The organism is Dyella sp. OK004 (genome assembly GCF_900114495.1).
GTDB lineage: Bacteria > Pseudomonadota > Gammaproteobacteria > Xanthomonadales > Rhodanobacteraceae > Dyella_D.
The window spans coordinates 1-54,513 of the sequence record NZ_FOZI01000006.1; the positions used below are offsets into that span (position 1 = coordinate 1).

General features: G+C 63.2%; 62 protein-coding genes (1 of these 62 only partly in view). 39 read left to right on the forward strand and 23 right to left on the reverse strand.

All coding sequences use genetic code 11. The annotated features are described in order from the left end of the window. From tuf to BM338_RS20140, 30 genes are all read left to right on the forward strand, one after another. Entirely contained in the window at positions 1-1,191 is a 1,191-nt protein-coding gene (tuf, locus tag BM338_RS19995; RefSeq protein WP_090448751.1) for an elongation factor Tu, read from the forward strand. Between the two features lie 487 nt (positions 1,192-1,678). Beyond that, on the forward strand, positions 1,679-1,990 hold the full coding sequence (gene rpsJ, locus BM338_RS20000; RefSeq protein ID WP_014402136.1) for a 30S ribosomal protein S10: 312 nt from the start codon (positions 1,679-1,681) through the stop codon (positions 1,988-1,990). Between the two features lie 20 nt (positions 1,991-2,010). Then, complete coding sequence (gene rplC / locus BM338_RS20005) at positions 2,011-2,652, forward strand: 50S ribosomal protein L3 (RefSeq protein WP_090454227.1); 642 nt, start codon at positions 2,011-2,013, stop codon at positions 2,650-2,652. Positions 2,653-2,662: 10 nt separating this feature from the next. Beyond that, entirely contained in the window at positions 2,663-3,265 is a 603-nt protein-coding gene (rplD, locus tag BM338_RS20010) for a 50S ribosomal protein L4 (protein ID WP_090454229.1), read from the forward strand. Beyond that, a complete protein-coding gene (gene rplW / locus BM338_RS20015; RefSeq protein WP_090454231.1) occupies positions 3,262-3,555 on the forward strand; it encodes a 50S ribosomal protein L23 in 294 nt (97 codons plus the stop codon). Before rplD ends, rplW begins: the two co-directional genes overlap by 4 nt. Positions 3,556-3,573: 18 nt before the next feature. Continuing rightward, entirely contained in the window at positions 3,574-4,395 is an 822-nt protein-coding gene (gene rplB, locus BM338_RS20020; RefSeq protein WP_090454233.1) for a 50S ribosomal protein L2, read from the forward strand. 12 nt (positions 4,396-4,407) lie between these two features. Next, positions 4,408-4,680, forward strand: coding sequence for a 30S ribosomal protein S19 (gene rpsS, locus BM338_RS20025; protein ID WP_026635835.1), 273 nt, complete (start codon positions 4,408-4,410; stop codon positions 4,678-4,680). Next, the gene (gene rplV / locus BM338_RS20030) at positions 4,680-5,015 is read left to right on the forward strand and encodes a 50S ribosomal protein L22 (protein WP_090454235.1); all 336 of its coding nucleotides are present in this window, start codon (positions 4,680-4,682) and stop codon (positions 5,013-5,015) included. The genes rpsS and rplV overlap by 1 nt, the downstream gene beginning before the upstream one ends. A 15-nt stretch (positions 5,016-5,030) precedes the next feature. Continuing rightward, complete coding sequence (gene rpsC / locus BM338_RS20035) at positions 5,031-5,786, forward strand: 30S ribosomal protein S3 (protein WP_090454237.1); 756 nt, start codon at positions 5,031-5,033, stop codon at positions 5,784-5,786. A gap of 11 nt (positions 5,787-5,797) precedes the next feature. Continuing rightward, complete coding sequence (gene rplP / locus BM338_RS20040; protein WP_090454240.1) at positions 5,798-6,211, forward strand: 50S ribosomal protein L16; 414 nt, start codon at positions 5,798-5,800, stop codon at positions 6,209-6,211. Then, the gene (gene rpmC / locus BM338_RS20045) at positions 6,211-6,396 is read left to right on the forward strand and encodes a 50S ribosomal protein L29 (protein ID WP_090454242.1); all 186 of its coding nucleotides are present in this window, start codon (positions 6,211-6,213) and stop codon (positions 6,394-6,396) included. The genes rplP and rpmC overlap by 1 nt, the downstream gene beginning before the upstream one ends. An 11-nt stretch (positions 6,397-6,407) precedes the next feature. Beyond that, positions 6,408-6,668 (forward strand): 30S ribosomal protein S17, encoded by a 261-nt coding sequence (gene rpsQ / locus BM338_RS20050; RefSeq protein ID WP_090454244.1) that lies wholly within the window; start codon positions 6,408-6,410, stop codon positions 6,666-6,668. Between the two features lie 14 nt (positions 6,669-6,682). Further along, positions 6,683-7,051, forward strand: coding sequence for a 50S ribosomal protein L14 (gene rplN, locus BM338_RS20055; RefSeq protein ID WP_007513359.1), 369 nt, complete (start codon positions 6,683-6,685; stop codon positions 7,049-7,051). Between the two features lie 14 nt (positions 7,052-7,065). After that, positions 7,066-7,377 carry a 50S ribosomal protein L24 gene (gene rplX, locus BM338_RS20060; protein WP_090454246.1) on the forward strand — a complete coding sequence of 104 codons (312 nt, stop codon included), beginning with the start codon at positions 7,066-7,068 and terminating at the stop codon, positions 7,375-7,377. 12 nt (positions 7,378-7,389) lie between these two features. Beyond that, on the forward strand, positions 7,390-7,929 hold the full coding sequence (rplE, locus tag BM338_RS20065) for a 50S ribosomal protein L5 (RefSeq protein WP_090454248.1): 540 nt from the start codon (positions 7,390-7,392) through the stop codon (positions 7,927-7,929). A gap of 15 nt (positions 7,930-7,944) precedes the next feature. Beyond that, a complete protein-coding gene (gene rpsN, locus BM338_RS20070) occupies positions 7,945-8,250 on the forward strand; it encodes a 30S ribosomal protein S14 (protein ID WP_090454250.1) in 306 nt (101 codons plus the stop codon). Between the two features lie 223 nt (positions 8,251-8,473). Next, complete coding sequence (rpsH, locus tag BM338_RS20075) at positions 8,474-8,869, forward strand: 30S ribosomal protein S8 (protein ID WP_090454252.1); 396 nt, start codon at positions 8,474-8,476, stop codon at positions 8,867-8,869. 10 nt (positions 8,870-8,879) lie between these two features. Further along, complete coding sequence (gene rplF / locus BM338_RS20080) at positions 8,880-9,407, forward strand: 50S ribosomal protein L6 (protein ID WP_090454254.1); 528 nt, start codon at positions 8,880-8,882, stop codon at positions 9,405-9,407. Between the two features lie 30 nt (positions 9,408-9,437). Further along, complete coding sequence (gene rplR, locus BM338_RS20085; RefSeq protein ID WP_090454256.1) at positions 9,438-9,791, forward strand: 50S ribosomal protein L18; 354 nt, start codon at positions 9,438-9,440, stop codon at positions 9,789-9,791. 116 nt (positions 9,792-9,907) lie between these two features. Next, complete coding sequence (rpsE, locus tag BM338_RS20090) at positions 9,908-10,417, forward strand: 30S ribosomal protein S5 (RefSeq protein ID WP_090454258.1); 510 nt, start codon at positions 9,908-9,910, stop codon at positions 10,415-10,417. Beyond that, positions 10,410-10,598 carry a 50S ribosomal protein L30 gene (gene rpmD, locus BM338_RS20095; protein ID WP_090454260.1) on the forward strand — a complete coding sequence of 63 codons (189 nt, stop codon included), beginning with the start codon at positions 10,410-10,412 and terminating at the stop codon, positions 10,596-10,598. Before rpsE ends, rpmD begins: the two co-directional genes overlap by 8 nt. Before the next feature lie 5 nt (positions 10,599-10,603). Next, positions 10,604-11,035: a 50S ribosomal protein L15 gene (rplO, locus tag BM338_RS20100; RefSeq protein WP_090454262.1), complete on the forward strand. Its 432-nt coding sequence runs from the start codon at positions 10,604-10,606 to the stop codon at positions 11,033-11,035. A 4-nt stretch (positions 11,036-11,039) separates the two neighbouring features. Then, positions 11,040-12,365 (forward strand): preprotein translocase subunit SecY, encoded by a 1,326-nt coding sequence (gene secY, locus BM338_RS20105; protein WP_090454264.1) that lies wholly within the window; start codon positions 11,040-11,042, stop codon positions 12,363-12,365. Positions 12,366-12,501: 136 nt separating this feature from the next. Further along, the gene (rpsM, locus tag BM338_RS20110; RefSeq protein ID WP_090454266.1) at positions 12,502-12,858 is read left to right on the forward strand and encodes a 30S ribosomal protein S13; all 357 of its coding nucleotides are present in this window, start codon (positions 12,502-12,504) and stop codon (positions 12,856-12,858) included. Between the two features lie 12 nt (positions 12,859-12,870). Then, entirely contained in the window at positions 12,871-13,257 is a 387-nt protein-coding gene (gene rpsK / locus BM338_RS20115) for a 30S ribosomal protein S11 (protein ID WP_007513384.1), read from the forward strand. An 11-nt stretch (positions 13,258-13,268) separates the two neighbouring features. After that, the gene (gene rpsD / locus BM338_RS20120) at positions 13,269-13,895 is read left to right on the forward strand and encodes a 30S ribosomal protein S4 (protein WP_090454268.1); all 627 of its coding nucleotides are present in this window, start codon (positions 13,269-13,271) and stop codon (positions 13,893-13,895) included. A 16-nt stretch (positions 13,896-13,911) separates the two neighbouring features. Continuing rightward, the gene (rpoA, locus tag BM338_RS20125) at positions 13,912-14,910 is read left to right on the forward strand and encodes a DNA-directed RNA polymerase subunit alpha (protein WP_090454270.1); all 999 of its coding nucleotides are present in this window, start codon (positions 13,912-13,914) and stop codon (positions 14,908-14,910) included. A 205-nt stretch (positions 14,911-15,115) separates the two neighbouring features. Then, a complete protein-coding gene (rplQ, locus tag BM338_RS20130; RefSeq protein ID WP_090454272.1) occupies positions 15,116-15,499 on the forward strand; it encodes a 50S ribosomal protein L17 in 384 nt (127 codons plus the stop codon). Positions 15,500-15,701: 202 nt separating this feature from the next. Beyond that, on the forward strand, positions 15,702-16,202 hold the full coding sequence (locus BM338_RS20135; RefSeq protein ID WP_090454274.1) for a disulfide bond formation protein B: 501 nt from the start codon (positions 15,702-15,704) through the stop codon (positions 16,200-16,202). Between the two features lie 48 nt (positions 16,203-16,250). After that, the gene (locus BM338_RS20140; RefSeq protein WP_090454276.1) at positions 16,251-17,621 is read left to right on the forward strand and encodes a class II 3-deoxy-7-phosphoheptulonate synthase; all 1,371 of its coding nucleotides are present in this window, start codon (positions 16,251-16,253) and stop codon (positions 17,619-17,621) included. 53 nt (positions 17,622-17,674) lie between these two features. Here the strand turns inward: BM338_RS20140 and BM338_RS20145 are convergent, their stop codons facing one another. Beyond that, positions 17,675-19,279, reverse strand: a complete 1,605-nt coding sequence (locus BM338_RS20145; RefSeq protein WP_090454278.1) for an amidase — start codon at positions 19,277-19,279, stop codon at positions 17,675-17,677. A 94-nt stretch (positions 19,280-19,373) separates the two neighbouring features. Between BM338_RS20145 and BM338_RS20150 the strand changes: the two genes are divergently transcribed. Together BM338_RS20150 and BM338_RS20155 are read left to right on the forward strand one after the other, a co-directional pair. After that, positions 19,374-20,129 carry a c-type cytochrome gene (locus BM338_RS20150; RefSeq protein ID WP_090454519.1) on the forward strand — a complete coding sequence of 252 codons (756 nt, stop codon included), beginning with the start codon at positions 19,374-19,376 and terminating at the stop codon, positions 20,127-20,129. Further along, positions 20,126-21,418: a cytochrome c gene (locus tag BM338_RS20155; RefSeq protein WP_090454280.1), complete on the forward strand. Its 1,293-nt coding sequence runs from the start codon at positions 20,126-20,128 to the stop codon at positions 21,416-21,418. The genes BM338_RS20150 and BM338_RS20155 overlap by 4 nt, the downstream gene beginning before the upstream one ends. Positions 21,419-21,454: 36 nt before the next feature. Here the strand turns inward: BM338_RS20155 and BM338_RS20160 are convergent, their stop codons facing one another. Genes BM338_RS20160 through BM338_RS20175 form a run of 4 tightly spaced genes read right to left on the reverse strand, consistent with a single transcriptional unit; the run spans position 21,455 to position 24,182 of the window. Then, a complete protein-coding gene (locus tag BM338_RS20160; RefSeq protein WP_218156405.1) occupies positions 21,455-22,579 on the reverse strand; it encodes a winged helix DNA-binding domain-containing protein in 1,125 nt (374 codons plus the stop codon). A 14-nt stretch (positions 22,580-22,593) separates the two neighbouring features. After that, complete coding sequence (locus tag BM338_RS20165; protein WP_090454282.1) at positions 22,594-22,938, reverse strand: GFA family protein; 345 nt, start codon at positions 22,936-22,938, stop codon at positions 22,594-22,596. 37 nt (positions 22,939-22,975) lie between these two features. Beyond that, positions 22,976-23,503 carry a mismatch-specific DNA-glycosylase gene (locus BM338_RS20170; RefSeq protein ID WP_090454284.1) on the reverse strand — a complete coding sequence of 176 codons (528 nt, stop codon included), beginning with the start codon at positions 23,501-23,503 and terminating at the stop codon, positions 22,976-22,978. Then, positions 23,493-24,182: a Dph6-related ATP pyrophosphatase gene (locus BM338_RS20175; RefSeq protein ID WP_090454287.1), complete on the reverse strand. Its 690-nt coding sequence runs from the start codon at positions 24,180-24,182 to the stop codon at positions 23,493-23,495. Before BM338_RS20175 ends, BM338_RS20170 begins: the two co-directional genes overlap by 11 nt. Before the next feature lie 89 nt (positions 24,183-24,271). Here BM338_RS20175 and BM338_RS20180 point away from each other — a divergent pair, with 89 nt between their 5' ends. Continuing rightward, positions 24,272-25,345: a mechanosensitive ion channel family protein gene (locus BM338_RS20180; protein ID WP_090454289.1), complete on the forward strand. Its 1,074-nt coding sequence runs from the start codon at positions 24,272-24,274 to the stop codon at positions 25,343-25,345. A 42-nt stretch (positions 25,346-25,387) separates the two neighbouring features. On the opposite strand, the gene BM338_RS20185 is transcribed toward BM338_RS20180, so the two are convergent. Both BM338_RS20185 and BM338_RS20190 read right to left on the reverse strand, forming a co-directional pair. Next, complete coding sequence (locus tag BM338_RS20185) at positions 25,388-26,797, reverse strand: sensor histidine kinase (RefSeq protein ID WP_090454291.1); 1,410 nt, start codon at positions 26,795-26,797, stop codon at positions 25,388-25,390. After that, the gene (locus BM338_RS20190) at positions 26,794-27,459 is read right to left on the reverse strand and encodes a response regulator transcription factor (protein WP_090454293.1); all 666 of its coding nucleotides are present in this window, start codon (positions 27,457-27,459) and stop codon (positions 26,794-26,796) included. Before BM338_RS20190 ends, BM338_RS20185 begins: the two co-directional genes overlap by 4 nt. Before the next feature lie 415 nt (positions 27,460-27,874). Here BM338_RS20190 and rng point away from each other — a divergent pair, with 415 nt between their 5' ends. Further along, a complete protein-coding gene (rng, locus tag BM338_RS20195; RefSeq protein WP_090454295.1) occupies positions 27,875-29,362 on the forward strand; it encodes a ribonuclease G in 1,488 nt (495 codons plus the stop codon). Between the two features lie 24 nt (positions 29,363-29,386). Continuing rightward, the gene (locus BM338_RS20200) at positions 29,387-33,238 is read left to right on the forward strand and encodes a YhdP family protein (RefSeq protein WP_255367397.1); all 3,852 of its coding nucleotides are present in this window, start codon (positions 29,387-29,389) and stop codon (positions 33,236-33,238) included. A 6-nt stretch (positions 33,239-33,244) separates the two neighbouring features. On the opposite strand, the gene BM338_RS20205 is transcribed toward BM338_RS20200, so the two are convergent. Beyond that, complete coding sequence (locus BM338_RS20205) at positions 33,245-34,441, reverse strand: sterol desaturase family protein (protein WP_090454297.1); 1,197 nt, start codon at positions 34,439-34,441, stop codon at positions 33,245-33,247. Between the two features lie 141 nt (positions 34,442-34,582). Here BM338_RS20205 and tldD point away from each other — a divergent pair, with 141 nt between their 5' ends. Beyond that, positions 34,583-36,022, forward strand: coding sequence for a metalloprotease TldD (gene tldD / locus BM338_RS20210; protein ID WP_090454299.1), 1,440 nt, complete (start codon positions 34,583-34,585; stop codon positions 36,020-36,022). Between the two features lie 90 nt (positions 36,023-36,112). Here the strand turns inward: tldD and yjgA are convergent, their stop codons facing one another. Together yjgA and BM338_RS20220 are read right to left on the reverse strand one after the other, a co-directional pair. Continuing rightward, the gene (gene yjgA, locus BM338_RS20215; protein ID WP_177229425.1) at positions 36,113-36,643 is read right to left on the reverse strand and encodes a ribosome biogenesis factor YjgA; all 531 of its coding nucleotides are present in this window, start codon (positions 36,641-36,643) and stop codon (positions 36,113-36,115) included. Between the two features lie 31 nt (positions 36,644-36,674). Next, entirely contained in the window at positions 36,675-36,923 is a 249-nt protein-coding gene (locus tag BM338_RS20220; protein ID WP_090454525.1) for a DUF1653 domain-containing protein, read from the reverse strand. 108 nt (positions 36,924-37,031) lie between these two features. On the opposite strand from BM338_RS20220, the gene pmbA reads away from it, so the two are divergent. Then, positions 37,032-38,399, forward strand: coding sequence for a metalloprotease PmbA (gene pmbA / locus BM338_RS20225; RefSeq protein WP_090454305.1), 1,368 nt, complete (start codon positions 37,032-37,034; stop codon positions 38,397-38,399). Positions 38,400-38,523: 124 nt separating this feature from the next. Then, positions 38,524-38,961 carry a DUF4870 domain-containing protein gene (locus tag BM338_RS20230; RefSeq protein WP_090454307.1) on the forward strand — a complete coding sequence of 146 codons (438 nt, stop codon included), beginning with the start codon at positions 38,524-38,526 and terminating at the stop codon, positions 38,959-38,961. Positions 38,962-39,026: 65 nt separating this feature from the next. Here BM338_RS20230 and BM338_RS20235 read toward each other — a convergent pair whose 3' ends face one another. The 10 genes from BM338_RS20235 to BM338_RS20280 all read right to left on the reverse strand — a co-directional run bounded on the left by BM338_RS20235 (position 39,027) and on the right by BM338_RS20280 (position 50,986). Further along, on the reverse strand, positions 39,027-39,914 hold the full coding sequence (locus BM338_RS20235; protein WP_090454309.1) for a polyprenyl synthetase family protein: 888 nt from the start codon (positions 39,912-39,914) through the stop codon (positions 39,027-39,029). After that, positions 39,898-40,155: an exodeoxyribonuclease VII small subunit gene (locus BM338_RS20240; protein WP_090454311.1), complete on the reverse strand. Its 258-nt coding sequence runs from the start codon at positions 40,153-40,155 to the stop codon at positions 39,898-39,900. Before BM338_RS20240 ends, BM338_RS20235 begins: the two co-directional genes overlap by 17 nt. A gap of 60 nt (positions 40,156-40,215) precedes the next feature. Beyond that, on the reverse strand, positions 40,216-40,680 hold the full coding sequence (locus tag BM338_RS20245; protein WP_090454313.1) for a hypothetical protein: 465 nt from the start codon (positions 40,678-40,680) through the stop codon (positions 40,216-40,218). An 83-nt stretch (positions 40,681-40,763) separates the two neighbouring features. Continuing rightward, positions 40,764-42,068, reverse strand: coding sequence for a tRNA lysidine(34) synthetase TilS (gene tilS, locus BM338_RS20250; protein ID WP_255367398.1), 1,305 nt, complete (start codon positions 42,066-42,068; stop codon positions 40,764-40,766). After that, positions 42,061-42,813, reverse strand: a complete 753-nt coding sequence (locus tag BM338_RS20255) for an NYN domain-containing protein (RefSeq protein ID WP_090454315.1) — start codon at positions 42,811-42,813, stop codon at positions 42,061-42,063. Before BM338_RS20255 ends, tilS begins: the two co-directional genes overlap by 8 nt. A gap of 127 nt (positions 42,814-42,940) precedes the next feature. After that, positions 42,941-44,026 carry an NHL repeat-containing protein gene (locus BM338_RS20260; protein ID WP_090454318.1) on the reverse strand — a complete coding sequence of 362 codons (1,086 nt, stop codon included), beginning with the start codon at positions 44,024-44,026 and terminating at the stop codon, positions 42,941-42,943. A 242-nt stretch (positions 44,027-44,268) separates the two neighbouring features. After that, entirely contained in the window at positions 44,269-44,685 is a 417-nt protein-coding gene (locus BM338_RS20265) for a VOC family protein (RefSeq protein WP_218156406.1), read from the reverse strand. A 5-nt stretch (positions 44,686-44,690) separates the two neighbouring features. After that, positions 44,691-45,647, reverse strand: a complete 957-nt coding sequence (accA, locus tag BM338_RS20270) for an acetyl-CoA carboxylase carboxyl transferase subunit alpha (protein ID WP_090454320.1) — start codon at positions 45,645-45,647, stop codon at positions 44,691-44,693. Between the two features lie 192 nt (positions 45,648-45,839). Next, the gene (gene dnaE / locus BM338_RS20275) at positions 45,840-49,379 is read right to left on the reverse strand and encodes a DNA polymerase III subunit alpha (RefSeq protein ID WP_090454323.1); all 3,540 of its coding nucleotides are present in this window, start codon (positions 49,377-49,379) and stop codon (positions 45,840-45,842) included. Between the two features lie 116 nt (positions 49,380-49,495). Continuing rightward, positions 49,496-50,986, reverse strand: a complete 1,491-nt coding sequence (locus BM338_RS20280; RefSeq protein WP_090454325.1) for a GGDEF domain-containing protein — start codon at positions 50,984-50,986, stop codon at positions 49,496-49,498. A 170-nt stretch (positions 50,987-51,156) separates the two neighbouring features. Between BM338_RS20280 and BM338_RS20285 the strand changes: the two genes are divergently transcribed. Next, complete coding sequence (locus BM338_RS20285) at positions 51,157-52,596, forward strand: amino acid permease (RefSeq protein ID WP_090454327.1); 1,440 nt, start codon at positions 51,157-51,159, stop codon at positions 52,594-52,596. Between the two features lie 18 nt (positions 52,597-52,614). Here BM338_RS20285 and BM338_RS20290 read toward each other — a convergent pair whose 3' ends face one another. The 3 genes from BM338_RS20290 to lpxB form a co-directional block, all read right to left on the reverse strand. Beyond that, the gene (locus BM338_RS20290; protein ID WP_090454329.1) at positions 52,615-52,830 is read right to left on the reverse strand and encodes a hypothetical protein; all 216 of its coding nucleotides are present in this window, start codon (positions 52,828-52,830) and stop codon (positions 52,615-52,617) included. 464 nt (positions 52,831-53,294) lie between these two features. Then, entirely contained in the window at positions 53,295-53,882 is a 588-nt protein-coding gene (gene rnhB / locus BM338_RS20295; protein ID WP_090454331.1) for a ribonuclease HII, read from the reverse strand. Further along, positions 53,875-54,513, reverse strand: partial view of a lipid-A-disaccharide synthase gene (gene lpxB / locus BM338_RS20300; RefSeq protein WP_090454334.1) — the 3' portion only. The gene runs 573 nt beyond the window's last position; only the last 639 of its 1,212 coding nucleotides appear in the window; its start codon lies beyond the right edge, outside the window; it ends in the stop codon at positions 53,875-53,877. Before lpxB ends, rnhB begins: the two co-directional genes overlap by 8 nt.

The following is a 54,513-nucleotide window of genomic DNA, read 5'->3' on the forward strand; positions in this document are numbered from 1 at the left end:
ATGGCAAAGGGTAAATTCGAGCGCACGAAGCCGCACGTCAACGTCGGCACGATCGGTCACGTGGACCACGGCAAGACGACGCTGACGGCCGCGCTGACGAAGGTGGGTGCAGAGCGTTTTGGTGGCGAGTTCAAGGCATATGACGCGATTGATGCGGCGCCGGAAGAGAAGGCCCGTGGCATCACGATCTCGACCGCGCACGTCGAATACGAATCGCCGAACCGCCACTACGCCCACGTGGACTGCCCGGGCCACGCCGACTACGTGAAGAACATGATCACGGGTGCGGCGCAGATGGACGGTGCGATCCTGGTGTGCTCGGCCGCTGACGGCCCGATGCCGCAGACCCGCGAACACATCCTGCTGTCGCGCCAGGTGGGCGTGCCGTACATCGTCGTGTTCCTGAACAAGGCCGACATGGTGGACGACGCCGAGCTGCTCGAGCTGGTTGAGATGGAAGTGCGCGAGCTGCTGTCGAAGTACGAGTTCCCGGGCGACGACACCCCGATCATCCACGGCTCGGCCCGTCTGGCGCTGGAAGGCGACCAGTCGGAGATTGGCGTGCCGGCGATCATCAAGCTGGTGGAAGCGCTGGACAGCTACATTCCGCAGCCGGAGCGTGCGATCGACAAGCCGTTCCTGATGCCGGTGGAAGACGTGTTCTCGATCTCGGGCCGCGGTACCGTGGTGACTGGTCGTATCGAGCGCGGCATCATCAAGGTCGGTGACGAAATCGAAGTGGTCGGTATCCGTCCGACCCAGAAGACCACCGTGACCGGCGTGGAAATGTTCCGCAAGCTGCTGGATCAGGGCCAGGCGGGCGACAACGCCGGTCTGCTGCTGCGCGGTCTGAAGCGTGACGACGTGGAGCGTGGCCAGGTGCTGGCCAAGCCGGGTTCGATCACCCCGCACACCGAGTTTGAAGGCGAGATCTACGTGCTGTCGAAGGACGAGGGTGGTCGTCACACGCCGTTCTTCAAGGGCTACCGTCCGCAGTTCTACTTCCGTACCACGGACGTGACGGGTGCCATCGAACTGCCTGAGGGCGTGGAGATGGTGATGCCGGGCGACAACATTAAGATCAAGGCAGTCCTGATCCACCCGATCGCGATGGACGAAGGTCTGCGCTTCGCGATCCGCGAGGGCGGTCGTACCGTCGGCGCCGGTGTGGTCTCCAAGGTCATCAAGTAAATAGCGGCCCTTCGGGGTGCGAAAGCTGGATAAAGACAAGGGCGGGAGCGCGAGCTTCCGCCCTTTGTTTTTGCCAGATCAGGATAGCGATGTCGGTCTGAGAATTTTTTCTCAAAAGACTTCCCTTTTTCTCGTCGCTAGGCTATAGTCGAAAAGTTAACCCTGTTGCTTGGCCGAGTTGCTAGGCAACCTACCGCGAAATGAGGCGCAGGACGTGCTTCGAGTTCGCTCACATGGATGGTGGCGGGATTGCATGAAAGGCGGGGCGTAAGCTCTGTTGATCTTTGCATTTACGCGTTTTATACTTTTTCGTCTGGGCAGGCCGATACCGTCGGTCTGCCCGGTCTTTTAGGGTCAGGCTCTAGTGGCGAGTTATTGCCCGGTGCTCCCTGGTCCAAGTGGTGCCAAGTAGTAGAAATGGGTTGTGCGAGGCGGTGAGAAGCCACCTCGATTCACAGTTTTGTTCTTTAGATAACAGGACACGGTTATGGCGAACCAAAAGATTCGCATTCGGCTCAAGGCGTTCGATCATCGTCTGATCGACCGTTCGGCCAGCGAAATCGTCGAGACGGCCAAGCGCACCGGCGCTACGGTTCTCGGTCCGATTCCGCTCCCGACCAAGATCGAGCGCTACACCATTCTGGTGTCGCCGCACGTCGACAAAGATGCCCGCGACCAGTACGAAACCCGTACTCACAAGCGTGTGCTCGATATCGTTGACCCCAACGACAAGACCGTGGACGCGCTCATGAAGCTTGATCTCGCCGCTGGCGTTGACGTTCAGATCAAGCTCGGTTGAGCGATAGACAGGATACGAAGATGAGTATCGGACTGGTTGGCCGCAAATGCGGCATGAGCCGACTCTTCACTGAAGATGGACGCTCGATTCCGGTGACGCTGATTGAAGCCACCCCGAATCGCGTTACCCAGTTGAAGACGGAAGATAATGATGGTTACAGCGCTGTGCAGGTCGCGGCGGGCGTCAAGCGCGCCAGCCTGCTGACCCAGCCGCTGAAGGGGCACTACGCCAAGGCGAAGGTTGAGCCGGGTCGTGGTCTGTGGGAGTTCCGCGTGTCTGCCGAAGACCTCGGCAAGTACAGCGTGGGCGCCGAGATCAAGGCTGACGACGTGTTCCAGGTGGGTCAGATTGTTGACGTCGCCGGCGTGTCGAAGGGTAAGGGCTTCCAGGGCACGATCAAGCGCCACAACTTCACGATGGGTGACGCTACCCACGGTAACTCGCTGTCGCATCGCTCACCGGGTTCTATCGGTCAGCGTCAGACTCCGGGTCGTGTGTTCCCCGGCAAGAAGATGTCCGGCCACATGGGTGCGGTGAACCGCACGCAGCAGGGTCTGGAAGTGGTCAAGGTTGACGCCGAGCGTCATCTGATCGCGGTGAAGGGCGCGGTACCGGGTGCAACCGGTGGCGACGTAGTCATCCGTCCGACGACCAAGGGTTGAGGAGAACGCCATGGAACTTAATGTCATTGGCGCCAAGCCGCTCAACGTGTCGGACGAAGTGTTCGGTGGTGAGCTCAAGCAGGCCCTAATTCACCAGGTTGTTGTTGCCTATCAGGCAGGCGGTCGTGCCGGTACCCAGTCGCAGCTTTCGCGCGGCGAGATGTCCGGTACCACCAAGAAATTCAAGAAGCAGAAGGGCGGCGGCGCTCGTCACGGCGATTACCGCGCACCGATTTTCGTCGGTGGTGGCCGTACGTTTGCTGCCAAGCCGCGCAGCTATGAGCAGAAGGTCAACCGCAAGTCGTATCGCGTTGCCATTCGCTCGATCCTTTCGGAGCTGATCCGTCAGGACCGCCTGAAGGTTGTCGAGAGCTTCGGCATCGACTCCCCGAAGACCAAGGCGATGGTCGCCAAGCTGGCTGAGCTGCAGGTGTCGGGTCGCGTGCTGCTGGTATCGGAAGATGCCAACGAGGCAACCTTCCTGGCCGCACGCAATATCCCGTACATCCACGTCGTGGACGTGCTGGCACTGAATCCGGTCAGCCTGGTCGGTTCGGACCACATCGTCATGACCGTCGATGCGGTGAAGAAGATCGAGGAGTGGCTGGCATGAGCAACGAACGCATTCTGAATACGCTGCGTGCGCCGCACATCTCGGAAAAGGCCGCGCGCCTGGCCGAGAAGAACCAGTACGTATTCGTGGTTGCCCCCGAGGCAACCAAGGCCGATGTCCGCGCAGCGGTGGAGAAGATGTTCGACGTCAAGGTCGAGCAGGTGAACCTCGTCAATGCCAAGGGCAAGGTCAAGTCCTTCCGTTTCCGCGCTGGCAGCCGCCAGGGCAAGCGCAAGGCCTATGTGCGACTTGCCGATGGTCAAACCATCGACGTGTCGGTCAAGGCCTGAGCCAGGAGTTGAATTGAGATGGCACTGATCACTCACAAGCCGACCTCCCCCGGGCGCCGCGACGCAGTAAGCGTGCATACGCCGGGTCTGCACAAGGGCGCGCCGTACGCGGCGTTGACCGAGGCAAAGACCAAGACGGGCGGTCGTAACCACTACGGTCGCATTACCGTTCGTCATCAGGGCGGCGGTCACAAACAGCGTTACCGCATCATTGACTTTAAGCGTGACAAGGAAGGCATCGCCGCCCGCGTCGAGCGCATTGAGTACGATCCGAACCGCACTGCGCATATCGCGCTGTTGTGCTACGCCGATGGCGAGCGTCGTTACATCATCGCGCCGAAGGGCGTGCAGGCTGGCGACCGCTTGGTCTCGGGTACTGATGCACCGATCAAGGCTGGCAACAGCCTGCCGTTGCGGAGCATTCCGGTCGGCTCCACCGTGCATTGCATCGAGATGAAGCCCGGCAAGGGCGCGCAGATCGCTCGCAGCGCTGGTGCCTCGGTTCAGTTGGTGGCTCGCGAATCCGGCTACGCCACGTTGCGTTTGCGCTCCGGCGAAATGCGTCGTGTGCCGATCGATTGCCGCGCCACCATCGGTGAAGTGGGCAATAGCGAACACAGTCTGAAGAAGCTCGGCAAGGCGGGCGCCAAGCGTTGGCAGGGTATTCGTCCGACCGTTCGCGGTGTGGCGATGAACCCGGTCGACCATCCGCACGGCGGTGGTGAAGGCAAGACCTCCGGCGGCCGTCATCCGGTCAGCCCATGGGGCACGCCGGCCAAGGGCTACAAGACCCGTAACAACAAGCGCACGCAGCAGTTCATCGTGCGTCGTCGCAAGTAACAGGAAGCCGTCATGCCGCGTTCTCTGAAGAAAGGTCCCTTCGTCGACCTTCACCTCGTAAAGAAGGTGGAAGCTGCGGTTTCCACTAACAACAAGCGTCCGATCAAGACCTGGTCGCGCCGCTCCATGATCCTGCCGGAAATGGTGGGATTGACCATCGCCATCCATAACGGTCGCCAGCACGTGCCGGTGCTCGTCAACGAGAACATGGTCGGGCATAAGCTCGGCGAGTTCGCGGTGACCCGCACTTTCAAGGGCCATGGCGGCGATAAGAAGGGCAAGTGATGAGCACCGAAGCCAAAGCGATCCTGCGTAGCGCCCGCATCTCGGCGCAGAAGGCACGCCTGGTGGCTGACCTGGTCCGCGGCATGCCCGTGGGCCGAGCCAGCGACGTGCTCCAGTTCACCAACAAGAAGGCCGCACACCTTGTCCGCAAGGTGCTGCTGTCGGCCGTCGCCAACGCCGAGAACAATCTTGGCGCTGACGTCGACGAGCTGAAGGTCTCGAGCATTTTCGTGGACGAAGGTCCGGCGATGAAGCGTATGTATGCCCGCGCCAAAGGCCGCGGTTCGCGCATCCTGAAGCGCACCAGCCACATCACTGTGGTCGTTGGCAACTGACTGGGGATATAGACGATGGGTCATAAAGTTCATCCCACCGGTATCCGCCTCGGCATTGCCAAGGACTGGAACTCGAAGTGGTACGCCAATAAGGGCGAGTACGCCCAGTACCTCGCGGCCGATCTGAAGGTCCGTGAGATGCTGCGCAAGAAGCTGGCCGCTGCCGGCATCTCGAAGATCCTGATCGAGCGTCCGGCCAAGACCGCGCGCGTGACGATTCACACCGCCCGTCCGGGCGTGGTGATCGGCAAGAAGGGCGAGGACATCGAGAAGCTGCGCAAGGAAGTCAGTCAGCTGATGGGCGTTCCGGCGCACATCAACGTCAGCGAGGTGCGCAAGCCCGAGCTGGACGCGCAGCTGGTTGCCGAGTCGATCGCGCAGCAGCTCGAGCGCCGCATCATGTTCCGTCGCGCTATGAAGCGCGCTGTGGGCAATGCCATGCGCCTGGGTGCCCTGGGTATCAAGATCAACGTTTCCGGTCGTCTGAACGGCGCCGAGATTGCTCGCTCCGAGTGGAGCCGCGAAGGTCGCGTGCCGTTGCACACCCTTCGTGCGGACATCGACTACGGCTTTGCCGAAGCGAAGACCACCTACGGCATCATTGGCATCAAGGTGTGGGTCTACAAGGGCGAGATTTTCGACCTGTCCCAGATCGGCCAGGAGTCGAAGGAAGAGCAGTCGTCGCAGCCGCGCCGCGAAGGTGGCGAGGGCCGTCGTGATCGTGAATCGCGTCGTGATGGCGAAGGCCGTCGCGAGCGGACGGCGAAGTAAGGAGAGTTGCCATGTTGCAACCTAAGCGAACCAAATTCCGTAAGCAGTTCAAGGGCCGTAACGACGGCCTGGCTTTCAGCTCCAACCTCGTGAGCTTCGGTGAGTACGGCCTCAAGGCCACCACTCACGGCGCGCTGACCGCCCGCCAGATCGAAGCCGCACGTCGTTGCATCACTCGTTTCGTGAAGCGCGGCGGCAAGCTGTGGATCCGCGTGTTCCCGGACAAGCCGATCACCAAGAAGCCGATCGAAGTCCGAATGGGCGCCGGTAAGGGTGGCGTCGAATTCTGGGTTGCTCCGATCCAGCCCGGCCGCATGCTCTATGAAATCGAGGGCGTCGACGAAGCAACGGCACGCGAGGCGTTCCGCCTGGCCGCCGCCAAGCTGTCGGTGCAGACCCAGTTCGTTTCCCGAGCGGTGATGTGATGGCCATGAATGATCTGACTACCAAGACGGCCGACGAGCTGAAGCAGCATCTGCTGGACCTGCGCAAGGAGCAGTTCAACCTGCGCATGCAGAAGGGCACCGGCCAGCTCAACCAGCCGCACCAGCTGCGCCGCGTTCGGCGCGACATCGCCCGCACGAAGTTCGTGCTCGGCGGCAAGAAGTAAGGACGGCGGATATGAGCGACAACCAAAAGCAGACGCGTACCCTCGAGGGCCGCGTCATCAGCAACAAGATGGACAAGACGGTTACCGTCCTGATCGAGCGCCAGGTGCAGCACGGCCTGCTGGGCAAGATCATCCGCCGGTCGACCAAGCTGCACGCGCAGAACGACGTGGGCGCCAACGAGGGTGACCTCGTGCGCATCGCGGAGTGCCGCCCGCTGTCCAAGACCAAACATCACCGCGTGGTCGAAATCGTCACGCGCGCCAACGGCTAAGGGAGGGTGCAGACATGATCCAGATGCAAAGCACGCTTTCCGCGGCGGACAACAGCGGCGCGAAGGAACTGATGTGCATCAAGGTGCTCGGCGGCTCTAAGCGTCGTTACGCCGCGATCGGTGACGTGATCAAAGTCACCGTGAAAGATGCCATTCCGCGTGGCAAGGTAAAGAAGGGCGAGGTCTATAATGCCGTGGTGGTGCGTACTGCCAAGGGCGTGCGTCGTCCCGATGGCTCGCTGATCCGTTTCGACGGCAATGCAGCGGTGCTCCTCAACAACAAGCTCGAGCCGATCGGTACCCGTATTTTCGGGCCGGTTACCCGCGAGCTGCGCAGCGAGAAGTTCATGAAGATCGTCTCTCTCGCGCCCGAAGTGCTCTGAGCGGAGTCCAGACCATGAACCATATCCGCAAGGGTGATCAGGTCCTCGTGATCACCGGCAAAAACAAGGGTCAGCGCGGCGACGTGCTGCGCGTTGATGGCGATCGCGTGTTCGTCTCCAACGTGAACCTGATCAAGCGTCACACCAAGCCGAATCCTCAGGCCAACCAGGCCGGCGGCATCGTCGAGCGTGAGGCTTCGATTCATATCTCTAATGTGCAGCTGTTCAACCCCGCCAAGAACAAGGGTGAACGCGTGGGCTTCAAGACGCTCGAAGATGGGCGCAAGGTCCGCGTGTTCCGTTCTGGCGAGGTCGTGGACGCGTAAGGAACACAAGTCATGACGCGCCTTGAATCATTTTATAAAGAGCAGGTCATCAAAAAGCTCACCGAGCGTTTTGGTTACCAGAACGTGATGCAGGTTCCCCGCATCACCAAGATCACGCTGAACATGGGCGTGGGCGAAGCTGCGGGCAATAAGAAAGTGCTCGAGAACGCCGTGGCCGATATGGCCAAGATCTCCGGCCAGAAGCCGATCCAGACCAAGGCGCGCGTGTCCGTTGCCTCGTTCAAGATCCGCGACGGCTGGCCGATCGGCTGCAAGGTCACCTTGCGCCGTGCTCAGATGTGGGAATTCCTCGATCGCCTGATCAACATCTCGCTGCCGCGTACGCGCGACTTCCGTGGTGTATCGGGTCGTGCCTTCGATGGCCGTGGTAACTACAACTTCGGCATCAAAGAACAGATCATCTTCCCTGAAATCGACTTCGACGCGATCGACGCGATGCGTGGCATGGACATCTCCATCACCACCACCGCCAAGACCGACGAAGAAGCTAAGGCGCTGCTGGAAGCTTTCAGCTTCCCGTTCCGCAACTGATACGCGAGAGAATCCATGGCTAAGACCTCAATGGTTAACCGCGATATCAAGCGGACCAAGCTCGTCAAGAAGTACGCCGCCAAGCGCGCCGAACTGAAGGCTATCGTGCTGAGCCCCAAGGCCTCCTACGAGGAGAAGATGGAAGCTCAGACCAAGCTGCAGAAGCTGCCGCGTGATGCGAGCCCGAGCCGTCAGCGTACGCGCTGCGCGCTGACCGGTCGTCCGCGCGCCGTGTACCAGAAGTTCGGTCTCGGTCGCAACAAGTTGCGCGAAGCCACCATGCGTGGTGACGTGCCGGGTCTGCGTAAGGCCAGCTGGTAAGACCAAGTACAAGGCAGCCGCTGGGTCGTGACCCGGCGGCTTGTCCGTCCCGGGGGCAGGGGAACCTGCTGCCGCCGATGCGAAACACGCATCGATATTCGCAAAGCTGGAAAAAGCTGCTATAGTCGGCGGTCTGCGCAAAGCAGGTCGGTGGTTATGCCGGCTCACAATCTAATTGATTTCCGGTTTTATCGGATATCGGTGCACTCTGAAGGATGTTTTCATGAGCATGACTGATCCCATCGCCGATCTGTTTACGCGCATCCGCAATGCCCAGCTCACGGGCAAGCAGGCCGTAAGCATGCCGTCGTCGAAGCTGAAGGTGGCGATTGCCGATCTTCTCAAGAACGAGGGCTACATCCTCGACGCCAAGACCTCCACCCAGGAGGGCAAGCCGGTGCTCGAGATTAAGCTCAAGTATTTCGAAGGCCGTCCGGCCATCGAAAGCATTTCCCGCGTCAGCCGCTCCGGTCTCCGCGTCTATCGCGGCAAGGACGAGCTGCCGAAGGTCCTCGGTGGCCTGGGTATCTCGATCATTTCGACTTCCGCCGGTCTGCTGACCGACGCGCAGGCCCGCAAGCAGGGTCTGGGCGGCGAAGTCATCGGCCAAGTGGCATAAGGAGTCGACGATGTCCCGTGTTGCCAAGAAACCGATTTCTCTGCCGAAGGGCGTGGAGCTCAAGGTTGATGCCAACGGCATTACCGTGAAGGGCGCCAAGGGCACCCTGTCGACCCATGCGCTTCCGGGCGCTTCTGTGGTCGTCGACAACGGCGTAGCTACAGTCCAGGTGGCTGAGGGCGCTGACGACAAGTTCGGCGGTACGCTGCGCGCGCTGCTGGCCAATATGGTCAAGGGTGTTTCCGACGGTTATGAGCGCAAGCTGGAGCTGGTCGGCGTGGGTTACCGCGCATCCATGTCCGGCAAGGCGCTGAACCTGAGCCTCGGCTTCTCCCACCCGGTGGTCTTCAACGCACCGGAAGGCATCAGCCTCGAGACTCCCACGCAGACCGAGATCCTGGTGAAGGGTTCGGACAAGCAGTTGGTGGGTGAGGTTGCCGCCAAGATCCGTGGCTACCGTCCGCCGGAACCCTATAAGGGCAAGGGCGTGCGTTATTCCGGCGAGAAGATCACGTTGAAGGAAGCCAAGAAGGCCTAATCGGCCTATCCGCTTCCTGGAGAGAACACGATGAACAAGAACGAATCACGTCTACGCCGCGCCAAATCCACTCGCGCCCACATTCGCAAGCTGGCAGTAGCCCGTTTGTCCGTGCACCGCACGGGTCAGCATCTGTATGCGCAGGTGTTCGACGCTTCGGGTACGAATGTGGTGGCTGCGGCTTCCACCGTGCAAAAGTCGATCGCCGAAGGTCTGAAGAGCACAAAGAACCTCGAGGCGGCTGCGGCTGTCGGCAAGGCTGTCGCCGAGCGCGCCAAGGCGGCGGGTATTGAGTCGGTTGCATTCGACCGTTCCGGTTTCCGTTACCACGGTCGCATCAAGGCTTTGGCCGATGCGGCTCGCGAAGCTGGCCTGAAGTTCTAAGGCTTTGGAATCAAGTGCCGGCATGGCCGGTATTTGATTCACTATGTAGTACCTACAACTCCAAGCGGCTCAGCCGCAAGCAAAGTCCCGGATAGTCCGGGCATACGGAAAAGAACATGTCTTCTAACGATCGCGAAAATTCAGACGGCCTGCTCGAAAAGCTGATCGCCGTCAACCGCGTGGCCAAGACCGTCAAGGGTGGCCGTCAGATGAGCTTCACCGCGCTGACCGTGGTTGGCGACGGCGAGGGCCGTGTAGGTTTTGGTTATGGCAAGGCGCGTGAAGTGCCGGTTGCCATCTCCAAGGCGATGGAGCGCGCCCGCCGTCAGATGGTAAGTATCGATCTGAATAACGGCACGCTGTGGTACGCCATCAAGGCTAACCATGGCGCAGCTCGCGTGTTCATGCAGCCCGCTTCCGAGGGTACTGGCGTGATTGCCGGCGGTGCCATGCGTGCCGTGCTCGAAGTGGTTGGTGTCAAGAACGTGCTGGCCAAGGCTGTGGGTTCGCGTAACCCGATCAATCTGGTTCGCGCCACCATCAAGGGCCTTCAGGCCGTCGCCTCGCCGAAGCAGATCGCTGCCAAGCGCGGCAAGACCGTGGATGAGGTGCTGGGCAATGGCTAATAACGAGAAGACCGTCCGCGTCCGCCTGGTCAAGGGCCTGCGCGGCGTGCAGAGCCGTCATCGCCTGAGCGTGAAGGCGCTCGGCCTGAGCAAGCTTAACGACGTCCGTGAATTGAAGGACAGCCCGCAGGTGCGTGGCTTGATCAACACGGTCTATTACCTCGTGCGGGTTGAGGAGTAAGCATCATGCGTCTTAACGACATCAAGCCGGCCGCCGGCTCGCGCAAGACGCGTCTTCGCGTCGGTCGCGGTATCGGTTCGGGCCTGGGCAAGACCGCTGGCCGCGGTCACAAGGGTCAGCACGCTCGCGCGGGCGGTACTCATAAGTACGGTTTTGAGGGCGGCCAGATGCCGCTGCAGCGTCGTCTGCCGAAGGTCGGCTTTCGCTCGCTGAAGAAGGCCGAGAGCCAGGAAGTGTTCTTGTATCAGCTGGCCAGCCTGAAGGCGGACGTGATCGATGCGATCGTGCTGCATCAGGCAGGTCTGATCGATAGTCGCGCCAAGAAGGTCAAGGTCGTCGCCAAGGGCGAGATCGGCCGTGCGGTGAAGCTGTCGGGCCTGCTGGCCACGGCCGGCGCCAAGGCAGCTATCGAAGCTGCCGGCGGCAGCGTGGAGTAATCACGTGGCGTCAGCCCAGGGCTCATCGCTTGGATCGCTCGGCAAGCTGACGGAATTGCGTCAGCGCATCTTCTTTGTGATTGGTGCGTTGATCGTTTTCCGTCTCGGTTCCTTCATTCCAGTTCCGGGCGTCAACCCGGAAGCGATGACCAGCCTGATCGAGCAGGGTGGTGGCTTGATGAACATGTTCAACATGTTCTCGGGTGGCTCGCTGGCTCGTTTCTCGGTGTTCGCGCTTGGTGTGGTGCCTTACATCTCCGCCTCGATCGTGGTGCAGATGATGGGGTCGGTCATTCCGAGCCTGCAGGCATTGCGCAAGGAAGGTGAGGCGGGTCGTCGCAAGATGACCACCTATACCCGCTTCGGTACGGTGGGGCTGGCAGCATTTCAGGCGTTCGGTATCGCGGTGGCGCTGCAAAAGCAGGTGGCTGCGGGTGGCGCGCCGGTGGTCTATACGCCAGGCATGGGTTTCGTCATGGCATCGATCGTCGGCCTCACTGCCGGCACGATGTTCCTGATGTGGTTGGGCGAGCAGATCACCGAGCGTGGTATCGGTAACGGTATTTCGCTGCTGATCTTCGCGGGTATCGTGGCCGGTTTGCCGGGTGCGGTGGCTCACACGCTGACCATGGCAAGCAATGGCGAGCTCAGCGTGATCAAGATGATCATGGTGGTGGGCTTGATCCTGGCGGTGACGGCGTTCGTGGTCTTCATGGAGCGCGCTCAGCGGCGCATTACCGTGAACTACGCGCGACGCTCCGGCGGGCAGCGGGCCTATATGAACCAGACCTCGCATCTGCCGCTGAAGATCAACATGTCGGGCGTAATCCCTCCGATCTTCGCCTCGAGTCTGCTGATGTTCCCGGCAACGGCGGCGACCTGGTTCAGCGCTGGCAACCAGTCGCGCTGGCTGCAGGAGTTGACTCAGGCGTTGACACCGGGCGAGCCGCTGTACGACATCGTTTTTGCAGTGCTGGTGATCACCTTCGCCTTCTTCTACACGGCGATCGTGTTCAACTCGCAGGAAACTGCGGACAACCTCAAGCGGTCGGGTGCCCTGATTCCGGGTATTCGTCCGGGCCGTTCGACGGCTGACTACATCGACAGTGTGATGACCCGTTTGACCGGTGTCGGCGCTCTGTACCTGGTGCTGGTCTGTCTGGTGCCGTCGTTTATGCAAAAAGCTTGGCATGTACCGTTCTACTTCGGCGGCACCTCTCTGCTGATCGTTGTGGTCGTGGTGATGGACTTCACTGCTCAGGTGCAAGCGCACTTGGTCAGTCACCAATATGAAAGTCTGCTCAAGAAGGCCAATCTCCGCCGCAACTGATGGCTGCTGGGGCGCTGGAGATGGGTCTTTAGATCGGGGAGCGGCGGCACAAGGTGCCGCAGGGCTTTCCTGTTGGGATAATTCAGGTTAAAATTGCGCGTTTACCGCGCACGAAACGCATCGGAGAAAGTACATCATGGCGCGCATCGCGGGTGTCAATTTGCCGGTCCAGAAGCATGTCTGGGTTGGCCTGCAAAGCATTTTCGGTATCGGTCGCAGCCGGGCCAAGAAGGTCTGTGCGGACGCTGGCGTGGTTCCCACCACCCAGATCAAGTCCCTCAGTGAAGGCGAGGTGGAGAAGCTCCGCCACGAGATCGGTAAGTACGTCGTCGAAGGCGACCTGCGCCGTGAAGTCGGTATCGCCATCAAGCGTCTGATGGATCTGGGTTGCTACCGCGGTCTGCGCCACCGCCGTGGCCTGCCGGTGCGCGGCCAGCGCACGCGTACCAACGCACGTACCCGCAAGGGTCCCCGTCGCGCGATCAAGAAGTAACGGATTCCACTTATGGCTAAGCCGGTTAAGACCAAGAAGAAGATCAAGCGCGTTGTCACGGATGCCGTGGCCCACGTGCAGGCCTCCTTCAACAATACCATCGTCACCATCACCGACCGTCAGGGCAACGCTCTGTCGTGGGCAACTGCAGGCGGCGCGGGTTTCCGCGGCTCGCGCAAGTCCACGCCGTTCGCTGCACAGGTTGCCGCCGAAAAGGCTGGCCGTGCCGCTGGCGACTACGGCGTGAAGACCGTGGAAGTGCGCATCAAGGGCCCGGGTCCGGGTCGTGAGTCCGCCGTGCGTTCGCTGAACGCGCTGGGCTACAAGGTGCTCAACATCATCGATGTCACGCCGATCCCGCATAACGGCTGCCGTCCCCCCAAGAAGCGTCGAGTCTAAGGAGCATACCCATGGCCCGTTATCGTGGAGCTACCTGCAAACTCGCCCGTCGTGAGGGTGCAGATCTCAGCCTGAAGAGTCCGGCTCGCGCCATCGACTCCAAGTGCAAGCTGGAAAACAAGCCCGGCCAGCATGGCGCCAACAAGCGCATGCGCATGTCCGATTACGCCAACCAGCTGCGTGAAAAGCAGAAGGTGAAGCGCATCTACGGTGTGCTCGAGCGTCAGTTCAGCAACTACTACGCCAAGGCGTCGACCCTCAAGGGCAACACCGGCGAGAACCTGCTGCGTCTGCTTGAAAGCCGTCTGGACAATGTCGTCTATCGCATGGGTTTTGCGGTCACCCGCGCCCAGGCCCGTCAGCTGGTCAGCCACAAGGCTGTACTGGTCAATGGCAAGAAAGTGAACATCCCGTCGTACCAGGTTCGCCCGGGCGATGCGATCGCCCTGACCGAGCGCGCCCGCACCCAGCTGCGCGTGCAGGAAGCGGCGACCGTGTTCGACACCATGGACCTTCGCCCGCAGTGGGTGGAAGTCGATGCCAAGAAGTTCGAGGGTACGTTCAAGTCGGTGCCGGATCGCGGTGATCTGCCGTCCGATATCAATGAGAGCCTGATCGTCGAGCTTTACTCGAAGTAATCTACCGGAGCCCTGCATGGCAGTTTCGTCAACTAGCGTGCTGCGGCCTCGCGGCCTCAGCGTCGAGCAGCTCGGATCCAACCGCGCCAAAGTGGTGGTGGAGCCGCTCGAGCGTGGTTTCGGCCACACCCTGGGCAACGCGCTGCGCCGCGTGCTGCTCTCTTCGATCCCCGGCAGTGCCATTGTCGAGGTCGAGATCGATGGCGTGCTTCACGAGTACACCACTTTGGAAGGCCTGCAGGAGGACGTGATCGAAGTCCTGCTGAACCTCAAGGACGTGGCGATTCGTCAGCACACGGGTGATGAAGTCACCCTGACCTTGTCCAAGAAGGGCAAGGGCGTGGTCACCGCCGGCGATATCGCCGTCGACCACTCGGTGGAAATCATCAACCCCGAGCATGTGATCTGCCACCTGACCAAGGACATCGCGCTCAACATGCGCCTGAAGGTGCGTCGCGGCGTCGGCTACCAGCCGGCCAGCTCGCGTCAGCATCCGGACGAGGAAGCTCGTCCGATCGGTCGCCTGCAGCTCGATGCCTCGTTTGCGCCGGTGCTGCGCGTGGCTTACGAAGTGGACGCGGCTCGTGTTGAGCAGCGCACCAACCTCGACAAGCTCGTGCTGGACATCGAGACCAACGGCACCATCGGTGCGGAAGATGCGGTTCGCAAGGCCGCCGAAATCCTCAACGACCAGCTGTCGGTGTTCGGTGACTTCTCGCGTCGCGAGAGCGCCACGGACAAGGCGGAGAAGGGCGGTTTCGACCCGCTGCTGCTGCGTCCGATCGACGATCTGGAGCTTACCGTGCGTTCGGCGAACTGCCTGAAGGCCGAGAGCATCTACTACATCGGCGATCTGGTGCAGAAGACCGAGGTTGAGCTGCTTAAGACCCCGAACCTGGGCAAGAAGTCGCTTACCGAAATCAAGGATGTCCTGGGCGGGCGTGGTCTCGCACTCGGCATGAAGCTTGAGAACTGGCCGCCGCCGGGCTTGTCGCACGGCATGCAGCTGGGCTGATGTACCGAGGGCGATCGGCTTCGATCGCCCTCAACGTTGAATAACCTGGTGGAAATGCAGCGCGTTTCCCCGGTTGGCAGATGCGGCCCATAGAGGTCGCACTCTTGATAACAAGGCGTTCTTAGAGCCTTGAATAGCGGGTAACCGCGGGAAGTCGGATCAAAGTGACCGGCTTTTCATAACAACAGACTAGAGAGTAATTACCATGCGCCACCAGAAATCCGGTCGCAAGCTCAACCGCACGAGCAGCCATCGCGAAGCGATGTTCAAGAACATGGCTGCGTCGCTGATCAAGCATGAGCTGATCCGTACCACGTTGCCCAAGGCGAAGGAACTCCGTCGCGTGGCCGAGCCGCTGATCACGCTCGCCAAGACCGATGGTGTTGCCAATCGCCGCCTCGCTTTCGCGCGTCTGCGCGACAAACAGGCCGTGGGTAAGCTGTTCGTTGAGCTGGGCCCGCGTTACCGCGAGCGTCCCGGCGGCTACCTGCGCATCCTCAAGTGCGGCTTCCGTCCGGGCGACAACGCCCCGATGGCTTATGTCGAGCTGGTGGATCGTCCGCAGGTCGAGGCTGTCGACGCCGAATAAGCGTCCATCTCGCTGAAATACAAAACCCCGGCCGGGCGACCTGCTGGGGTTTTGCTTTTTCAGGGTGCATCGAGGGGTGTCGCGATCAGGCCGGTCGAATGCTTCCCGATTTTGCTCGAAACGGGCCGCGGCAACCTGCCGCGTGCTGACAGCGCTCCGGCGAGCGGGTAATGTCCCGGTTCCGCAACGCAGCAACTGAGCCATGAACCCATTCCGCTGGTCATACCGAGTCACCTACCTCGTCGGCTTCCTGATCTGTGTGGGCCTGCTGGGCTTCGCGCTATATGCCGAGCACGTGCTCGCGATGATTCCTTGCCCGCTGTGCGTCTTCCAGCGCATCGCGTTCCTGTTTATGGCGGCGTTTTTCCTCGTTGGCGCGATCCATGGTCCGCGCGGCAAAGGCGGTCGCTGGTTCTATACGGCAGGCGTCACCCTGGGTGCACTGGCGGGTATGGCTACCGCGGCGCGCCACTTGTGGTTGCAGACCCTGCCGGCCGATCAGGTGCCTTCCTGCGGCCCCAATCTCGGTTACATGATGGATGCCTTCCCGATGGCGAAGGTGCTCAAGATGGTCTTCACCGGTTCGGGCGAGTGCGCCAAGATCGAGCCGATCCTGGGCATGCCGATGCCGGCCTGGACCCTGTTGTGGTTCGTGCTGTTGGCCGTGCTGGCGATTCGCGCCGCAGCCAGTCGGCGGAGCTGAGTCGGGATGACCACGGGAACACTTACGGCCCGATGGGGTGCCGTCACTATGAACGTCAACGCTTCCGTACCTGTTGAATCCGCCAACTGGACGCCTGACTCCTGGCAGCAGCGCGTTGCTCTGCAGCAACCGTTGTACGAGAACGGCGTAGAACTGGCCCAAGCCACCACGCATCTCGCCCAATTGCCCCCGTTGGTGACGTCCTGGGAAGTGCTGGCGCTGAAACAGGCGCTGGCCGAGGCTCAGGAGGGCCAGCGCTTCCTGCTGCAAGGCGGCGATTGCGCGGAGAGTTTCGCCGACTGTACCAGCCCGGTTATTTCGAACCGACTCAAGGTGCTGCTGCAGATGAGTCTGGTGCTGGTGCACGGGCTGAAGAAGCCGGTGCTGCGTGTGGGCCGCTTCGCCGGCCAGTACGCCAAGCCGCGCTCGGCCGATACCGAAACGCGTGATGGCGTAACACTCCCCAGCTTCCGCGGTGATGTGGTCAACGGTCCGGCATTCACCCCGGAAGCGCGGCGTGCCGACCCGCAGCGACTGATTCAGGCGCATGCGCATTCCGCGCTGACCATGAACTTCGTGCGTGCACTGATCGATGGTGGTTTTGCTGACCTGCATCATCCCGAGTATTGGGACCTGGCCTGGGTGGAACACTCGCCGTTGGCAGCCGAATACCGCCGCATGGTGGCGGGCATCGGTGATTCGCTGCGCTTCATGGAAACACTGGCCGGCCCGATCGCAGGCTTCACCCGCGTGGATTTCTTCACCTCGCACGAAGCCCTGCTGCTGCATTACGAGGAAGCGCTGACCCGCCAGGTGCCGCGCCATCGCGGCTGGTTCAACCTGTCCACGCATTTCCCGTGGATCGGTATGCGCACCGCCGCATTGGACGGCGCGCATGTGGAGTACTTCCGTGGTATCCGCAATCCCATCGCGGTCAAAGTCGGTCCTTCGGTCAAACCAGACCAGCTGCTGCCGTTGATCGAAGCGCTGAACCCGCAGGATGAGCCGGGCCGCCTCACCTTGATTCACCGCATGGGCAACGGCCAGATCGGCACGGCGCTACCATCACTGCTTGAAGCCGTGAAACGCGAGGGGCGTCGCGTGCTATGGGTTGCGGATCCGATGCACGGGAATACCGAAAGCACCTCCAACGGTTACAAGACGCGCCGCTTCGACAATATTCGCGGCGAGCTGGATCAGGCTTTCGATATCCACGCTGCGGCCGGCACGCGCCTTGGTGGCGTGCATCTCGAACTCACCGGCGAAGACGTCACGGAATGCATGGGTGGCGCACGCGACCTCAGCGAAGCCGATCTCGATCGCGCGTACAAGTCGATGGTGGATCCGCGTCTCAACTACGAGCAATCGCTCGAACTGGCGATGCTGATCGTGCGCAAATCGGTGGGCGGTCAGGGATAAGGTTGGTGAGGGGGATGAGCAAATACTCATTCCCTCACGGCATCACCAGTCGCTCAAGGCGAAGCCGGCACCGGCTTGCCACCCACCGTCTCCAAAAACTTCGGCGGCTGCCATGCCTTCACATGTTGCTCGAAGCCATAGGCGATGGAAATCAGCGTCGGCTCGCTCCATTTCGCCCCGAACAACACGATGCCTACCGGCAGATCGTGCGCAAAACCCGCAGGGACCGTGATCGACGGATAGCCGGCCACCGCCGCTGGTTGCGATGCGCCACCTACTGTCGGGTCGCCACTGACCACATGATCGCCAAGCACCAGATCGGTGACGAAGGTGGGTCCCCACGAGGGCGCGAGCAGCGCATCCAGATGCTGCTTGGCCAGTGCCGCGTCGATGCCCTCGGGGCCGGATAGGCGCTTGGCCTTGGCCTGCGCTTCCAGGTAAGCCTTGTCGGTCAACGGTCCCTTGGCTTCGGCCTGTTCGAACAGCTCTTGCCCGAACCAGGGCATTTCGCGTTGCGCCTCACGCCGGTTGAACACAATCAGGTCGGCCAGTGTTTTCACCTTCGAGCCGGGGCGTGTGGCGAGGTAAGCCTGCATATCGTGCTTGAGGTCGTAGAGCAGAACAGTGAGCTCTATATCGCCAAGCTCCTTCAAATGCGGAATCTCCACCGGGTCCACGATGATGGCGCCTTGCGCTTTCATCAGCGCGATCGATTGTTCCAGTACGCGGTCGGCATTGGGCTCGGCACCAGCTAGCTGGCGCACGACGCCGATGCGCTTGCCCTTGAGCCCATTCGGATCGAGGAAGCGCGTGTAGTCGGTGGCGTGCTTGTCGGCTTCGAGCGTGGCCGGGTCGCGCGGGTCGCTGCCGGCGATCACGCTGAGTACGGTGGCGGCATCGGCGACGTTGCGCGCCATCGGGCCGGCGGTGTCCTGGTTGTGACTGATCGGCACAATGCCGCTGCGGCTGACCAGGCCCAGCGTAGGCTTGATGCCGACAATGCCATTGGCGGCGGCCGGGCAGATGATGGAGCCGTCGGTTTCCGAGCCGATCGCCACGGTGGCGAGGCCGGCAGCCACGGCAGCGCCGGAGCCCGCGCTGGAGCCGCAAGGATTGCGATCAAGCACGTACGGATTGCGCGTCTGTCCGCCACGCGCACTCCACCCGCTGCTGGCGTGGTTGGAGCGCATGTTGGCCCACTCGCTAAGGTTGGTCTTGCCGAGAATCAGTGCGCCGCTTTTGCGCAGGCGTGCGACCAGGCCCGCATCACGCGGCGCGGGCGGTGCATCGGCAAGGGCCAGTGAACCGGCCGTCGTGAGCATGCGGTCGCCGGTGTCGATGTTGTCTTTCAGCAACACCGGAATGCCGTGCAACGGACCATCCACGCGCTTGTGATCCAGTTCGGCGGCAAGCTTCAACGCATCGGGATTGGTTTCGAGTACCGCCTTCAAACTCGGGCCTGCTTGATCGACCTGCTTGATCCGTTCAAGGAACTGCGCGGCCAGTATTTCGCTGCTGAGCTGACCGGCATCCATGCGCTGATGGATCTCCTTGATCGAGGCCCAGGCCAGCGCCGGATCGGCGTCCTTGGCGGGCAGGGCGATGCTGGCGAACAGGGCGACGGCAAGCAGGGAGAGCGAGAGCGGCAGGCGGTTCACGAGGGTCTCCGAAGGCGTGCGGCATGATGTCGCGAAGCCGCAGCTTAGCCGCTTCCACGCCGGCGTGACGCAGGGGCGCGCCTATAATCGCGGCATGGATACGATAGCCAAGCTGTGCCAGGCCAGGCGTGTGTTTTCCGCCGTCCTGTTGTTCGCTCTGATCACAGCTGGCAGCGCGGCACGCGCCCAGGAAACCGGCGCGCCGAAGGTGCCTAACACCCTCCAGCAACGCATCGCCTCCTGCACGGGTTGCCATGGTGTGCACGGCGAGGGCACTCCAGAAAGCGGTTTCTTTCCGCGCTTGGCCGGCAAGCCGGCTGGCTATCTGGCGCGTCAGTTGAAGGACTTCCAGGACGGCCTGCGCAAATACGGCCCGATGGAATACACCGTGCGTCATCTGAGTCCGGAATACATGCACGAGATCGCTGACTACTTTGCCGCACAGGAAGTGCCGTACGCACGCTCGCCCCTGCCGCGCGTTTCGCCGGAAGCGCTCAAGCGCGGCGAGGAGCTGGCCACCAAGGGCGATCCGTCGCGCGAGGTCCCAGCCTGCATCGCCTGCCACGGCACTGAGCTGACGGGCGTACAGCCGAACGTTCCCGGGCTGGTCGGTCTGCCGTACGACTATCTCAGTTCGCAGCTCGGCTCTTGGCGCACCAAGACGCGCGCCACGGTGGCACCGGACTGCATGGCGGAGATCGCGAATCGCCTCAGCGCATCGGACATCAGTGCGGTGTCTGCGTGGCTGGCGGGGCGTGAGTTGCCGTCGGACATGCACGCACAGCCCGCCGGCACCATTACGCCGCCACTGCATTGCGGTGTACTCGGCGCTACGGGAGATGGCGCATGAAGACGCTGCGTCGTGTCGTGATCGTCGTGGTGCTGCTTGGTATCGCGTTGGGCGCCTGGTTGTTCCTGCGCAACAGCGGAACGCCGCCGGTGTCGCGCGAGGCGAGCAAAATCGATGCCGCCTCGCTGAAAGATCCTGTGCTGATCGCCAAGGGCCAGTACCTCACCACCGTGGGCGATTGTGCGGCCTGCCACACCGCGCAAGGCGGTGCGCGTTTTGCCGGCGGCCGCGTAGTAGGCACGCCGTTCGGCGACATCCCCGCACCCAACCTCACGCCGGATCGCGAGACAGGGCTGGGCGATTGGAGTTTCGAAGCCTTCTGGCAGGCATTGCATGCGGGCATCGGGCGCAAGGGTGAGCTGCTTTATCCTGCGTTCTCCTACACCTCGTACACCAAAGTCAGCCACGACGATGCGCTGGCGATTTTCGCTTACCTGCAATCGCTGGCGCCGGTGCATCAGACGTCCAAGCCGCTGGGTCTGGAATTTCCCTACAACGTCCGCAACAGCCTGAAGGCGTGGCGCGCGTTGTACTTCAAGGAAGGCGAGTATCAGGCGGACCCGGCCAAGTCGGCTGCATGGAACCGTGGCGCTTATCTCGTGCAAGGCCTCGGTCACTGTAACGAGTGTCATATCGCACGCGATTCGCTCGGTGGGATGCGCGGCGACCAGGCGCTGTCCGGCGGGCAGATTCCGGTGCAGAACTGGTACGCGCCCGATCTGAGCACGCAGGCCAACGGCGGGCTGGAAGGCTGGGCCGGGCAGGATATTGTCGACCTGCTCAAGACAGGCCAGTCTGCCAAGGGCACCGCCTTCGGCCCGATGGCCGAGGTCGTGGCGCAAAGCACGCAGCACATGACCGATGACGATCTGCAGGCCATCGCAACGTATCTGCAGTCGCTGCCGGCCCGCCCGCAGGTGGCCTTCGAGAAATCGCCGCTCGACACCACCAGCATGGTCAATCAGGGCGCGAAGATTTACGGCGAGCGCTGCGCTGACTGCCACGGCAAGGACGGCAATGGCGTGGCCGGTGTCTATCCGCCGCTCAATGGCAATTCCTCCGTCAACGAGCCCACCGGTATCAACGCCATTCGTGTAGTGCTGCTCGGTGGCTTTCCGCCAGTGACCAAGGGCAATCCTCGCCCTTACTCGATGCCGCCGTTCGCGCAGCAGCTGAGCGACAGCGATGTCGCCGCGGCGGTCACCTATATTCGCCAGGCCTGGGGCAACAAGGCAGCGCTGGTGCAAGAGCGCGATGTCATCAAGTATCGCCAGACGCCGGTCGATTGAACCGTCGCGCCGGACGCACGCAGCGATAGGGCCGCTTTACGAAGACCATGTGCCGAACACCACTGCGTGCGTCTGCGCAGATGGAGCGGCCGCCATGAGCAGGGACATCGCCTCGGCCTCAAGGTCGAGGCGATCTTGTTTTCGGGCGCCCTCGAAGAGCTCGATGCGCACCTGGGCAACGTCATCCGTGGCAATCAGTTTCCAGATGCCGGCGACAAAGCCATCGATCAGCACACAAGCGCGGATGATGCCGTTGTTGGTATAGACCCTCGCGCGATATGCGTCTGCGATCACGCGCCTGCGATCGGCGTGGGCGAGCAGGAGATTGTCGTACTCGGGCAGCAAACGCACTGGCGCTGGTTCGTCAGGCCCGGGGCGCGGAGCGTCGGGCAGATCGAACAACACCACACCGTCCTCGTCCGAAAAAGTGATCAGATCTGGCATGCGTTTCACGACGCTGGCGAAGCCGGTTAGGCCGGACCATACGGAGATATCCTTGGCGCTGGCCGGCCCGAATGCGGCCAGGTAGCGACGAATCAGCGTCTCCGGCGTAGCGGCTTCAATAGCCTGTGACCCCAACCAGCGTTCCGCTGTCGCCAGCGTTGCTGGGCGATGGGAATCCCAGGTGCCCGCAGGTGGAACATGAATCAAGGTCGCGTGGCAGCGCACGGCTTGCGCCAGGGCCTGAGGATCGCTGTCCGACCAACGTTCGGCTAATCGACGGCCCAGCTCGGCGCCCGTCAACGTTTGCTCATCGAGTAGATCGCAGCCGGCACGCGCCAACGATGCAAGGTCCACTCCAGCCAGCTTGCGTCCGTAAGCGGCCTGCACGCCTCGCACATGCACGGGTTGCAGCAGCGGGCGAAACGCGAGCAAGTCCACGGCGGACAGCAAATGCAGGGTCGAGCGCATCGCGGCACAGCGCACCACCTCACGCTCGCGCATATGCCGGGTGAGTGTCTCGAAGCGAAAATCCTGCAATCGTGTCCACAAGGCGATGTACGGTGGATTGGGTGCCTGCGCCTGCAAGCCGGCCAGATGTTCGATGGCCTGCCATGCGCTCCGTTCATCGCGGCGCAGCAGCAGCTGACGAGCGAGTGTGGCGCGGTTGAGTGCACGCCGGCCCAGCGGCGCCGGCGCCGATCCGCTCAGGCGGATCACTTGACGCGATCCATTCAGCGGGCGCGACCGTCGAACGGAATGCGCTTGATCGTGGCGAGGTCGATGTCTTCCAGGCAACGCACGTTCACCGCCGCCATGGCGGCACCATCCGGACCCGTGCCGAAGCCGAGAGTAGCGCATCCACACTGCGCGCAAAAGTGATGATCGATGACGTGCTTGTTGAAGTGGTAGGTCGCTAGCGCACTCTCATCCGCATGAAGCCGCACCTGCCCGCGCGGCACGAACCACAACAGATAGCCCTTGCGGCTGCAATGCGAGCAATTGCATTCGATGACTTGCGACGGAGCGCCTTCCACCTCGAAGGTGATCTGGCCGCAATGACAACTTCCCTTGAGCATGGGCCTTACTCCAGTAGCGAGACGGGTAGAAGGGTCATCATAAAGCGCTGCGGTTTCGATGCCCTGACATGACATCGGTGGCGAGCGCCTGCCATGGCGCCAGATCCCAATGCCCCCGAGCCTGTCCTGATGGCGACGGCAACACGTAGACACGGGTCTGGCCGATGGGCTCCGGCTGAAGGCCGTAATCGGCTGCATAATCCAAGGCTGCGCGCGCCGCGGTTTTGCTGGTGAAAGCAATCAGGCCAGGCATGAAGCGTTCGAGTTTTGTCCGAAGCGCCGGTACATCAAATGCATCGCGAGGCAGCTCGTCATCATTGCCCGAGTGCCGCTTGGCCAGATCGGTGAGGCCGATGCCGTATTGAAGGAGCATCGGGAATTCAGCGGGTGCCAGCAAACGCGGCGTCAACCCGGATGCATGCAGTGCACGCCAGAACATGTTGCCGGGATGCGCGTAATAGGCACGCTCGACCGCGGAGCGCTTGCCGGCGGCAGTGCCGCAAAACACCAGCGAAAGACCGGGCTGCAGGACGTCGGGAAGAATATGCGGTAATTCAGACTGCATCGCGGCTCAGCAGAAAGTCGGTGTATTGGAAGCGGCCATCGCGCAGGGTCGATTCACCGCGGCGCAGCGCGAGCGGTTGCCGGAACAGCGGGCTGGCATGACACAGTGTGTGGAACTCACCGCGTTCGCCGCATGGATCGACGCCAGTGGGCAAGCCATCGAGCAGTGCGTTGTCGAAAGGACGGCCGCAGTAGCTGGCATCAAGCTGCTGGGTGTCCACGCAGCACAGCGCCGCGCGATGTCCTTCGCCAACGAATCGTCGCGCCAGCACCGATGTGTCTTCACCCCATAACGGGAATACCGCTCGCCAGCCTTCACGACCCAGCTGTCGCACGCGGTAATCGCGCACATCCTCCAGAAACAGATCGCCGAACGCGCAATGACGCAGACCCGGCCAGCGCATGCGTGCTTCCGCCAGAGCTTTGGCATGCGCTTCCTCATAGGCCTCGTTGCCGTCGGGCCAATCCAGCATCACTTCAAGCAAGGGCAGTCCGAGCGCATCGGCCTGCGCCAGCAGCACCTCGTGCCGCGTGCCGTGCATGGCGACACGCTGGTAGGTGCGATTGACTGTGGTGAGCAGGCCCACGGGCTGCCAGCGCGGATCGTGCAGCAGACGCTGCAGCGCCATCAGGCAGTCCTTGCCACCACTCCACGCCAGCAGGATCGGGACAGGTTGCATGGGCCTACTTTAAGCGAAGTTCATGCAATGACCACGTGGCATGGACATCGTGTGCGGCAGGGTAGGCCGCGTTGTGGATATGTCTGGTCATGCTTACCGATTTCGCCAGTTTCTGGAGCGATCACCTGTGGGGCCGATTAGGGCTGACTATCGCCGTTGCCCTTGGGGTCGCTTTTATCGTCCGCAGTACCGCCTATGTTGCGGTGCGCCGGCTGGCGCGCGGCCATCCGGTGATCGCCAGCATGCTCAGTCGCGCGAATGCGCCGATGGAATGGCTGCTGCCGTTGCTTACCGTAGCCGTCGCGCTGCGGGCGGTGCCGGATCTGGAATCTCTGCACGGGTTGGAGAGCTTCAATCATCTTTTGCTGGTGGCGCTGATTGCCGTATGCACCTGGCTTGCGTTGCGTTGCATCGGTGCGCTGGAGGATCTGGCCATTCGGTTATATCCCACCGACGGCGCCGACAATCTGCGTGCCCGTAGTGTCGTCACCCAAGTTCGGGTGCTCAGCCGTACCGGCATGGTGATCGTGGTACTCGCCGGTCTGGCGGCGGTGTTGATGACGATTCCCGGCGTGCGCCAGTTCGGTGCCAGTCTGCTGGCCTCGGCCGGTCTGGCGGGATTGGCCATCGGCATCGCTGCCAAGCCGGTGCTCAGCAATCTGATCGCGGGTCTGCAAATCGCACTGACGCAGCCGATCCGGCTGGATGACGTGGTGATCATCAAAGGCGAATGGGGCCGCATTGAAGAGATCACCGGCACCTACGTCGTGGTGCGCATCTGGGACGAGCGCCGGCTGGTGGTGCCGCTGAATTACTTCATCGAAAACCCATTTGAGAACTGGACGCGGCGTACGGCACGGCTGATCGGCACCGTGTTCCTTTGGGTGGATTACCGGCTGCCGCTGGCGCCACTACGTACCGAACTGGAGCGGCTATGCCGCGAAGCACCGGAATGGGATGGGCGCGTTTGCGTATTGCAGGTGGTGGAGGCGGGCGAGCACGCGATGCAACTGCGCGCGCTGGTCAGCTCGGCGGACTCCGGACAGGGCTGGGATTTGCGGTGCCGGATTCGCGAAGGGCTGATCGGATTCGTGCAGCGAGAGTATCCGGAGTATCTGCCGGTGATGCGGCTGGCACGCGGTGTGCGTGAAGACGCAGCGTGATTTCACGTGTCGCCTCGACACCGCCCGGCACGGGCTATCAGCTCATTCCGCGTTCGTTGGCCACGTCAGCCGGGCATGCAGTCGGCGCGCCTCATCGAGACGGTGTTCGAGTTTCATCCCTAGCGCGGTGGCAGCGGCATAGGCCAATGCCAGGCCCAATCCCGCATGTCCCGCGTGCTCGGTCTGTTTGCGCCAGAAGCGCTGCCCCAGGCGGGAGATGTCGTCAGGGTGAAGATTGGGCGCTGCGTTATGGATGTGGACAGCGTGAGTTTCGACACCCACATGCACGGTGTCGCCTGCGGGAGCGTAAGCACACGCATTGCCCAGCAGGTTACCGATCACGACCTCAAGCAAGGCGGGGTCGGTATCGAGAACGGTGTTGCTTCCGCTATGCAGCTCCAGGGCGACATGTCGCTCACTGGCGCTGTAGCGAAAGCGCTGTGCGGCTTTCTCCAGCCAGGGATCCAGGGCCAGCGGTTGGGGGTGCGGGCGCTCCAGGCCGCCCTGCAGGCGAGTCAGTAACAGCAGGGCAGTGACGGTCCCTTCCAGCTCAGCGCTGATGTTGCCGACCTCGCCCATCAGCTGCGGCAAGCTGCGGCCGCTGGGGTAGCGGACCTCGACTTCCGCCAGGGCCCGCAGTTCGGCCAGGCGCGTGCGGGTTTCGTGGGCCAGGCCACTGGCGAACTGGCGCTCGCGGGCCAGGCCTTCGTCCATCCGGTCCAACACGCCGTTGAAGCGGCGGATCAGCGGGTCGAGCTCGCGTAGGCCACTGGGGTCCAGGCGTTCGCCCGGGGCATTGGGGCCGATATCGCCCATGCGGGCTACCAGGAAGCGCACCGGACGCAGGCCGCGGCGCACGATCAGTGGCACCGCGACCAGGGCGATACCCAGGGCGAGGATCGGGCCCAGTGCCAGAATCCAGTCGAGGGCCAGTGCGATCTGCTCAAACGGGCGCCGATCCTGCTGGAAGAACAGTACGCAATCTCTTTCCCCGCTTCCGGTAGATAGGTTCGATGCTTCGCCCTTCTCATGTGCCTCACCAGCCGCATGGAACGCGAACATCACCGTGCCCATGCGCTTGCCATGGAATTTCAGGCGGCTGAACTGCGGTTCCACCCCGGCGGCCACGGGCCAGCCCGGCGGCGCCACGGGCGGAGGAGGATCGCTGCGCACAGGCGGCAGGCCCGTGCAGCGCAGCTCATAAAAAACCGGTCCCTCTCCACCGAACAGGCCAGCTTGCAGACGCATGCCGTCGGCAGTGCTCGCCACGTCCTGCTCCAGCTCGGTCATCGCCGCCACGGCGCGCGCCTGGGTCAGCAGGGTCTGCCGGTAGCGGGCTTCCATCTCGCGGTCGATGCGCCAGTCCATCACCAGCGCGCCGCCGCCCAGCAAAGCCAGGCTGGTCACCAGCAGCAGCAGGGTGATGCGGGCGGAGAGTGAGGCTGGTTTCATGGGATCAGGTAGCCGGCCCCGCGGCGGGTTTCGATGATGCCTTGTAGCCCGGCGGCATCGAGCTTGCGGCGCAGACCGAAGACCAGCACTTCCACGCTGCGGTCGGAGACCTCGGTGTCGCTGCCAGCGGTGCGCTCCAGAATCTCCAGGCGGGTGAAGGCGCGGCCGCGATGGCGCAACAGCAGGCCGAGTACCGCAAATTCGCGTGGGGTGAGCCCCAGCGGATGACCATCCACGGTCGCGCTTTGCGAAAGCGGGTCCCAGGACAGCGCGCCATGGGTCAGCACCACCGGCTGCGCCTGCTGTGGCCGGCGTGACAGCGCGTGCAGGCGAGCTATCAGTTCATCGAACGCAAACGGCTTGACCAGATAGTCGTCGGCGCCGGCGTTCAGCGCCTCGATGCGGTCGGACACCTGGTCGCGCGCGGAGAGCACGAGCACGCGGGGGCGTCGTCCGCCAGATGGCAGACTGCGCAGTACAGCAATGCCGTCGAGCCGCGGCAGCATCAGGTCCAGCACCACCAGTTCGTAGTCGTAGCTGCTCAGAAAGCCTTTGGCTTCTACGCCGTCCTGCGCGGCGTCCACGGTGAAACCTGCGCCCTGCAGGCCGTGTCTGAGCGTCTGGCGCAGACGTTCGGAGTCTTCGACCAGTAGCAGCTTCATGGCACCTCCGTGACATCCAAAGTCCCGAGCATAAGGCAACACTGAATAGGTATCGCCGTCGTCACCCGCCCTGTCTGTTCGCTGGCCGCAGGGCCGTCGGCGAAGGCAGACTGGCTGTCTGTCGAGACGGCGGACCGAAGGCCTGCGAGCAGACAGGGCGGGCCCCACATGATTTCAAGTTGATGGGGTGACACCTGGAAGGCCCGCAGGCGGTACCGCGCGGCTTGAAAAGACGGCCAGTCTTCCCGGCGCCACGCAGCACCGCCTGCGGGCCTTCCAGGTGTCATGACGACGGCGATACCTATTCAGTGTTGCCTTAGCGGACCCGACTGAGTCGTTGCTTGGGGGTGTGTGCTGGCGCATCGACGCCTGCGCCCGCAGCCGCTATAAAGACTTTTCGTAAGGGGAGTGTTCGGTGAGTGAAGAAATCCTGATCAATGTAACGCCGCGCGAAACCCGCGTCGGCGTGGTCGAAAACGGCATGCTGCAGGAAGTGCATGTCGAGCGAGCCTCCCGCCGCGGTTATGTGGGCAATGTGTACAAGGGCCGCGTGCAGCGGGTGATGCCGGGCATGCAGGCGGTATTCGTGGAGATCGGCCTGGAGCGCGCGGCGTTCCTGCACGCCTCGGACATCGTGCGTCCGACCCTGCCGGCGTCAGTGGACGGTGCCGAGGTGGTGCCGGCGGGCAACGGCAACACGCCGTCGATCAGCGAACTGGTGCACGAGGGCCAGGAGATCGTGGTGCAGGTGGTGAAGGACCCGATCGGCACCAAAGGCGCGCGTCTGTCCACGCACCTGTCGATTCCCTCACGCTATCTGGTGCTGCTGCCGCACGCGCGCACGATGGGCATTTCCGCGCGCATCGAGGACGAAGCCGAGCGCCAGCGTCTGAAAGAGGTAATGACCTCGCTGATCGGCGAGAACCCACTCGGCTACATCGTGCGCACCAACGCCGAGGAACAAACCGCGGAGTCGCTGGCCTTCGACGTGACCTATCTCGGCAAGGTGTGGCGTGTGGTGCAGGAAAACATCGCCAAGTCCAAGGTCGGCGAACGCGTGTACGAGGAACTCTCGTTGCCGCTTCGCAGTCTGCGCGACATGCTCAACGACGACATCGAAAAGGTGCGGGTGGATTCGCGCGAGACCTACGAGAAGGTCGTCAAGTTCGTGCACAAGTTCATGCCCAGCCTGGACGATCGCATCGAGCACTATGCCGGCGAGCGGCCGATCTTCGATCTGTACGGTGTCGAGGACGAAATCCAGCGTGCGCTGAAAAAGGAGGTGCCGCTCAAGTCCGGCGGCTACTTGATCGTCGATCAGACCGAGGCAATGACCACTATCGACGTCAACACCGGTGGCTATCTCGGTACACGCAATCTCGAGGAAACCGTTTATCGCACCAACCTGGAAGCGGCGCAGGCCGCAGCCCGACAGCTGCGGCTGCGCAATCTCGGCGGCATCATCATCATCGACTTCATCGACATGACCGACGAGGAGCACAAGCGTCAGGTGCTGCGCATGCTGGAGAAGGGCTTGTTGCGCGACCACGCCAAGACCACGGTGTACCCGATGTCAGCCTTGGGGCTGGTGGAGATGACGCGCAAGCGCACCACCGAGAGCCTGGAACGCCAGCTGTGCGAACCCTGTCCGGCTTGCTCTGGTCGTGGCGCGGTGAAGACGGCGGAGACGGTGACCTATGAAATCTTCCGCGAGATCACCCGTGCGGTACGTCAGTTCAATGCGGAGAAGTTGTTGGTGATGGCCAGCCCGAAAGTGGTGGGGCGCATCCTGGAAGAAGAGTCCACTGCAGTGGCGGAATTGGAAGAGTTCATCTCCAAAAGCATACGCTTTCAGGCCGAAGAGCATTATTCGCAGGAACAGTTCGATGTCGTTCTTTTGTGATTCGCTGCGCGGCAAGAGCTGCCAGTGAACGTGGTTTGGCGCCAGCGCATGCACTTTATTGCCCGCGCGGCGGGCTGGATCGCGGGCGTGGCCGTGATCAGCCTCGCGGTGCTGGCTGGCCTGATCCAGCTGTTGCTGCCGACGCTGGCCAATCATCCGCAATGGGTAGCCGCGCAGCTTAGCCAGCAGCTGCACCGGCCGGTGTCGTTCGCCTCGATGGAGGGGCGTTGGGAGGCTTCCGGCCCGCTGTTCATCATGCGCGACGTCACCATCGGTCCGGGCGAGTCGGGCAGTCCGCTGCATATTCCCGAGACCGAGCTCAAGCTTGATCTTGGGGGCTGGCTTCTGCCGTCACGTCATCTGCTCAATCTGCATGCGCGTGGCCTCCAGCTGGACCTCAGCCGCGACGCCGATGGCACCTGGCACATCAACGGCATCGGCATGGCCGGTGGTCAGGACCGGCAGAGTGCTTCCTTCCGGGGCCTGTCGGTGGAGCTGCGGCTGAGTGACCTGCGGCTGGATATCACCGACGCGCGCGTCAACAAACATTACGCGCTGCTCGCCAGGCAATTGCGTATGAGCAAGCAGGGCGGACGCATACGCGTCGGCGCCATCCTGCAGCGCGAAGGCACAGCCGGCGAGTTGCGTGGTGCGGGCAGTTTCCGCGAGGACGGCGCGGATGGGCGCCTGTGGTTGGGGGGCAGCAACATCGATCTGCCTGCCTTGACCGCCGGCGTCGATATGGGCGGCTATACGGCCGAAAGCGGGCACGGCACCTTCGCCAGCTGGCTGGACTGGCGCGACGCGAAGGTGGTGCGTAGCCTGACTCGGTTCGATCTGAGTGACGTGGTGCTGGTGAGCCCGGAGGGCAACAAAGCGCACGTGTCCTCGCTGCATACGCTGGCGGAGCTGCGCAAAGGACAGGATGGCTTCCAGTTGCGCTGGGCGACGGATGATGGGAGCGCTCTCGCCGCCGATCTGCATCAGCTGGATGGCGAACAGGCGCGGGTCGATGTCGCCGCGCGCGATCTGCAACTGGGGCCGCTGCTGCCATGGCTGGCGCTCAAGCCGGAGCTTTCGCCGGGGCTGGCGCAATGGGTCGGTGCAGGCAAGCCACGCGGCAAGCTGAGCCATGCGGCCCTGCGCTGGACGCGGGCTCAGGGCATCGAATTCATTGATGCGGGCTTCAACAGTGTCGGTATCGATGCGGCCGGCAAGCTGCCCGGTATCGAGCGGCTGGATGGCGAATTGCGCGGCGACGCACAAGCGCTCTCGCTCGAGCTGCCTACTCAGGCAACGGTGCTGAATTTTCCGCATACCTTCCGCAAGCCGTTCGTGATGTCGCAATTGGGCGGCACGTTCGCGTTCTGGCATGCGGATGGCGACTGGCATATCGGCATCGCGCCGCTGGACTTCCAGGGAGTGGGCTACGGCGGCCAGGTGCGTGGCGAGATCGCGCTGCACGATGCGGGCGGGCGTCCCTTCCTCGATATCTATGCCGCGCTGAGTCACGCGGATGTGGAGGCGGCCAAGCTGTTCTGGCCGATCGATTCCATGTCGCCGGCAGCGATCGACTGGCTGGATCGTGCCCTGATAGTGGGCAAGATCGACAATGGTTCGGTGGTGGTGCACGGTGATCTGGCGGACTGGCCTTTCCTGCATAACGAAGGCCGCTTCGAGGCGCGCACCGAGATCAGTGATCTCACCCTGGAATACGGCAAGGATTGGCCGCGCGCCGAAGGCGTTTCAGCAGTCGCCAACTTCGTCAATAACGGCATGTTGGTGGAAGCGAGCGGGGGGCAGTCGCTGGGCGTCAAAACAGAACGGGCGGTGGCGCTGATCCCTGATTTCGCCAACAGCACACTCGATCTCAATGTCCGTGGCTCAGGCACCGGTGCCAGCCTGATGGATTTCGTGCGCCGCAGTCCAATCGGCATTCATCAGGCCGACGCGCTGGCCAAGCTGAGCCTGGGTGGCACGGGCAATTTCGATTTCCATCTGGTGCTGCCGGTGAAGGACGCCAAGGACTTCACCCTGGCCGGCACCGCCCAGCTTAAGGACGCCGATCTCAACGCACCCGACTGGAACCTCAAGCTGGACAAAATCAACGGTCCGGCCACGTTTGACGGGCATGGCTTTCATGCCGGTCCGCTCGATACCGGTTTTCGCGGGCAGCCGTCCAAACTGGATATGGCCATCGCGGGTGCCACGGGCCGGCCGGACACGATGTTCTCCGCGCGCCTCACTGGCCGTTATGGCGTGGCCGAGCTGGTGCAGGGCTTTTCGGAGCTGGACTGGCTGAAAGAAATCGCAACCGGACGCAGCGATTTCACCGTCGGCTTCGACATCGTGCGCCCGGAGACCGTGGCGAATACCTCGCAGATACTGACGCTCGACTCGACCCTGGCAGGCATGACTCTGGATGCGCCGACGCCGATGAAGAAGCCGGCGGAGGCGAGTCTTCCCTTGCATCTGAGCATGAGCTTGCCGGTGCATGGCAGCGATCTGCAGATATCACTGGGCCAGATCGTGCGTCAGCGCTTTCGCCTTTCCGATGGCGATAGTCATCCACTCGGGGCGACGTTCAACTTCGGCACACGTATGCCCGACACGGTGCCCGACAAGGGCATCCGCATCCGTGGTCGCGCATCGAAGCTCGACGTAACGGGATGGGTACAACGCACGGTGGCCACTAGCGGCAGTAGTGGCCCAGGCCTTGAAAGTATTGACGTCAATGTCGATCAGGCGGAAGTGTTCGGCCACACTTTTCCTTCCATGCGCATCCAGGCCACACCGCAGGCAGATGAGCTGAATGTGGACGTGGACAGCGCGGATATTGCCGGCCGTTTCACCGTGCCCTCGGCTGACTTGAACAAGCGTGGCGTTACGGCGCGTCTGGAGCGGCTGCATTGGCCCAAGAGCACCACGCCCGACAACAAGCCTGGCGTGAACGTGCCGGTGGGGAATCCTGCCAATACCGGCGTGACACCGTCGGCGCTGCCGCCGTTCCACCTATGGGTTGGCGATTTGCGATTCGGTGAATCGAAGCTCGGCGAGGCACGCCTGGAAACCTGGCCCACCGATCGCGGCATGCATATCGACCAGTTGCGCGCGTTGTCGCGCAGCGTGCAGATCAATGCCTCCGGCGATTGGGACGGTACGGCGACCAACAGTCATACGCATCTGCGCATCGATTTCGCCGCGGAGAATCTCGGCGAGATGTTGGGCGCGTTTGGTTTCGCGGGATTGTTCAACGGTGGCAAGACACACACGCTGCTCGATGCCACCTGGCCCGGTGCGCCGTCCGCGATGGAGCTGGCGAATATGGAAGGCAAGCTCACCGTGCAGGTGACCAGCGGCAGCATTCCGGAAGTGGCTCCCGGTGTGGGCCGCTTGTTCGGCTTGGTTTCGGTGGTCGAGATGCCGCGCCGGCTCACACTCGATTTCGGCGACGTGTTCAGCAAGGGCTTCGCTTTTGATTCGATCGCCGGCGACTTCACGCTGGCGGGCAGCAATGCCACCACGCAGAACCTGGAAATTCGCGGTCCCGCCGCCGAGATCAGCATCAAGGGCCGCACCGGCCTGCGCACCAAGGACTATGACCAGCAGGTGGTCGTGGTGCCGCACGTGGGCAACAGCCTGCCGATCGTCGGGGCGGTCGTGGGCGGCCCGATTGGTGCTGCGGCGGGTTTCGTCGCGCAAGGGTTGTTGGGGCGCGGCTTGAACCGCGTCGCGGTGATGCACTACCGGATCACCGGGCCGTGGGACAAGCCGGTGATCGAGAAGACGGGATCCTCCGAAGTGCCGGCGGCACTCGCCGTGCCGATGCAGGGGCCGCCGGTTGTGCCGGCCCCCGCCACCAGTGGCGGCCGATAAGCCAGCTTATTCTGTCGGCTTGGTGCTGCCGCGGAACGGAAACAGTTGCTGCCGGACGAAACCGTCCGGCATGTAGTCGCCGACCACGCCGTACTTCTCCGGGAATTTCTTGGTCGACTTCACCGCGGTACCGAACACGTAGTCGAGGAACGCGTAGTGCGCGGCGTAGTTCTTGTCGATGGCTTCGTCATCGGAGGCGTGATGCCAGTGATGGAAGTCCGGCGTCACCACCAGATACTTCAGCGGACCCCACGGCAAATGCACGTTGGCGTGATTGAACACCGCCTGGAAGCCAACCACGATGATGTATGCATTCATCACCGCTTCGCTGAAGCCAAGAATGTACAGCGGCGCGAGCACGCAAACGCGGGTCGCGATCAGCTCCAGCATGTGCTGACGCGAGCCGGCCAGCCAGTCCATGGTTTTCACGCTGTGGTGCACGGCGTGGAAGCGCCACAGGAAGGGCACCTCGTGATACGCGCGATGGGTCCAGTACTGCGCGAGGTCGGCGACCAGGACGCACAACAGCAGCTGCGGTATGAAGGGCAGATGCTGCACGGCCTGCTGGAAATCGCTGCGCACCAGCCAGCCGAACAGATGGTGCAGCAGGAAGTTCACCACCAGCAGCGCCAGGCCGACGATGAAGTGATTCACCGTGAAATGCTTGAGATCGGTCTGCCACTCTTTGCGAAACAGCGACTGCCCCTTGTACAGCGGGAACAGTTTTTCGATCACCACAAAGATCAGGGTGGAGCCGAGCAGGTCGAGAATGAACCAGTCCAGGCCGATATACGGCGTGTGCTCCGGAAAGTTGCCCACCGGCACGCGGGAACCGCCCAGCACAGTAGCGACGATCACCATCGCGAACGCCACCAGATTGATGTTGCGCATGCGGCCGAGAATCAGGTTGCCCAGCGAGATACCGCCGGCGATCAGCAGCGCGAGCAGCAACAGCTGGCGCAGCACGTCTACCGAATACTTGTGGCGCAGGTCCGGCGTGGTGAGGTACTGCGGGAAATGGAAGGCCAGCACACCGAGCAGGCTCAGGAAGCCGAGCGACAGCGCGATCACACTGCTCACCTTGCCCAGCCCAGGCTTCAGTTCACCGTCGCGGTGCAGCAGTTCGCGAGTTTCTTCGACGGGTGCCTTCAGGGTGCGATCGATGACTTTGTGGGCCAGCTCGCGCTTGGAGAAATCGCTCATTCGGTGGTCCTTCACGCCATGGACCCGGTCGTGCCGGGGATGGCGAATGGTAGCGGGGCGGCGGGTGGTTGGCAGCTTTAAACGGGATGGAGTCGGCCCCACTTGCTAAAGTCTGTTCCTTGTTCACATGGCGATGACCACATGGATTCCCTGATCGCACAGGCCGAGCGCCGCTTGCTGGCACCGGGTGGCCTGGCTTCCACCGACCTCGACCGGGTTTTCACGCAGCTGATGGGGCCGTCCATCGACGCCGCCGACCTGTATTTCCAGCATTCGCGCAGCGAGTCGTGGGTGCTGGAAGAGGGCATCGTGAAGGACGGCAGCCATTCGATCGAACAGGGCGTGGGCGTGCGCGCCATCTCTGGCGAGAAGACCGGCTTTGCCTATTCCGACGAGATCGTGCTGCCGCAGCTGCTGGACGCCTCCAGGGCCGCGCGTGCCATCGCGCAAGGTGGCAACGGCGCCGGTAAGCCGCTGGCGCTGCATGGTGCCAGGCAGCTGTATCCGGCCATCGATCCGGTGGAAAGCCTGCCCAACCCGGACAAGATAGCCTTGCTGCGCGAAGTGGACGCCTATGCGCGTTCGCGCGACCCGCGCGTGAAGCAGGTGATCGTCAGTCTGGCGGCCACCATGGATACCGTGCTGATCGCCGCCTCCGACGGCACGCTGGCGGCTGACGTGCGCCCGCTGGTGCGCCTGAACGTGCAGGTGATCGTCGAGCAGAACGGTCGCCGTGAGCAGGGCCACTCCGGCGGCGGCGGTCGTTACGGCTATCGCGAATTGCTGGAGAACGGCCGCGCCATGGCGTTCGCTGACGAGGCGGTGCGCCAGGCGCTGGTCAATCTCGACGCTGTGGATGCACCGGCCGGCAGCATGACCGTGGTGCTTGGCCCCGGCTGGCCTGGCGTGCTGCTGCACGAAGCCATCGGCCACGGTCTGGAAGGCGACTTCAACCGCAAGGGTAGCTCCGCCTTCGCGGGCCGCATCGGTCAGCGTGTAGGCGCTCCAGGTGTCACCGTGGTGGATGACGGCACCCTGCAAGGCCGCCGCGGTTCGCTCAGCATCGACGACGAAGGCACGCCGACCGAGTGCACCACGCTGATCCAGGACGGCATCCTCAAGGGCTACATGCAGGACAAGCTCAATGCGCGCCTGATGGGTATGGCGCCCACCGGCAACGGACGCCGCGAATCCTTCGCGCAATTGCCGATGCCGCGTATGACCAACACCTACATGCTGGCCGGCCAGCACGATCCGCAGGAGATCATCCGTTCGGTGAAGCGCGGCCTGTACGCAGTGAACTTCGGCGGCGGCCAGGTCGACATCACCAACGGCAAGTTCGTGTTCTCCGCCAGCGAGGCTTACCTGATCGAGGACGGCAAAGTCACTCGACCGGTGAAGGGCGCTACGTTAATTGGCTCGGGACCGGATGTGCTCACGCGCGTGTCGATGATCGGCAACGACCTTGCGCTGGACGAAGGCGTCGGCGTGTGCGGCAAGGACGGGCAGAGCGTGCCGGTGGGCGTGGGTCAGCCGACGCTGAAAGTGGACGGCATGACGGTAGGCGGCACCGCTTCCTAAGCCCTATATAGGTAGGAGCGCACCCTGTGCGCGATCACGTCATCGATACGTCGGATCGCGCACAGGGTGCGCTCCTACAGCAAGCTAGGCTTATTCCTCGCTGACAGTCAGGTCTTTCAGCAGCTGAAAAATTTCCCGATACGCACGCGGCGGCTTGTTCGCCTCTTTTTCGGTGCGTGCCTGGCGGATCAGTGAACGCAGGTGTTGGCGGTCGATCTGCGGATGCTTGGCGATCAGTTCGGAAAGCGTGTTGTCGTCGTTGTCAGCGAGCAGGCGATCGCGTGTCGCTTCGAGGCGATGCATCGCCGCCGTTTCCTGGCGCTGGCGTTCGCGATTCTCGCCCAGCGCGGCGCGCACGCCGTCGAAGACTTCGTTCTCGTGACGACGCATCACCTTGGCGAGAAAACCGAGCTGGCGCTTGCGCGCGATGTGCGCGGTGATCTTGCGCGTGTTGTCGATTTCACGACGCACGTCATCGGGCAGGTCCAGCTTGGCCAGGCGGCTTGCCGGCAACTCCACCAGCTGGTTGGCGAGTTCGAGCACGGCCAGCGCGTCGCGTCGCTGCTGGGTGCGCGTCGGGCCGTAATCGTGTTCTGGGTTGTCGGTGTAAGTGCGGTTCACGAGGGATATCCCTTCAGGTCGTTCGTCGTGCTCAGCGAGCTGCTTCCGGGCCGGTAGCAAAACCGGGTTCAGCACGTTCCAGCGCAAAACGGGGAACGGTTTGGCCGTCCACTTCCACCGTTTCGCAGAACATGGCGGCAGGGCGGACCCACAGGCCATGCTCGCCGTACAGTGCCTGGTAGACCACCAGCGGTTCCAGCGTCTCGCTGTGACGGGCGGTGCCCAGCACGCGATAGCGCTGTCCCTTGTAGTGACGGTAGAAGCCGGTCTCCGGCAACATGATGCGATCTCCGCCGCGGACGCTTTGCATTGGGCCGCGGCGCCCCCATTTCGAGGAGTTGCGCGGTTCGGACCGCGTATTCTACCTGCCAGCCTTCAGGAAGCCCACGTGAGCGTAACTCCCCTTTCCTCCGATCGTACCCAGCAGGATCTGGACCGCCTGGCCAACCTGGCCGAAGACGTGATCCGCCGGGCTCGCGCCGCCGGTGCCAGCCAGGCCGAAGTGGCGGCCAGCATCGATACCGGGCTGAGCGTGAATGTGCGCCTGGGCGAGGTGGAAACGGTAGAGCACACCCGCGACCGGGGTTTCGGCCTCACTGTGTATTTCGGCCAGCGCAAAGGCTCGGCCAGCACGGCCGACCTGAATCCGGATTCGCTGCAGGCCACGCTGGATCAGGCCTGCGCCATCGCCCGCTTCACCGAGGAAGACCCGGCAGCAGGGCTCGCCGATGCTTCGCGTATGGCGACGGTTTTTCCCGATCTCGACCTGTGGCATCCGTGGGCCATCGATACCGCACAGGCCATCGCGCTGGGGCAGCAGATCGAGGACGCCGGTCGCGCCCACGCCGGCATCAGCAATTCCGACGGCGCCAGCGTGCAGATGGGCGAGGGGCTGTCGGTGTACGCCAACTCGCACGGCTTTGTCGGGCGCGAGCGCGGTACACGCCATTCGCTGTCGCTGTCGCTGATCGCCGGTGACGACGACGGCATGCAGCGCGACTACTGGTACGACAGTGTGCGCAGCGCGGACGATTTCATCAGCGCCAAGACCCTGGGCGACAAGGTGGCGCAACGCACGCTGGCGCGCATGGGCGCGCGGCAGCTGACCACGCGGCAGAGTCCCGTGCTGTTCGCGCCGGAGATTGCGCGCGGTTTGATCGGTCACCTGATCGGCGCGGTCAGCGGCGGTGCCTTGTATCGACGCGCCAGCTTCCTGCTGGATCACGCCGGCAAGGCGGTGATGCCGGCGTGGATGCAGATCGTGGAGCGGCCGCTATTGCAGCGGGGACAGGGCTCCGGTGCCTTCGATGCGGAAGGCGTGGCGACGCGTGATAGCGCGCTTATCGAAGACGGCGTACTGGCGCGCTACGTGCTGGGCAGCTATTCCGCGCGCAAGCTGGGTCTCCAGTCCACTGGCAATGCTGGCGGTATCCATAACCTCATCGTTGAAGCGGGTGCCGCCGACCAGGGACGCGACGATTTCGCTGGCATGCTGCGCCGCCTTGGCACTGGCCTGCTGGTGACCGAAGTGATGGGGCAGGGTGTGAATACCATCACTGGCGACTACTCGCGCGGTGCGGCGGGTTTCTGGGTGGAGAACGGCCAGATCGCCTACCCGGTGGAGGAAATCACCATCGCTGCCAATCTGCGCGACATGTACGCCGGTATCCAGGCGGTGGGCACGGACGTGGACCCGCGCTCGCATCTTCTGACCGGTTCGATCCTGGTTGACCGGATGACCATTGCCGGCGAGTAATAGCCGAGGAGGGGCGTTTTCCTGCTCCCCTAGGTCGTCAGCTCACTCGGCAAATGCCCGCAGCCCTTGCTAGCATCGACGCCACCGGCGCGTGGCCGGCGCCTTGCACGTTCAGGAGAGACGCATGAGCGTTCCACCCGAGTCCGTACCGCCTTCGTCCAGCGAACCCACCCCGCCGCCTGCGGATATGCCGAGCCCTGAGCAGCGGCAATGGGCGATGCTGGCGCATCTTTCTGCCTTGCTGGGTTGCCTATTGACCGGCCACTGGTTTGGCGTGGGCGTTTTTATTGGGCCGCTGGTCATCTGGCTGCTGAAGAAAGAGACCATGCCGTTTGTGGATGATCAGGCCAAGGAAGCGCTGAATTTCAACATCACCATGGCCATCATTAGCGTGGTGCTGTTGTTGATCACTCTGCTGACGCTGGGCATCGGCGTCATCCTGACCATTCCCGCCGGGATCGTGATCGGCATCGCCTGGCTGGTGCTGGTCATCATGGCGACGATCAAATCCAACGAAGGAGAGCGGTATCGTTACCCGTTCTGCCTGCGGCTGATCAAATAAGCGCAGCGTCTTGCCATGACAAAAAGAGGCAGCCGGTTGGCTGCCTCTTTTTTTATGCGTAGCGGTCAGTGATGACGCCGGGCCGCATAACGGGCCAGTTCTTCCAGCAGGACGCCGCGTGCGCCGAGCGGCGCGATGGCATCGAGCGCGGTGGCAGTGAGTTCGGCCAGACGAGCGCGGGAGGCGTCTAGGCCGATGATGGAAGGGAAGGTCGGTTTGTCGGCCGCCGCATCTTTACCAGCGGTCTTGCCGATCACAGCGGATTCGCCTTCCACGTCCAGGATGTCGTCCTGCACCTGGAAGGCCAGGCCGACCGCATGGGCATAGCGATCCAGCGCGGTGAGCGTGGCGACATCCGCGCCGGCGACCAGGGCGCCCATGCGCACCGAGGCGCGGATCAATGCGCCGGTCTTGCAGGCGTGCATATGTTCGAGTTCGACCAGGCTGAGCTTACGGCCGACGGCGGCCAGGTCCAGCGCTTGCCCGCCGGCCATGCCTTCGGCACCGCAGGCGTGGCCGAGCACGCGCAGCATCTCGGTGCTGTGGCGCGCGTGCGCATCGTGCGCGAGCAGCTCGAAAGCCAGTGCCTGCAGCGCATCACCGGCCAGGATCGCCATGGCCTCGCCAAACACAATGTGGCAAGTCGGCCGGCCGCGTCGCAGGTCGTCGTCGTCCATCGCCGGCAGGTCGTCGTGCACCAGCGAATAGGCATGGATCAGTTCAACGGCGCAGGCCGGCGCATCAAGGCGCTCACTGTCTTCGCCAAGGGCGTGGCCGGCCGCGTAGACCAGCAACGGACGCAAGCGCTTGCCGCCGCCCAGTACGGCATAGCGCATGGCGCGATGCAGTTCGGTGGGGGAGCGGTCTTCGGCAGGGAGGGCTTGCGACAGGGCTTGTTCGGCGCGTGCGATCAGCGCCTGGAGAGCAGGGCTCAGTTCAAAGTTCGGGTTCAAACGGTTCTGCGCTGTCGGGGACTTCGGGATCCAGCAGCAGCCTGACGCGCAGTTCGGCCTGTTCCAGGGCCTGCTGGCAGTGACGGTAGAGGCCGATGCCGCGCTCGAACGAAGCAAGAGATTCGTCGAGGCTCAGGTCGCCGCCCTCCATGCGTGCCACCAACTGTTCGAGTTCGTCCAGCGAGTGTTCGAAATCGGCGGCGGGAGCGGGTTCGGCAGGTGCGGGAGCGGGCTTGGCCATGGCCCGCAAAACTAACTCAGCACCCGCGCGGAATCAATCCGCGCGGGTGTTATTTGGGTCTCAATGATCGTTATCGTGCCGGTCGCGATCATGCCCGCGGTCATGGTCACGGTCGTCGCCGCGATCCCGGTCGTGCCCGCGGTCACGATCCCATCCATGATCGCGATCGCGGTCGTCACGATCGCGGTAATGCGCCGGCCGGCCACCGTAGTGTTCGACCACATAGGTATGCTCGACGTAGGGGCGCTCGTCGTCCAGGTCGATGCTGATACCGCCTGTGCGGACATAGCCCTGGAAATCGATCGGCAGGCTGATACCACTGCGCCAGCTGCCGCCATCCAGCCAGAACCACATGCGGGTATCAGGGGCGTAATAGACCTCGCCCTCCGGGTAGTAGGTGTAGTGATGCTTGGCGCGCCAGCCGTGCGCCGGCGCCCACGGCGGCGGGCCGCCGGCCCAGACGGGGGCGGCGCAGGCAACGCCAAGGACCAGCAACGTAGTGCTCAGGAGCGTCTTGTGTGACATGACATGGGCCTCCCGTGATGACGACACTGACGCTAGGCCGCATGTTGAGAATTCTTGCTGAATGCTCCGGGTTTTAATCGGGTTCAGTCAGCTGGCCGCCAGCATGGTTCGCCGCCAGCCTCGCGGAACAGGGCGTCTCCTTGTTCGCTGCGCCATCGATCCGCCACCGCGACCAGCGTTTCGCCGACGTAGATCAGTGGGCAGGCTTCGCGCTGCCAGGGCGGCATGACAGCCTGCTGAAACAGATCGCGCAGCTCGCGGGTATGGCGGTCGCCGGCCGGCCGCAGGCGCTCGCCACCACGACGCAGGCGAATGGTGAACGGCGCGGCAAGCGGTGGCCCGGACCAGGCCAGGCTGCCGCCGCCAGGCAGCGGCAGAAGTTCTCCATGCCATGGCATCTGCCAGGCTTCAGGAGCGGGTGGGCGCGGCGCACGCGCCCACAGGCGCCCCTTCCAGAGATGCAGGTCGGTCCCCGGCCAGTGGATGCAGGGCAGACGTTCGGCGCGTGCCTCACGCAACTGCCGTTCGACCTCGCGGCGCTGGGTCACCGTGGGTGCGCTGAGGCCACGCGCATGCAGCCAGTGATCGAGCAGCGGGTCGCGCATGGCGCTGGGCAGCGCCAGCCATGTGGTGGCATCCAGGCTGCCGGTGGCAGGATCGCGCAGGCGTTCGAGCTCGGTCAGCCACTGCGTGCGCAACGCGTCGGCAGCGGCGCGGCAATGCGCGGCGCTATGCAGAATCGAATCCGTCGCATGCGGCCAGTGCTGGGTCAGGCGCGGCAGGATGTCGTTGCGAAGATAGTTGCGGGAAAGCCGGCTATCGGCATTGGACGGATCGTCGATCACCGGCAAGTGGTGCTGCTCGACATAGCTGCGCAGCACCGCGCGCGGTGTCGCAAGCAGCGGTCGCCAGAGTTGTCCCGCACCAAGCTGGCGTGTCTCGCGCATACCACCCAGGCCCTCGGGACCTGCGCCGCGCAAAAGTTTAAGCAACACCGTTTCGGCCTGGTCATCGCGATGATGGCCGAGTAGCAGCCACTCGCCAGCCCGCAGCGCATTAGCCAGGGCCGCGTAGCGTGCCTGTCGTGCCGCAGCCTCCAGGCCTTCGCCGCTGCCGGTATGTACCTGCACGCGCAATACCGCGCAATCCACTTCCAGTACCGAGCAGAAGCGCCGCGCCTGTTCGGCCCAATGAGCGCTGTCCGCATGCAGGCCATGATCGATATGGATCGCGCGCAATTCGCGCACGCGCGCTTCCCGCAGTTGGGCAAGGGCATGCAGCAAGGCTGTCGAATCGGGTCCACCGCTGAAGGCAACGCACAGCGGCCCGTCGGGTCTATTACTCAGGGCCCGCCGCAGCACATCGGCGAGATGTTCCGGCTTACTCACGAGGCTCCGGTTTCTTCGACTTGTTACGCACGTAGATCACTTTGGGCCGGCCTTCGCCGGGGCTGCGGCGATCCATCTCGAACAGCGTGGTGGCGGAGATCAATTCGCTGAGCTTGCCGTAACCGTAGCTGCGTGCGTCGAAGTTGGGACGCTGTTTGGTGATGATCGAGCCGACACCGCCGAGTCCAGCCCAGCCATCGTCGTCGGAGGCGGCGTCCACCGCATTGCGCAACAGGTTGACCAGGCCGCTGTCCTGTTTCAGTTGCGCCGCCGTCCGAGGCTTCAGCGGCTGCTCTTCATCCGGCTTGGCAACCAGGATCTCGGTGTAGATGAACTTGTCGCAGGCCGCGACGAACGGATCGGGCGTCTTGCGTTCGCCGAAGCCGTACACAATCAAGCCCGATTCGCGGATACGCGCGGCCAGGCGGGTGAAGTCGCTGTCGCTGGATACGATGCAGAAACCGTCGAAGCGCCCCGAATACAGCAGGTCCATGGCATCGATGATCATGGCCGAGTCGGTGGCGTTCTTGCCGCTGGTGTAGCCGAACTGTTGAATCGGCTGGATAGATTGCGTGAGCAATTGTTCCTTCCAGCCCTTGAGGTGGTTGCTGGTCCAGTCGCCGTACGCACGTTTCACATGCGCCGTACCGTACTTCGCGACTTCGGCGAGCAGACCGTCGGCAATCGACGGCTGGGCGTTGTCGGCATCGATCAGAACGGCGAGCTTGATGCTGTCGCTGGCCATGGCGGCCTCCGGCGTGATGGGCGCCGGTGATGATAGCGCCTTGGTACGCCATGCAAAGCAGGCAGCCCCGGCTTTATGGCCGGGGCTGCTGAGGGATGGATGGCGATGGGTTTGGAATGTGTAGGTGTCAGAAATCGAATGGTGGTGTCTGTCCGGTGAAGTCGCCGATGACCTTGGCGTCGTACGGGCCATTCAATTGGTTGAAACCACTGCCCGCGACATTGAGCGCACCTTGCTGAAACACGATGTTCCCTGCCTTGTTGATCTCGATGACGCGATCGTTGAACTGATCACTGATCAGCGTATGTCCATTGCGCAGACGCACGGCGCGTGTGGGTAGTGGCGCTGGATTGCTCGCGGGGTCGGTGTTGGTGAAGTACTGCCAGACCGTCTGATCGTTGCCGTTCACTTCCACGATGCGGTTGTTGTTGGAGTCGGTAATCAGGGTGTCGCCATTGGAAAGGCGGCTGGCGAATGCGGCTCCACTTACTGTGCCCTGATCGGTGAACGTCTTGACGAGGTTCAGACCGGTGGTGACCTCGATCACGCGATTGTTGTTTTCATCGGCGATGAGCACATGGTTGTTCTCCAGCAGCTCGGCACTGTTGGGATTGCTGAGCTGGTTAGCGCCGTTGCCGATCACCCCGGTAGTGCCGTATTGCCAGACGATCTGATGTCGCAGATTGACCAGGATGATGCGCTGATTGCCCTGGTCGGTGATCAGTACGTGCGGGCCGGGGTGGCCGGGGAAATTGCTGACGAAGAGTGAATGCACCGGTGTGTTGAGCTGGTTGGGGCCGGAGCCCGCCACGCCGGCCTGGCCGTATTGCCAGATGATCCGGCCCGAGGGGTCCGTGATGATGACGCGGTTGTCCGGGCAGCCATTCACAGTGTCGCTGCAACCCGGCAAACCGGGTGGCGTACCGGTGCCGGCCATCAGGGTGAACGGACCGATGCGCTCGGCGTCGTTCACGCCGACGATGCTGTGTGGGCCGGGCAGGTCCGAGCCGTTGCCGAAATGCCAGACCACTTGGTGGGTGTAACGATTGACCTCGATCACGCGGTTGTTGAATTGGTCCGAGATGAGGATGTTGCCGAATCCGGATTGCGCATTCGCGGCAGTGGTGGCGAACGCGCTGGCCACGATGCTAGCCAGCATGGTGAGGGCCAGACCGAGCCGAGACGCGGTGAGGCGATAGTGGAAGCGAGCCATCTGGAACTCCTCCGTATCATTGCGCGAAAGCAGGACGGAGGGCGTCAGCAAGCGGGTGCGACAGGGTCTCTGGCGGACAGACTCAGGCATCCGGATCGGCAGCGCTCTCCGGGCAGGCCGTGCTCCTCAAGCGATCTGCACGCCAGGCGGTGATGGGGCGTGGCGTGGCGAGGTTTCCATGCCTCGCAAGAGGTATATGCCTTGCGCGCGGCATTCGGTTCAACGCGGTGCGGATGATCCTGCTAAGGCGACGTGCTGGTGTTCAGTTTGGCGTCGCTGAAATTCAGTTCGACACCGGTGCCGGCCGGATCATGCAAGAACAGCTGGACTTGGTTGAGGCTGTCGACCACGTCGATGCGATAGGGCAGGCCGGCGGCGTCGAGTCGCGCGCGTGTGGCGGACAGGTCGGTGCAGGCGAAGGCGAGATGGTTGAACCAGCCGGTCGATTGCGCCGAAGCGTCGCCCTCGGCGCTGATGCTCAGATGCAGCAACGGCCGCTCGCCGGCATATAGCCAGTAACCGCGCGAACCGGAACGAAAACTTGGGCGCGGGCCTTCGTGCAGGCCAACGATGTCGATATAGAAACGGCGTAGCCGTTCAATGAGGTCGGAAGGTGCGCGCAGATTGATGTGGTCGATGCCACGCACACCTTCGGTCACGAGATTTACTCGCTGTAGGCGCCGTAGCCGCGCAGGCGGTGGTAGCGCTGTTCGAGCAGCACATCGACGGGCAGCGCTTCCAGCTCATCGAGCTGGTTGAGCAGCACGGCCTTGAGGCGCACAGCCATGGAGTGCGGATTGCGATGTGCGCCACCCAGCGGCTCGCGTACCAATTTGTCGATCAAGCCCAGTTCCAGCAGCCGCGGCGCGGTAAGGCCCAGAGCCTCGGCGGCGTCCTTGGCTTTCTCGGCGCTCTTCCACAGGATCGAGGCGCAGCCTTCCGGTGAGATCACCGAATAGGTCGAGTACTGCAACATGACGGTGCGGTCGCCCACCCCGATGGCGAGCGCGCCGCCGGAACCGCCTTCGCCGATCACGGTGCAGATGATCGGTACACGCAGATCGGCCATCTCCAGCAGGTTGCGGGCGATGGCTTCGCTCTGGCCGCGTTCTTCGGCACCCACGCCGGGATAGGCTCCTGGAGTGTCGATCAGGGTAAACAGTGGCAGTTTGAAACGTTCGGCCAGTTTCATCAGGCGCAGAGCCTTGCGGTAGCCCTCCGGACGCGGCATGCCGAAATTGCGGCGCACTTTGCCCTTGGTGTCGCGTGCCTTCTGATGGCCAATGATCATCACCGGGCGGCCGTTGATGCGGCCGATGCCGCCCACGATGGCGGCGTCGTCCGCGTAGGCGCGGTCGCCAGCCAGCTCGTGGAACTCGTCGCAGATCACGCCGATGTAATCGAGCGTGTACGGGCGGCCCGGGTGGCGCGACAGCTGCGTGACCTGCCAGGAGCTGAGGTTGCGGAAGATTTCCGCCGTCTTCACCTTCAGCTTCTCGCGCAGGCGGCTCACCTCTTCATCGATATTGAACGCCTGCCCGTGGCTGGCGTGGCGAAGCTCTTCGATCTTCGCGTCCAGCTCGGCAATGGGTTGTTCGAAATCGAGGAAGTTGGGGTTCATTCGGTGCAATTCGTGACACGGAAGCGGCGCAGTATACCGGGCCGGCAGGAAAGGCGAGAACGGTCCCGTATGGGCTGCCTGTAGGAGTGCAATCTGTGCGCGAGAGCCCTGCACGGCAGGGCTGGTCTTTAAGTGTCGACAAAGCTCGGCCCTGGCGGGCCGGTTCGCCCACAAGGCGGGCTCCTACAGGGATTAGTCGGACTGCTTCACTATGCGCACACGCGCCGCTTGCACCCCGGGTACCGCGCGTACGGCGCGCAGCAATTCCGGGATGGCTTCCACGCGCCAGTCTTCGCCTAGCTCGATGTCAGCCTGCGCAATGGCGTTGTGGTAGCCGTGCAGCATCACGGTAGCGCGGCCATTGCGATAGCCGGCGAGCGTGTGGCGCAGTTGTTCGACGAAGCCGGGGGTGATCCCATTCAGCTTTAAGTGCAGCACGCGTGCGAAGCGGCGGCAGGCATCACCCAGGGTGTACGCGCTGCGGGCGCGCAGGGCGAAGCCGCCGCCGGAGAAATCGTCGATGCGCAGGCCACCTTCCACTACCAGCATTTCGTCGCGCGTGAGTAGTGGAGCGACCTGCTGGTACAGCTCACCGAAGAAACTCACTTCGATGATGCCGGTGCCGTCTTCCAGGCGCACGAAGGCATCGCTCTCGCCGCGCTTGCGAATCGCGGTGACCATGCCGGCCACGGTCCATGGTGTATCGGGGCCGCGGCGGAAACGATTGTCGTCGCCGTCGTTCTTGCGCGGCTTCGGCGGTTGATAGCGATCGGCGATTTCGCCCAGCGGACAGGTGGAAAGCTGCGCCAGCTCTTCGCGCCACGGATCGGTGGGATGCCCCGAGAGGTAGTGACCGAGCGTATCGCGCTCGCCTTGTAGTTTCTGCTCAAGCGGCCATTCCGGCGCAGTGGGCAGATCGATCTGTACCACTGGCGCCGCCATACCCATGGCAGCACCGAACATGTCGTTCTGGCCCGATTGCTTGTCGCGCAAATGCTGTTCCGCCGCCTTCATGGCGTTGGGCAGTTGCAGCATCAGGCTGGCGCGATTCGGCGCCAATGCATCCAGTGAGCCGGACAGGATCAAGGCTTCCAGCACGCGGCGGTTGAGCTTGGTCGGATCGACGCGGCGGCAGAAATCGGCGAGATCTTTATAGGCACCGTTGCGACGGCACTCCTCGACGATAGCTTCACAAGCGCCCTGGCCTACGCCCTTGATCGCGCCCAAGCCGTAGCGGATCACTCGGGGTTCGACCGCGACGAACATGAAGTCCGATGCGTTGACGTCAGGCGGCAGGATGGTGAGGCCGATCGCGCGCGATTCGTCGAGGAAGGTCACCGCCTTGTCGGTGTTGTCCATGTCCGACGAGATCGTCGCGGCCATGAACTCGGCGGGGTAGTGCGCCTTCAGCCACGCGGTCTGGTACGACACCAGCGCATAGGCGGCCGCGTGCGATTTGTTGAAGCCGTAGCCGGCGAACTTCTCCATCAAGTCGAAGATCGAGTCGGCCTTGTCGGAGGTCAGCCCATCCTTGGCCGCACCCTCGCGGAACTTGGCGCGCTCCTTCGCCATTTCCTCGAGTTTCTTTTTACCCATCGCGCGGCGCAGCAGGTCGGCGCCGCCGAGCGAGTAACCGCCCACGATCTGCGCCATCTGCATCACCTGCTCCTGATAGACCATGATGCCGTAGGTCTCTTTCAGGATCGGTTCGACGCGCGGATCGGGGTATTCCACTTCCTCGCGGCCATGCTTACGCGCGACGAAGCTGGGAATCAGGTCCATCGGGCCGGGGCGATACAGCGCCACCAGCGCGATGATGTCCTCGAAGCGGTCAGGCTTCGCATCCTTGAGCATGCGCTGCATGCCGGTGGATTCGAGCTGGAACACCGCTACCGTCTGCGCTTTTTTAAGCAGCTCGTACGGCGCGGGATCGTCGAGAGGCAGTGTCTCGATGTTCAGCGGTTCTTCGCCGGACTTCGCGCGGCGTGCGTTGATCGCCTTTACCGCCCAATCGATGATGGTGAGCGTGCGCAGGCCGAGGAAGTCGAACTTCACCAGGCCGACCGCTTCCACGTCGTCCTTGTCGTACTGCGTCACCACGCCACCGCCGCCCGCTTCGCAGTACAGCGGCGCGAAGTCGGTGAGCGGGGTGGGTGCGATCACCACGCCACCGGCGTGTTTGCCGGCGTTGCGGGTGAGGCTTTCCAGCTTCAGTGCGAGGTCGATGAGCGACTTGGCTTCTTCGTCCTGCTCGTAAAGATCGCAGAACTCCTTGACGACGCGATCGCTCTCTTTCTTCGATTTCTCGGAGCGGCCCAGCGCATCCGACAGCGTGAGATCGAGCGGACGCGGCGGGATCAGTTTCGCGATGCGGTCGACCTGGTTGTAACCCATGCCGAGCACGCGGCCGGAGTCGCGCAGCACCGCCTTCGCGGCCATCGAGCCATAGGTGATGATCTGGCTGACATGGTCGCGGCCGTATTTGCGCGCAACGTAGTCGATCACCTCGTCGCGGCGATCCATGCAGAAGTCGATGTCGAAGTCGGGCATCGACACGCGTTCGGGGTTGAGGAAGCGCTCGAACAGCAGGTTGAACTGCAGCGGATCGAGGTCGGTGATCTTCAGTACCCAGGCGACCAGCGAGCCGGCGCCCGAGCCACGGCCCGGGCCCACCGGAATGCCGTTCTGCTTACCCCAGTTGATGAAGTCCGCCACGATCAGGAAGTAGCCGGGGAAGCCCATCTCGATGATGACGTCCAGCTCGCGTTCCAGTCGCGCTTCGTAGTCGGCCAGGGTATGGCCTGCCGCCAGCGGCGCGTCGGCGAGGCGATCCTTCAGGCCCGCGCGCGCGATCTCACGGATGTAGCTGGCCAGGTCGTGGCCTTCCGGTACCGGGAAGTCGGGCAGGTAGTAGGTGCCGAACGACAGCTCAAGCGTGCAACGCTTGGCCAGCTCGATGGTGTTCTCGATCGCCTCGGGGATGTCCGCGAACAGCGCGGTCATTTCATCGGGCGTCTTCAGGTATTGCTGGTTGCTGTAGTCGCGCGGGCGCTTGGGGTCGGCGAGTACGCGCCCCTGGTTGATGCACACGCGAGCCTCGTGCGCCTCGAAGTCGTCCTGCTTGAGGAAGCGCACGTCGTTGCTGGCGATCACTGGCAGATTCAGCTCGGCGGCCAGCGCCAGGGCGGCGGCGTTCCAGTTTTCCTCGCCTTCGCGGCCGCAGCGGGTGAGTTCGAGATAGAGGCGATCGGCGAACTGGCTGGCGAACGAACGCAAACGCACCGCTGCCGCACCGGCGCCCTGGTTCACCGCCACGCGGCCGGCTTCGCTCTCACGGCCGAGCAGAGCGATCAACCCTTTGGTCGCATCGGCAGTGAGCCAGCTGGCGTCGACCAGCGGGCGGCCGCTGTGCTGGCCATCGCGCCAGGCGCGAGAGACCAGGCGCGAGAGATTGAGGTAGCCCTCTCGGTTCTGGCACATCAAGGTCAGGCGCGAAGGCCGCGGATCGTCGGGCATGCTTACCCACAGGTCGCAACCGCCGATCGGTTTGATGCCGGCCGCGCTGCAGGCCTTGTAGAACTTCACCAGCGCGAACATGTTGGTCTCGTCGGTGAGCGCGACGGCGGGGATGCCGTCGCGCACGCAGGCTTCGACCAGCGCCTTGATGCGGATGGTCGAATCGACCAGCGAGTATTCGCTGTGCAGATGGAGGTGGGCGAAGCGGACGGTCATGCAGACTCACGCGGTGAGTGTGAGAAGGCTAACCGCCGCCACAGTGACGGGCAAGATTGACTTATCCCGCTTTTCGGCGATGCCATGGCAGGGGCCGCTCCGGCCAATGGGTGTGCTCAGGAAACGTCAAGCGAGGGCGCGTGCGGGATGTTCGCGGCCGCCTCGCAGCGATTGCGGCCGGCGCCCTTGGCCTGGTACAGCGCACGGTCGGCGGCTTCGATCAGATGCATCGGGTCAGCGCTGCCGTCGCAGCGTTGCGTGGCGGTTCCAATGCTGACGGTCAGCCAGCCCGTGGCGCTATCCGCATGAGGGATGCGCAGCCGTTCCACCGCGTCGAGCAGCCGTTCCGCGACGATGCGCGCGGCTTCTGGCGGGGTGTGCGGCAGCACGATCGCGAACTCTTCGCCGCCGAAGCGTGCCACCAGGCTGTCCGGCGGCAGCGGGTGATGCGCGAGTACCTGCGAGACGCGGGTCAGGCAGGTATCGCCGGCCAGGTGTCCGTGATGGTCGTTAAAGAGTTTGAAGTGATCGATATCGATCATCAGCAGCGAACAGACGGTACCCCGTGGCACGTCGTGGGCGCACACCACCTGCAAGCGCGGAATAAGCATAGCCCGGTTGGCGATGCCGGTCAGCGGGTCGCGCCCCACCTGTTGCTGCAGTCGCTGGTTGCTGAGGTGGGCGGCGCGCTGGATGTCCTGGTTGCGGCTCTGGATAAAAGCCACGCGCAGCGCGTACAGCACCACCGAAGCCCCCGCGGCGGTCATCCCCAGTGAGTAGTTGAAGCGCGACACGCTCACCGCCAGCAGCAGCACGCCCAATGACAGCACCACCGGCGCGAACGAAGTCACGGTCTGGGCCATGCGGCGCGCGGGGCGATAGCGCCGCAACAGCCGCGGTACCGGGCGCTCCAGCACAGTGATCAGTGCGACATAGGCCAGGCCGATCATCAGCACGGTCCATGGCGGCAGACCGTGCAGCTCAAGACGGTTGTAGATCGCCGCGGCGATAGCATTGATGCCGAGGAAAACCGTGGCCGCGTAATAGAAGAAGCGTTTGTGCAGGCTACGCGTGCCGAGCATGCGCAGTCCTGCCATGGCGGCCAGCGAGAAATCGATGGCGTCCGCGTGATCGATGATCAACATGATGCTGCCTGGTGTGGCGGCGGGGCCGCCGGGCATCACGCTGAAGATAAGGGTGCAGAGCAGGACGGCCACGATCAGCGACATCGCCAGATCCGCCAGCACGACGGTGGCTGGCTCGCTGCGGTCGAACGAGCGGGCGATGAGGAACATGCACGGGATCATGTACAGGCCGGAGAACACCACCGCGAAGTTGGACAGGAAGCCCCCCTCATCGCCGGTCAGCGTGGCGAGCATGTTGATGGCCGCCCATACCAGCTGCAGGCCGGCCGCAGCGCCGAGCAGCAGCCAGATCGGGGCGATAGGCGAGGGATCAAACTGGTAACGCTGGCCGATGGCCAGGAGCGCGCACACCTGGATCGCCATGAAGATCAAGCGGGGGCTTGCCGCCTGCGCGTCGACTCCCAGGCACGCGAGTGCCAGTTGGGCGAGCAGCAGAGCGAGCGCGAGCCAGGTGAAGCGCATGGGTCCCCCGAGACCGCAGCGTTGGGGTCATGCTAGCGAAAGCGGGAGTGTTACGGGGAAGCCCTGCCAGTCTGGTGGCGTCCTGACAAGTCGCCTGCGTACAGTTGCCACCGCCGACAGCGGCTGGCAAGGTTCCGGGCTCCTTGCGCCCAGTACCGAGGCCGTCGTCGATGTCGTTGATCCGTTCGTTGTTCGCCGTGAAGCCTGTCGAGGCCTCGCTCACCGCCGATGATTCGCTGCGCCGCACATTGGGCCTGAAAGAGCTGATTGTGCTGGGCGTAGGCGCGGTGATCGGCGCGGGCATTTTCGTCATCACCGGCCAGGCTGCCGCCGAGCACGCCGGCCCGGCGTTGACTTTGTCCTTCGTACTGGCCGGCTTGGCTGCGGCCCTGGCCGCGCTGAGCTATGCCGAGTTCGCGGCGATGCTGCCGGTTTCCGGCAGCGCCTATGTCTATGCCTACGCCACCTTCGGCGAACTGCTGGCTTGGTTCATCGGCTGGAACGTGGTGGCGGAGTACCTGCTGGCGGTGTCCTCGGTGGCAGTGGGCTGGTCCGGCTACGGCGTGGGCCTGCTGAACAGCCTGGGTATCCATGTGCCGGACGCGCTGGTGCACGCGCCGCTGAGCTTCAAGGACGGCCGGCTGGAGGCCACCGGGGCGCTTCTGAACCTGCCGGCCCTGCTGGTGGTGGCGGCGCTGACTGCGCTGCTGTATCGGGGCACCCGGCAGTCGACCGCTTTCGCCAGCGTCGTGGTGACGCTCAAGGTGATCGTGGTGGTGCTGTTCGTGGTGATGGGCCTGCAGTACGTCGACCCGGCGCTATGGCATCCCTTCGTGCCGGCCAACCAGGGCGGCGATCACTATGGGTGGAGCGGGGTGTTCCGCGCGGCTACCAGTGTGTTCTACGCCTATATCGGTTTTGATGCGGTAGCGACCGCGGCTCAGGAGACGCGCAACCCGCAGCGGAACGTGCCGGCGGGCATCCTGATCTCACTAGCGATCTGCACCGTGCTCTACATCATTGTGGCGGCCGTACTGACTGGCCTGGTGCCTTATGCACAGCTGGGCACCGCCGAGCCGGTGGCGACCGCGCTGGCAGCGCATCCGTCATTGGCCTGGCTGAAATTGCTGACCCAGGTAGGTGCGGTAGCGGGCCTGACCTCGGTGATCTTGGTGATGCACCTGGGGTTGTCGCGCATCCTCTACAGCATGGCCGGCGATGGCCTGCTACCCACTTTCTTCGGGGCCGTGCATGAAAAGCACCAGACCCCGCATCGCACCACCTTGCTGGTGGGCATGGTCGGCGGTCTGCTGGCGGCGGTCTTTCCGCTGAGCCTGCTGGGGGACTTGTTGTCGATGGGTACCTTGCTGGCCTTCGCCACGGTATGCATCGGTGTGTTGGTGCTACGCCGGACCCATCCGGACTTGCCCCGTGGCTTTCGGGTGCCGGCGGCGCCCGCCGTGTGCAGCCTGGGCGTACTGGTCTGTCTTTTCCTGCTTGCGCAGATGAATACGGCCAACTGGCTGCTGCTGGCCGGCTGGACGGCGATCGGCATGTTGATCTATGCCGGCTACGGATTCCGTCACAGCCGGCTGCGTACGCGGCGTTGACTGCCTAAACCTTCACCGTCAGGAAACGTGAAACCGCTCGGCGCCGTCCGGCTGCTCGATGTAGTGCTCGAGACTCGCCACCTTCAACGGATGAAGGTTGTAGTCGACGTGCGGGTTCTCTCCGGGGGGCATGGGAGAAGCGGTTGCTACGGCTAAGGTCTCGGGCCTGGCTGTATCGGACGCGGTCGGCATGCCATCAGGCAAGGTGATGGTGGACGTGTTGGGAAGCATCATGGCTGGAACTCCTGCGGATCGCCTGGATGCGCCGCTGGGTATATCGCACGGATTCCGCTGCGCGGAAGGCATGCGGGAATTGCTCCATGCATCCTTGCTTCATGCGAAGCGGTGACCGCGCCGCCAATGTCGAGGCGTTCGGTGTTGCGGTCGACGAGGCAGTCAGCCTGCTTCGCGTTGCTCTATCGGTAGGATGCGGGCGATACCTGAAGGGTTGAACTATCGCGTGCATCCACGTGGATAGATGCTGAGTAATCGACTTAAGTTCCTCTCCGGAAGCGGACCCTGTCGAAGGTCATGCTTGCTTCGATGGACGTATTTTATGCCGCTGCGCAGGGAATGGCGCATGTCAAAGGGCACGAGAAGAACCCGGTGTTTTTGGCGCTGTTAATGCTTGCGGTGGGAGAGCGTGCTTGCGTACAAATAGATGGCTGGACGTCTTTTTCGAAGTGCGCCGCGCCGTGTCAGAAAAGCACGCCTTGATCCAGCAGTAGCTTGACGGGGGCAAAGCTACGCCGATGTTCGGTGCAGGGGCCGAGACGCTTCAAGGCATCGAGGTGCGCAGGCGTGGGATAACCTTTGTGCACTGCAAAGCCGTAGCCGGGATGCAAGTTTTCCATCGCAACCATCATGCGGTCGCGGGTGACCTTGGCCAGGATGGATGCCGCGCTGATGGCCGGCTCCAGCGCGTCGCCGCCGACGATGGCGCGGCCGGCGCAGGGCAGATCCTTCGGCAGCTTGTTGCCGTCGATCAGTGCTTCGTGCGCGCCCGGGAAGAGGCCGGCGACGGCACGGCTCATACCGGCCATGGTTGCCTGGAAGATATTCAGCCGGTCGATGTCCTCGACGCTCATCGCAATCACGCAATGGGCCAGCGCCTGTTCGATGATCTGCGGATACAGCGCTTCGCGTCTTGCTTCGCTGAGCTTCTTGGAGTCATTGAGCCCGGCGATGGGGCGCGCCGGATCCAGGATCACGGCGGCGACCACCACTGGACCTGCCAGTGGGCCGCGACCGGCCTCGTCGACGCCAGCAATGTGGCGCTCAGTCACGGGGACGTTCGATCAGTTCGACGATAGCGTCGGCGGCGTGATCGCCGGCCTGGCCTTCCAGCTCGCCACGCAGGGCGTGATGCAACTGCTCGAAAGCAGCAACGATGTCGCCGCGGCGCTGGCTGTCGTGGAATAGCGACAGGGTGGCTGCAGCGAGTTTGTCCGGTGTGCAATCGTCCTGCATCAATTCCGGCACCAGCATCGCGTGCTCGCCCAGGCCGCAGGCACGCGCCAGGATGTTGGGCAGGGCGTATACGTCGGTCTTGAGCATCTTCAAGGCGCGCGCGATGCGGTAGCTCACCGGCGATACGCGATAGCCCACCACCATGGGGCGCTTGGCCAACATCGCTTCCAACGTAGCGGTACCGGAGGCGAGCAGTACGACGTCGGCGGCGAGCATCGCTTCGTGCGCGTGGCCTTGCAGCAGTATCGGCGTGTCGTCGTTTTGCGGCGCGTCGCCGAACATGGCCTTCAGACTGGCGTATACCTGCGTATTGGCGGCCGGGACCACGATGCGTAACCCAGGCAGGCGGGCGGCAACCTGGCGTGCGGCGTCGAGGAAGATGCGACCCAGGCGATTTACTTCAGAGGGGCGGCTGCCCGGCAACACGGCAAGTACCGGAGCGTTCTG

What these genes read in the sequence shown, in the direction of transcription:
- tuf (WP_090448751.1), top strand. Translation starts at nt 1, where the DNA reads ATGGCAAAGGGTAAATTCGAGCGCACGAAGCCGCACGTCAACGTCGGC.
- rpsJ (WP_014402136.1), top strand. Translation starts at nt 1,679, where the DNA reads ATGGCGAACCAAAAGATTCGCATTCGGCTCAAGGCGTTCGATCATCGT.
- rplC (WP_090454227.1), top strand. Translation starts at nt 2,011, where the DNA reads ATGAGTATCGGACTGGTTGGCCGCAAATGCGGCATGAGCCGACTCTTC.
- rplD (WP_090454229.1), top strand. Translation starts at nt 2,663, where the DNA reads ATGGAACTTAATGTCATTGGCGCCAAGCCGCTCAACGTGTCGGACGAA.
- rplW (WP_090454231.1), top strand. Translation starts at nt 3,262, where the DNA reads ATGAGCAACGAACGCATTCTGAATACGCTGCGTGCGCCGCACATCTCG.
- rplB (WP_090454233.1), top strand. Translation starts at nt 3,574, where the DNA reads ATGGCACTGATCACTCACAAGCCGACCTCCCCCGGGCGCCGCGACGCA.
- rpsS (WP_026635835.1), top strand. Translation starts at nt 4,408, where the DNA reads ATGCCGCGTTCTCTGAAGAAAGGTCCCTTCGTCGACCTTCACCTCGTA.
- rplV (WP_090454235.1), top strand. Translation starts at nt 4,680, where the DNA reads ATGAGCACCGAAGCCAAAGCGATCCTGCGTAGCGCCCGCATCTCGGCG.
- rpsC (WP_090454237.1), top strand. Translation starts at nt 5,031, where the DNA reads ATGGGTCATAAAGTTCATCCCACCGGTATCCGCCTCGGCATTGCCAAG.
- rplP (WP_090454240.1), top strand. Translation starts at nt 5,798, where the DNA reads ATGTTGCAACCTAAGCGAACCAAATTCCGTAAGCAGTTCAAGGGCCGT.
- rpmC (WP_090454242.1), top strand. Translation starts at nt 6,211, where the DNA reads ATGGCCATGAATGATCTGACTACCAAGACGGCCGACGAGCTGAAGCAG.
- rpsQ (WP_090454244.1), top strand. Translation starts at nt 6,408, where the DNA reads ATGAGCGACAACCAAAAGCAGACGCGTACCCTCGAGGGCCGCGTCATC.
- rplN (WP_007513359.1), top strand. Translation starts at nt 6,683, where the DNA reads ATGATCCAGATGCAAAGCACGCTTTCCGCGGCGGACAACAGCGGCGCG.
- rplX (WP_090454246.1), top strand. Translation starts at nt 7,066, where the DNA reads ATGAACCATATCCGCAAGGGTGATCAGGTCCTCGTGATCACCGGCAAA.
- rplE (WP_090454248.1), top strand. Translation starts at nt 7,390, where the DNA reads ATGACGCGCCTTGAATCATTTTATAAAGAGCAGGTCATCAAAAAGCTC.
- rpsN (WP_090454250.1), top strand. Translation starts at nt 7,945, where the DNA reads ATGGCTAAGACCTCAATGGTTAACCGCGATATCAAGCGGACCAAGCTC.
- rpsH (WP_090454252.1), top strand. Translation starts at nt 8,474, where the DNA reads ATGAGCATGACTGATCCCATCGCCGATCTGTTTACGCGCATCCGCAAT.
- rplF (WP_090454254.1), top strand. Translation starts at nt 8,880, where the DNA reads ATGTCCCGTGTTGCCAAGAAACCGATTTCTCTGCCGAAGGGCGTGGAG.
- rplR (WP_090454256.1), top strand. Translation starts at nt 9,438, where the DNA reads ATGAACAAGAACGAATCACGTCTACGCCGCGCCAAATCCACTCGCGCC.
- rpsE (WP_090454258.1), top strand. Translation starts at nt 9,908, where the DNA reads ATGTCTTCTAACGATCGCGAAAATTCAGACGGCCTGCTCGAAAAGCTG.
- rpmD (WP_090454260.1), top strand. Translation starts at nt 10,410, where the DNA reads ATGGCTAATAACGAGAAGACCGTCCGCGTCCGCCTGGTCAAGGGCCTG.
- rplO (WP_090454262.1), top strand. Translation starts at nt 10,604, where the DNA reads ATGCGTCTTAACGACATCAAGCCGGCCGCCGGCTCGCGCAAGACGCGT.
- rpsM (WP_090454266.1), top strand. Translation starts at nt 12,502, where the DNA reads ATGGCGCGCATCGCGGGTGTCAATTTGCCGGTCCAGAAGCATGTCTGG.
- rpsK (WP_007513384.1), top strand. Translation starts at nt 12,871, where the DNA reads ATGGCTAAGCCGGTTAAGACCAAGAAGAAGATCAAGCGCGTTGTCACG.
- rpsD (WP_090454268.1), top strand. Translation starts at nt 13,269, where the DNA reads ATGGCCCGTTATCGTGGAGCTACCTGCAAACTCGCCCGTCGTGAGGGT.
- rpoA (WP_090454270.1), top strand. Translation starts at nt 13,912, where the DNA reads ATGGCAGTTTCGTCAACTAGCGTGCTGCGGCCTCGCGGCCTCAGCGTC.
- rplQ (WP_090454272.1), top strand. Translation starts at nt 15,116, where the DNA reads ATGCGCCACCAGAAATCCGGTCGCAAGCTCAACCGCACGAGCAGCCAT.
- BM338_RS20135 (WP_090454274.1), top strand. Translation starts at nt 15,702, where the DNA reads ATGAACCCATTCCGCTGGTCATACCGAGTCACCTACCTCGTCGGCTTC.
- BM338_RS20140 (WP_090454276.1), top strand. Translation starts at nt 16,251, where the DNA reads ATGAACGTCAACGCTTCCGTACCTGTTGAATCCGCCAACTGGACGCCT.
- BM338_RS20150 (WP_090454519.1), top strand. Translation starts at nt 19,374, where the DNA reads ATGGATACGATAGCCAAGCTGTGCCAGGCCAGGCGTGTGTTTTCCGCC.
- BM338_RS20155 (WP_090454280.1), top strand. Translation starts at nt 20,126, where the DNA reads ATGAAGACGCTGCGTCGTGTCGTGATCGTCGTGGTGCTGCTTGGTATC.
- BM338_RS20165 (WP_090454282.1), bottom strand. Translation starts at nt 22,938, where the DNA reads ATGCTCAAGGGAAGTTGTCATTGCGGCCAGATCACCTTCGAGGTGGAA.
- BM338_RS20170 (WP_090454284.1), bottom strand. Translation starts at nt 23,503, where the DNA reads ATGCAGTCTGAATTACCGCATATTCTTCCCGACGTCCTGCAGCCCGGT.
- BM338_RS20175 (WP_090454287.1), bottom strand. Translation starts at nt 24,182, where the DNA reads ATGCAACCTGTCCCGATCCTGCTGGCGTGGAGTGGTGGCAAGGACTGC.
- BM338_RS20180 (WP_090454289.1), top strand. Translation starts at nt 24,272, where the DNA reads ATGCTTACCGATTTCGCCAGTTTCTGGAGCGATCACCTGTGGGGCCGA.
- BM338_RS20185 (WP_090454291.1), bottom strand. Translation starts at nt 26,797, where the DNA reads ATGAAACCAGCCTCACTCTCCGCCCGCATCACCCTGCTGCTGCTGGTG.
- BM338_RS20190 (WP_090454293.1), bottom strand. Translation starts at nt 27,459, where the DNA reads ATGAAGCTGCTACTGGTCGAAGACTCCGAACGTCTGCGCCAGACGCTC.
- BM338_RS20205 (WP_090454297.1), bottom strand. Translation starts at nt 34,441, where the DNA reads ATGAGCGATTTCTCCAAGCGCGAGCTGGCCCACAAAGTCATCGATCGC.
- tldD (WP_090454299.1), top strand. Translation starts at nt 34,583, where the DNA reads ATGGATTCCCTGATCGCACAGGCCGAGCGCCGCTTGCTGGCACCGGGT.
- BM338_RS20220 (WP_090454525.1), bottom strand. Translation starts at nt 36,923, where the DNA reads ATGTTGCCGGAGACCGGCTTCTACCGTCACTACAAGGGACAGCGCTAT.
- BM338_RS20230 (WP_090454307.1), top strand. Translation starts at nt 38,524, where the DNA reads ATGAGCGTTCCACCCGAGTCCGTACCGCCTTCGTCCAGCGAACCCACC.
- BM338_RS20240 (WP_090454311.1), bottom strand. Translation starts at nt 40,155, where the DNA reads ATGGCCAAGCCCGCTCCCGCACCTGCCGAACCCGCTCCCGCCGCCGAT.
- BM338_RS20245 (WP_090454313.1), bottom strand. Translation starts at nt 40,680, where the DNA reads ATGTCACACAAGACGCTCCTGAGCACTACGTTGCTGGTCCTTGGCGTT.
- BM338_RS20255 (WP_090454315.1), bottom strand. Translation starts at nt 42,813, where the DNA reads ATGGCCAGCGACAGCATCAAGCTCGCCGTTCTGATCGATGCCGACAAC.
- BM338_RS20260 (WP_090454318.1), bottom strand. Translation starts at nt 44,026, where the DNA reads ATGGCTCGCTTCCACTATCGCCTCACCGCGTCTCGGCTCGGTCTGGCC.
- accA (WP_090454320.1), bottom strand. Translation starts at nt 45,647, where the DNA reads ATGAACCCCAACTTCCTCGATTTCGAACAACCCATTGCCGAGCTGGAC.
- dnaE (WP_090454323.1), bottom strand. Translation starts at nt 49,379, where the DNA reads ATGACCGTCCGCTTCGCCCACCTCCATCTGCACAGCGAATACTCGCTG.
- BM338_RS20280 (WP_090454325.1), bottom strand. Translation starts at nt 50,986, where the DNA reads ATGCGCTTCACCTGGCTCGCGCTCGCTCTGCTGCTCGCCCAACTGGCA.
- BM338_RS20285 (WP_090454327.1), top strand. Translation starts at nt 51,157, where the DNA reads ATGTCGTTGATCCGTTCGTTGTTCGCCGTGAAGCCTGTCGAGGCCTCG.
- BM338_RS20290 (WP_090454329.1), bottom strand. Translation starts at nt 52,830, where the DNA reads ATGATGCTTCCCAACACGTCCACCATCACCTTGCCTGATGGCATGCCG.